General features: G+C 64.1%; 51 protein-coding genes and 2 pseudogenes (2 of these 53 cut by a window edge). 26 read left to right on the top strand and 27 right to left on the bottom strand.

All coding sequences use genetic code 11. The annotated features are described in order from the left end of the window. The 8 genes from rpiA to ACQY4S_RS04025 form a co-directional block, all read right to left on the bottom strand. Window positions 1-52 carry the start of a ribose-5-phosphate isomerase RpiA gene (gene rpiA, locus ACQY4S_RS04060; protein WP_428483913.1) on the bottom strand. 641 nt of this gene lie to the left of the window's left edge, so the window shows 52 of its 693 coding nt (coding positions 1-52); it begins with the start codon at window positions 50-52; the stop codon falls past the left edge of the window. Further along, window positions 49-1,671, bottom strand: coding sequence for a glucose-6-phosphate isomerase (gene pgi, locus ACQY4S_RS04055; RefSeq protein ID WP_428483912.1), 1,623 nt, complete (start codon window positions 1,669-1,671; stop codon window positions 49-51). The genes rpiA and pgi overlap by 4 nt, the downstream gene beginning before the upstream one ends. Before the next feature lie 16 nt (window positions 1,672-1,687). Further along, entirely contained in the window at window positions 1,688-2,770 is a 1,083-nt protein-coding gene (gene tal, locus ACQY4S_RS04050; protein WP_428483911.1) for a transaldolase, read from the bottom strand. A 63-nt stretch (window positions 2,771-2,833) separates the two neighbouring features. Continuing rightward, entirely contained in the window at window positions 2,834-3,829 is a 996-nt protein-coding gene (glk, locus tag ACQY4S_RS04045) for a glucokinase (RefSeq protein WP_428483910.1), read from the bottom strand. Between the two features lie 464 nt (window positions 3,830-4,293). Further along, window positions 4,294-4,554 carry a GlsB/YeaQ/YmgE family stress response membrane protein gene (locus ACQY4S_RS04040; RefSeq protein WP_428483909.1) on the bottom strand — a complete coding sequence of 87 codons (261 nt, stop codon included), beginning with the start codon at window positions 4,552-4,554 and terminating at the stop codon, window positions 4,294-4,296. 115 nt (window positions 4,555-4,669) lie between these two features. Beyond that, window positions 4,670-5,518, bottom strand: coding sequence for a YsnF/AvaK domain-containing protein (locus tag ACQY4S_RS04035; RefSeq protein WP_428483908.1), 849 nt, complete (start codon window positions 5,516-5,518; stop codon window positions 4,670-4,672). Window positions 5,519-5,695: 177 nt separating this feature from the next. After that, on the bottom strand, window positions 5,696-5,890 hold the full coding sequence (locus ACQY4S_RS04030) for a CsbD family protein (RefSeq protein WP_428483907.1): 195 nt from the start codon (window positions 5,888-5,890) through the stop codon (window positions 5,696-5,698). Window positions 5,891-6,047: 157 nt separating this feature from the next. Next, window positions 6,048-7,565, bottom strand: coding sequence for a PAS domain S-box protein (locus tag ACQY4S_RS04025; protein ID WP_428483906.1), 1,518 nt, complete (start codon window positions 7,563-7,565; stop codon window positions 6,048-6,050). A 160-nt stretch (window positions 7,566-7,725) separates the two neighbouring features. On the opposite strand from ACQY4S_RS04025, the pseudogene ACQY4S_RS04020 reads away from it, so the two are divergent. Further along, a pseudogene (locus ACQY4S_RS04020) lies at window positions 7,726-8,547 on the top strand (DUF1028 domain-containing protein). Window positions 8,548-8,550: 3 nt separating this feature from the next. Here ACQY4S_RS04020 and ACQY4S_RS04015 read toward each other — a convergent pair. Continuing rightward, window positions 8,551-8,715: a hypothetical protein gene (locus ACQY4S_RS04015; RefSeq protein WP_428483905.1), complete on the bottom strand. Its 165-nt coding sequence runs from the start codon at window positions 8,713-8,715 to the stop codon at window positions 8,551-8,553. A 46-nt stretch (window positions 8,716-8,761) separates the two neighbouring features. After that, entirely contained in the window at window positions 8,762-8,971 is a 210-nt protein-coding gene (locus ACQY4S_RS04010; RefSeq protein ID WP_428483904.1) for a heavy-metal-associated domain-containing protein, read from the bottom strand. Window positions 8,972-9,098: 127 nt separating this feature from the next. Between ACQY4S_RS04010 and ACQY4S_RS04005 the strand changes: the two genes are divergently transcribed. The 6 genes from ACQY4S_RS04005 to ACQY4S_RS03980 all read left to right on the top strand — a co-directional run bounded on the left by ACQY4S_RS04005 (window position 9,099) and on the right by ACQY4S_RS03980 (window position 15,072). Continuing rightward, window positions 9,099-11,522: a heavy metal translocating P-type ATPase gene (locus tag ACQY4S_RS04005; RefSeq protein WP_428483903.1), complete on the top strand. Its 2,424-nt coding sequence runs from the start codon at window positions 9,099-9,101 to the stop codon at window positions 11,520-11,522. Beyond that, window positions 11,519-11,989, top strand: a complete 471-nt coding sequence (gene cueR / locus ACQY4S_RS04000) for a Cu(I)-responsive transcriptional regulator (protein WP_428483902.1) — start codon at window positions 11,519-11,521, stop codon at window positions 11,987-11,989. The genes ACQY4S_RS04005 and cueR overlap by 4 nt, the downstream gene beginning before the upstream one ends. A 197-nt stretch (window positions 11,990-12,186) precedes the next feature. Further along, a complete protein-coding gene (locus tag ACQY4S_RS03995) occupies window positions 12,187-12,384 on the top strand; it encodes a hypothetical protein (protein WP_428483901.1) in 198 nt (65 codons plus the stop codon). A gap of 19 nt (window positions 12,385-12,403) precedes the next feature. After that, window positions 12,404-12,739 carry a hypothetical protein gene (locus ACQY4S_RS03990; protein ID WP_428483900.1) on the top strand — a complete coding sequence of 112 codons (336 nt, stop codon included), beginning with the start codon at window positions 12,404-12,406 and terminating at the stop codon, window positions 12,737-12,739. Window positions 12,740-12,838: 99 nt separating this feature from the next. Beyond that, complete coding sequence (locus tag ACQY4S_RS03985; protein WP_428483124.1) at window positions 12,839-14,581, top strand: IS1634 family transposase; 1,743 nt, start codon at window positions 12,839-12,841, stop codon at window positions 14,579-14,581. A gap of 32 nt (window positions 14,582-14,613) precedes the next feature. Next, on the top strand, window positions 14,614-15,072 hold the full coding sequence (locus ACQY4S_RS03980) for a DUF4396 domain-containing protein (RefSeq protein WP_428483899.1): 459 nt from the start codon (window positions 14,614-14,616) through the stop codon (window positions 15,070-15,072). Between the two features lie 100 nt (window positions 15,073-15,172). On the opposite strand, the gene ACQY4S_RS03975 is transcribed toward ACQY4S_RS03980, so the two are convergent. From ACQY4S_RS03975 to ACQY4S_RS03965, 3 genes are read right to left on the bottom strand one after another with little or no spacing between them, the layout of a single operon-like run. Further along, window positions 15,173-16,582 carry a pyridoxal phosphate-dependent decarboxylase family protein gene (locus ACQY4S_RS03975; protein ID WP_428483898.1) on the bottom strand — a complete coding sequence of 470 codons (1,410 nt, stop codon included), beginning with the start codon at window positions 16,580-16,582 and terminating at the stop codon, window positions 15,173-15,175. Next, entirely contained in the window at window positions 16,579-17,538 is a 960-nt protein-coding gene (locus ACQY4S_RS03970; protein WP_428483897.1) for a homoserine O-acetyltransferase/O-succinyltransferase family protein, read from the bottom strand. Before ACQY4S_RS03970 ends, ACQY4S_RS03975 begins: the two co-directional genes overlap by 4 nt. 26 nt (window positions 17,539-17,564) lie before the next feature. Further along, window positions 17,565-18,881, bottom strand: coding sequence for an O-acetylhomoserine aminocarboxypropyltransferase/cysteine synthase family protein (locus tag ACQY4S_RS03965; protein WP_428483896.1), 1,317 nt, complete (start codon window positions 18,879-18,881; stop codon window positions 17,565-17,567). Window positions 18,882-19,170: 289 nt separating this feature from the next. Here ACQY4S_RS03965 and ACQY4S_RS03960 point away from each other — a divergent pair, with 289 nt between their 5' ends. Together ACQY4S_RS03960 and ACQY4S_RS03955 are read left to right on the top strand one after the other, a co-directional pair. Then, complete coding sequence (locus ACQY4S_RS03960) at window positions 19,171-19,833, top strand: hypothetical protein (RefSeq protein WP_428483895.1); 663 nt, start codon at window positions 19,171-19,173, stop codon at window positions 19,831-19,833. Window positions 19,834-20,063: 230 nt separating this feature from the next. After that, window positions 20,064-20,288, top strand: coding sequence for a hypothetical protein (locus ACQY4S_RS03955; RefSeq protein WP_428483894.1), 225 nt, complete (start codon window positions 20,064-20,066; stop codon window positions 20,286-20,288). Window positions 20,289-20,412: 124 nt separating this feature from the next. Here the strand turns inward: ACQY4S_RS03955 and ACQY4S_RS03950 are convergent, their stop codons facing one another. Together ACQY4S_RS03950 and ACQY4S_RS03945 are read right to left on the bottom strand one after the other, a co-directional pair. Further along, a complete protein-coding gene (locus tag ACQY4S_RS03950; RefSeq protein WP_428483893.1) occupies window positions 20,413-21,492 on the bottom strand; it encodes a thioesterase domain-containing protein in 1,080 nt (359 codons plus the stop codon). A gap of 579 nt (window positions 21,493-22,071) precedes the next feature. After that, complete coding sequence (locus ACQY4S_RS03945) at window positions 22,072-23,871, bottom strand: ABC-F family ATP-binding cassette domain-containing protein (RefSeq protein ID WP_428483892.1); 1,800 nt, start codon at window positions 23,869-23,871, stop codon at window positions 22,072-22,074. Between the two features lie 210 nt (window positions 23,872-24,081). Here ACQY4S_RS03945 and ACQY4S_RS03940 point away from each other — a divergent pair, with 210 nt between their 5' ends. Together ACQY4S_RS03940 and ACQY4S_RS03935 are read left to right on the top strand one after the other, a co-directional pair. After that, window positions 24,082-24,606 (top strand): multicopper oxidase domain-containing protein, encoded by a 525-nt coding sequence (locus ACQY4S_RS03940; protein WP_428483891.1) that lies wholly within the window; start codon window positions 24,082-24,084, stop codon window positions 24,604-24,606. A 16-nt stretch (window positions 24,607-24,622) separates the two neighbouring features. Further along, the gene (locus ACQY4S_RS03935; protein ID WP_428483890.1) at window positions 24,623-25,453 is read left to right on the top strand and encodes an alpha/beta hydrolase-fold protein; all 831 of its coding nucleotides are present in this window, start codon (window positions 24,623-24,625) and stop codon (window positions 25,451-25,453) included. On the opposite strand, the gene ACQY4S_RS03930 is transcribed toward ACQY4S_RS03935, so the two are convergent. Together ACQY4S_RS03930 and ACQY4S_RS03925 are read right to left on the bottom strand one after the other, a co-directional pair. After that, a complete protein-coding gene (locus ACQY4S_RS03930) occupies window positions 25,432-26,394 on the bottom strand; it encodes a C45 family autoproteolytic acyltransferase/hydolase (protein ID WP_428483889.1) in 963 nt (320 codons plus the stop codon). The genes ACQY4S_RS03935 and ACQY4S_RS03930 overlap by 22 nt on opposite strands. Window positions 26,395-26,483: 89 nt before the next feature. Continuing rightward, entirely contained in the window at window positions 26,484-26,957 is a 474-nt protein-coding gene (locus tag ACQY4S_RS03925) for a GNAT family N-acetyltransferase (protein WP_428483888.1), read from the bottom strand. A 165-nt stretch (window positions 26,958-27,122) separates the two neighbouring features. Between ACQY4S_RS03925 and ACQY4S_RS03920 the strand changes: the two genes are divergently transcribed. From ACQY4S_RS03920 to ACQY4S_RS03900, 5 genes are read left to right on the top strand one after another with little or no spacing between them, the layout of a single operon-like run. Next, window positions 27,123-28,571, top strand: coding sequence for an FAD-linked oxidase C-terminal domain-containing protein (locus ACQY4S_RS03920; protein WP_428483887.1), 1,449 nt, complete (start codon window positions 27,123-27,125; stop codon window positions 28,569-28,571). Next, a complete protein-coding gene (locus ACQY4S_RS03915; protein WP_428483886.1) occupies window positions 28,568-29,806 on the top strand; it encodes an FAD-binding protein in 1,239 nt (412 codons plus the stop codon). The genes ACQY4S_RS03920 and ACQY4S_RS03915 overlap by 4 nt, the downstream gene beginning before the upstream one ends. Window positions 29,807-29,809: 3 nt before the next feature. Continuing rightward, on the top strand, window positions 29,810-30,082 hold the full coding sequence (locus ACQY4S_RS03910; protein ID WP_428483885.1) for a hypothetical protein: 273 nt from the start codon (window positions 29,810-29,812) through the stop codon (window positions 30,080-30,082). Window positions 30,083-30,094: 12 nt separating this feature from the next. Then, a complete protein-coding gene (gene glcF, locus ACQY4S_RS03905) occupies window positions 30,095-31,402 on the top strand; it encodes a glycolate oxidase subunit GlcF (RefSeq protein WP_428483884.1) in 1,308 nt (435 codons plus the stop codon). 1 nt (window position 31,403) lies between these two features. After that, entirely contained in the window at window positions 31,404-31,991 is a 588-nt protein-coding gene (locus ACQY4S_RS03900; protein WP_428483883.1) for a tetratricopeptide repeat protein, read from the top strand. A 611-nt stretch (window positions 31,992-32,602) separates the two neighbouring features. Here the strand turns inward: ACQY4S_RS03900 and gltX are convergent. Beyond that, window positions 32,603-34,000, bottom strand: a complete 1,398-nt coding sequence (gltX, locus tag ACQY4S_RS03895; protein ID WP_428483882.1) for a glutamate--tRNA ligase — start codon at window positions 33,998-34,000, stop codon at window positions 32,603-32,605. Window positions 34,001-34,216: 216 nt separating this feature from the next. Between gltX and ACQY4S_RS03890 the strand changes: the two genes are divergently transcribed. Then, window positions 34,217-36,346 carry a ComEC/Rec2 family competence protein gene (locus ACQY4S_RS03890; RefSeq protein ID WP_428483881.1) on the top strand — a complete coding sequence of 710 codons (2,130 nt, stop codon included), beginning with the start codon at window positions 34,217-34,219 and terminating at the stop codon, window positions 36,344-36,346. A 211-nt stretch (window positions 36,347-36,557) separates the two neighbouring features. On the opposite strand, the gene groL is transcribed toward ACQY4S_RS03890, so the two are convergent. Continuing rightward, entirely contained in the window at window positions 36,558-38,219 is a 1,662-nt protein-coding gene (groL, locus tag ACQY4S_RS03885; protein WP_428483880.1) for a chaperonin GroEL, read from the bottom strand. Between the two features lie 64 nt (window positions 38,220-38,283). Next, complete coding sequence (gene groES, locus ACQY4S_RS03880) at window positions 38,284-38,604, bottom strand: co-chaperone GroES (protein WP_428483879.1); 321 nt, start codon at window positions 38,602-38,604, stop codon at window positions 38,284-38,286. Between the two features lie 324 nt (window positions 38,605-38,928). Here groES and ACQY4S_RS03875 point away from each other — a divergent pair, with 324 nt between their 5' ends. From ACQY4S_RS03875 to ACQY4S_RS03845, 7 genes are all read left to right on the top strand, one after another. Further along, window positions 38,929-39,189 (top strand): usg protein, encoded by a 261-nt coding sequence (locus tag ACQY4S_RS03875; protein ID WP_428483878.1) that lies wholly within the window; start codon window positions 38,929-38,931, stop codon window positions 39,187-39,189. 346 nt (window positions 39,190-39,535) lie between these two features. Next, window positions 39,536-40,672, top strand: a complete 1,137-nt coding sequence (locus ACQY4S_RS03870) for a COX15/CtaA family protein (protein ID WP_428484631.1) — start codon at window positions 39,536-39,538, stop codon at window positions 40,670-40,672. Continuing rightward, a complete protein-coding gene (locus ACQY4S_RS03865; protein WP_428483877.1) occupies window positions 40,669-42,942 on the top strand; it encodes a PAS-domain containing protein in 2,274 nt (757 codons plus the stop codon). The genes ACQY4S_RS03870 and ACQY4S_RS03865 overlap by 4 nt, the downstream gene beginning before the upstream one ends. 65 nt (window positions 42,943-43,007) lie before the next feature. Then, on the top strand, window positions 43,008-44,447 hold the full coding sequence (tldD, locus tag ACQY4S_RS03860; protein WP_428483876.1) for a metalloprotease TldD: 1,440 nt from the start codon (window positions 43,008-43,010) through the stop codon (window positions 44,445-44,447). A gap of 309 nt (window positions 44,448-44,756) precedes the next feature. Beyond that, complete coding sequence (locus tag ACQY4S_RS03855; RefSeq protein WP_428483875.1) at window positions 44,757-46,034, top strand: hypothetical protein; 1,278 nt, start codon at window positions 44,757-44,759, stop codon at window positions 46,032-46,034. Between the two features lie 142 nt (window positions 46,035-46,176). Continuing rightward, a complete protein-coding gene (locus ACQY4S_RS03850) occupies window positions 46,177-46,995 on the top strand; it encodes a DUF6065 family protein (RefSeq protein ID WP_428483874.1) in 819 nt (272 codons plus the stop codon). Then, a complete protein-coding gene (locus ACQY4S_RS03845) occupies window positions 46,877-47,833 on the top strand; it encodes an SGNH/GDSL hydrolase family protein (RefSeq protein WP_428483873.1) in 957 nt (318 codons plus the stop codon). Before ACQY4S_RS03850 ends, ACQY4S_RS03845 begins: the two co-directional genes overlap by 119 nt. 154 nt (window positions 47,834-47,987) lie before the next feature. Here the strand turns inward: ACQY4S_RS03845 and ACQY4S_RS03840 are convergent, their stop codons facing one another. From ACQY4S_RS03840 to aroA, 3 genes are all read right to left on the bottom strand, one after another. Beyond that, on the bottom strand, window positions 47,988-50,099 hold the full coding sequence (locus tag ACQY4S_RS03840) for a BTAD domain-containing putative transcriptional regulator (protein ID WP_428483872.1): 2,112 nt from the start codon (window positions 50,097-50,099) through the stop codon (window positions 47,988-47,990). 105 nt (window positions 50,100-50,204) lie between these two features. Continuing rightward, window positions 50,205-50,846 carry a (d)CMP kinase gene (gene cmk / locus ACQY4S_RS03835; protein WP_428483871.1) on the bottom strand — a complete coding sequence of 214 codons (642 nt, stop codon included), beginning with the start codon at window positions 50,844-50,846 and terminating at the stop codon, window positions 50,205-50,207. Next, the gene (gene aroA, locus ACQY4S_RS03830; RefSeq protein ID WP_428483870.1) at window positions 50,843-52,186 is read right to left on the bottom strand and encodes a 3-phosphoshikimate 1-carboxyvinyltransferase; all 1,344 of its coding nucleotides are present in this window, start codon (window positions 52,184-52,186) and stop codon (window positions 50,843-50,845) included. The genes cmk and aroA overlap by 4 nt, the downstream gene beginning before the upstream one ends. A gap of 176 nt (window positions 52,187-52,362) precedes the next feature. Here aroA and ACQY4S_RS03825 point away from each other — a divergent pair, with 176 nt between their 5' ends. After that, complete coding sequence (locus tag ACQY4S_RS03825) at window positions 52,363-52,695, top strand: TIGR02300 family protein (protein ID WP_428483869.1); 333 nt, start codon at window positions 52,363-52,365, stop codon at window positions 52,693-52,695. Between the two features lie 114 nt (window positions 52,696-52,809). Here ACQY4S_RS03825 and ACQY4S_RS03820 read toward each other — a convergent pair whose 3' ends face one another. Then, on the bottom strand, window positions 52,810-53,349 hold the full coding sequence (locus ACQY4S_RS03820) for a YdcF family protein (RefSeq protein WP_428483868.1): 540 nt from the start codon (window positions 53,347-53,349) through the stop codon (window positions 52,810-52,812). A 126-nt stretch (window positions 53,350-53,475) separates the two neighbouring features. Between ACQY4S_RS03820 and ACQY4S_RS03815 the strand changes: the two genes are divergently transcribed. Continuing rightward, entirely contained in the window at window positions 53,476-54,540 is a 1,065-nt protein-coding gene (locus ACQY4S_RS03815) for a ketopantoate reductase family protein (protein WP_428483867.1), read from the top strand. A 373-nt stretch (window positions 54,541-54,913) separates the two neighbouring features. Here ACQY4S_RS03815 and ACQY4S_RS03810 read toward each other — a convergent pair. The 3 genes and pseudogenes from ACQY4S_RS03810 to tnpB all read right to left on the bottom strand — a co-directional run. Beyond that, window positions 54,914-55,402: pseudogene (locus ACQY4S_RS03810) on the bottom strand (IS110 family transposase); the annotation flags it as partial. Window positions 55,403-55,438: 36 nt separating this feature from the next. Beyond that, entirely contained in the window at window positions 55,439-57,013 is a 1,575-nt protein-coding gene (gene tnpC, locus ACQY4S_RS03805) for an IS66 family transposase (RefSeq protein WP_428483866.1), read from the bottom strand. A gap of 61 nt (window positions 57,014-57,074) precedes the next feature. Continuing rightward, a protein-coding gene (tnpB, locus tag ACQY4S_RS03800; protein ID WP_428483620.1) for an IS66 family insertion sequence element accessory protein TnpB crosses the window boundary here: on the bottom strand, window position 57,075 shows a 1-nt sliver of it. It continues 347 nt past the right edge of the window; just 1 of its 348 coding nucleotides falls inside the window; its start codon lies off the right edge, out of view — the gene reads right to left on this strand; the stop codon is cut by the window's right edge — 1 of its three bases falls inside, at window position 57,075.

Genomic DNA, 57,075 nt, shown 5'->3' with positions numbered 1-57,075 from the left:
GTTCGACCAGCGCCGCCGCCGCCTCGCCGGCCCGCTGCTTCAGGCTTGTCATCCGCGCTGGCTCCGATAGCGGCGGATCAGCGCATTGGTGGAGGCATCATGCGTCAGCTTCGGCTCCGCCCCGTGATCCAGTTCGGGGATGATGCGGCTGGCCAGCGCCTTGCCCAGCTCCACACCCCACTGATCAAAGCTGTCGATGTCCCAGATCGCGCCCTGGGTGAACACGCTGTGCTCATACAGCGCCACCAGGCTGCCGAGTGTCGCGGGATCGAGCGTTTTCGCCAGGATCATGTTGGTCGGCCGGTTGCCCTGCATGACGCGGAACGGCGTCTGGAAGGCGGGCGAGCCTTCGGCTTTCAGCTCAGCCTCCGTCTTGCCGAAGGCCAGCGCCTCGGCCTGGGCGAACAGGTTGGCCATCAGCAGGTCATGCTGTTCGGCCAGCGGGCTGAGCGGCTGGCAGAAGCCGATCATGTCGCAGGGGATCAGCTTGGTGCCCTGGTGAAGCAACTGGTAGAACGAGTGCTGTCCATCCGTGCCAGGCTCCCCCCAGATGATCGGCCCGGTCTGGTAGTTCACGACATGCCCATCCAGATCGACGTGCTTGCCGTTGCTCTCCATCTGAAGCTGCTGCAGGTAGGCCGGAAACCGCGCCAGATGCGCCGCGTACGGCATGATGCCCAAGGTCTGGGCGCCAAAGAAGTTGTTGTACCAGACAGTCAGAAGACCCAGCAGCAGCGGCAGGTTCTGGGCCGGGCGCGCGGTGCGGAAGTGCTCGTCCATGGCATGAAAGCCGCTCAGCATGGCGCGAAAGTTGTCCGGCCCGATCGCCAGCATCGTCGATAGGCCGATCGCCGCGTCCATCGAGTAGCGGCCGCCGACCCAGTCCCAGAAGCCGAACGTGTTGGCGGGATCAATGCCGAACTTGGTAACCGCGGGGATGTTGGTGGAAACCGCGGCGAAATGCTTCGCCACCGCCGCCTCCGATCCAAGCTTCGCCACCAGCCATGCCCGCGCCGTCGCCGCGTTAGTCATCGTCTCCAGCGTGGTGAAGGTCTTGGAGGAGACGATGAACAGCGTCTCCGCCGCGTCCAGGTCAACCGTGGCCTCGTGAAAATCCGCGCCATCCACATTGGCGACGAAGCGGAAGGTCATCGACCGGTCGCTGAACGGGCGCAGCGCGCGATACGCCATCTCCGGCCCGAGGTAGGATCCGCCGATCCCGATGTTCACCACGTTGCGGATGCGTTTGCCGGTATGGCCGGCAAACGCGCCGCTGCGCAGCCGCGTCGAAAAGTCCGACATTGCGTCCAGCACCTTATGGACGTCGGGCACCACGTCGGCGCCATCAACCGTGATGCTGCTGCCATGCGGCGCCCGGAGCGCCACGTGCAGCACGGCTCGGCGCTCGGTGATGTTAATCGTCTCACCCGCGAACATCGCGTCCCGCCGTTTCGCCACGCCCCGCTCTTCCGCCAGTTGCAGCAGCAGCCGCAGCGTCTCGTCGGTGACGCGGTTTTTCGAGTAGTCTAGGAACAGGCCCGCGCCTTCGACCGCGAACCGCTCCGCCCGACCGGGGTCATCAGCAAACAGGGTGCGCAGATGCACGTCCTTGATTTGCGCATGATGCGCCGTGAGTGCCTGCCAGGCCGGCGTTGCGGTAAGCGCGGTCATCGGCGTTCTCCGGTGTTCAGGCCAGGACCTTGCTCTTGGCCTCGATCGCGCCCAACAGTTCATTCCAGGACTTGACGAAGCCCTTCGCGCCTTCGGATTGAAGCTGTGTCGACAACGCCGTCAGATCGATGCCCGCCTTGAGGTGCGCGTCGAGCGTCGCGTCGAAATCGCCGCCATCGCGTGGCAGTGCGTGCGTGGTCTTGCCGTGATCGGCAAATGCCAGCAGCGTCTCTTCCGGCATCGTGTTCACTGTGTTCGGCGCCGCGAGGCCGGCGATATACAGCGTGTCCGAGGCGGTCTTGTCCTTCGTGCCGGTGCTGGCGAACAGCAGCCGCTGTGCCCGCGCTCCGACATTCGCCAGCCGCTGGAACCGGTCGCTCTCTAGGATGTCTCGATACGCCTTGTAAGCTTGCCGGCTCACCGCCATTCCCAGGGTGTTACGCAGGTCTGCCGGAACCTTGTCTTTCACCGCGACATCCCATCGGCTGATGAACAGCGAGGCAACCGAGCGTACATCCGCCGAAAGCCCGGCTTCAACGCGCCGTTCCAGGCCCTTCATGTAGGCATCGGCCGCCAGCTTGTACTGATCAGTGGAGAACAGCAGCGTCACGTTGACCGGCACGCCGGCATAGATGGAATCCTCGATCGCCGGCAGCCCTTCGGGGGTGCCGGGGATCTTGATGAACACGTTTGGCTTGTTCGCCTGATCGTGCAGCGTCTTGGCCTGCTCAACCGTCTGCTTGGTATCGTAGGCGAACACCGGCGATACCTCCAGCGAAACGAAACCGTCCACGGTGCCGGTGCGCTGATGGATCGGCAGGAACAAATCGGCCGCGCGGCTGAGGTCCTGAACAGCAAGGTTGAAGAACAACCCTTCGCCTGATGCGCCGGCATCCAACTGCCGACGAATTTCCTTGTCATACCAGGAACTGCGCGAGATCGCGTTGTCGAAGATCGTCGGGTTGGAGGTCAGGCCAGTCACGGACAATTCATCAATGTAGCGCTTCAGCGTCCCGCTATCCAGCAGGTCGCGCGTGATGTTGTCGAGCCAGAGGCTCTGACCGAGCCGGTTGAGTGCCTTGGGTGCGTCTGAGGCCATGGATCAACTCCTTTGTCGTTTGCCGAATAGAACAAGATCGGCCGGCTACGGCAGGTCCTCCATTCAACGACCGGCCGCCTGCTCCAGCCCATATATGGCTGCCCCGAGCAGGGCGGCGTTGATCACGATGACGTGAACCGGCACCGTGCGCAGCAAGTCGGCGAAGCGGCCCTTGGCGGTAAAGGCGCGCATGAAGGCGCCGTCCTGAAGCTGCGGCACCATCCGCGGCGGCATGCCGCCGGCTAGGTAGACCCCACCGGTCGCCATTACCTTCAGCGCGAGATTGCCCGCCTCCGCGCCCCAGATATCGATGACGATGCGCAGCGTCTCGGCCGCCAGCGGATTATGATCGGCATCCGTCAGCCCGGCATCGACAATCACCGGCGTACGATCAGGAGCGGCCCGCAACAGCGCGGCGAAGTCGAGGCTTTCGGATGTAGGATCGAGCGACCGGACATAGTCGTACACGTTTGGCAGACCAGAGCCGGCGCAAACCCGTTCATAGGCCGCATGACGAAATCGTTCGGTCACGAAGGCCCAAAGTCCGGCCTGGACCTGATTGGTCGGTGCGAAATCCGCGTGGCCGCCTTCCGAGGCACAGGCGATGTAGTCCGTACCGCTCCAGATCAGGAACGCCTCACCTAGCCCTGTGCCCGGCGCCAGCACCGCGATCGGCGCATGCGGTTCGGCTTCGCCGGGATTGATTTCGACCGTTTCTTCCGGCTGCAAATGCGGCACCGCATGAGCGATGGCCTGCAGGTCGTTCAGCAGCGTCACCCGTTGCAGGCCCAGGCCCTTGGCCAACGCGACTTCCTCAAGCTGCCACGGCAGGTTGGTCAGATGCGCGCGCCCGTCGATCACCGGGCCGGCGACGTCAAAACAGGCGGAGGTGGCCTGGACGCCGGTATTGGCCAGGAATGTCTCGACGATCGGCTGAAGGTCTAGGTAATCAGCGCTGTGGAACGCCTGCTCGGCAACCAAGGCGCGCGGTCCCGCCTGTGAAGAGACGAGCGCGAGCCGTGTCGTCGTGCCGCCGATATCGCCCGCGATTAATATCATCCCGCGCTTCTCCTTCCAGACCGGCTGGATCTGTTCAAGCGGCCAACCATCCGCCTGTGGCATCCATACCTCAGCCAACGGCACAAAACAGCGCGAACAATCACACGGGTCAATGCGTAACGGATTATCTGGGTCAGACATAGCGGATTCCAGTCCTCCAGGACGGCCAGATCTTGGTTTGCCGACGAAAGCTGGGATGCGGCTTGAGGTAATTCGTTCCGAGGATTACAGCGCTGCCGGGTTTGTTCAATTTACCCAATGGTGCCGGTCATCGCGCAACACGGCATGCTTGTGGACCGGCACGGCTTTGGCCGCTTGCATAAGATCGTTCTGATCTTGCTGTTAGCGTATTATACCAATCCGGCGCCTGACGAGGTCAGGCGCCGGAACGGCAAATCAGACCGAGAACAAGACCTATCTGCTCCAGGCGCTCCACCTGAAGCGAGTAGGCCCCTCTGATCTGGTCATCGAAGCGACCGCCGAGCGAATGCCCCATGATAGATCACCAGGACAACAATCGCCCCAATGATGGCCACGATCAGGCTATAGATGTTGAAACCGGTGACGGGAGCGGCTCCAACCAACGAGAACAGGAAGCCACCGACGAATGCGCCGACGATGCCAAGCACGATGTCGAGGAGAAGGCCTTCTCCGGTCTGGTTGATGACCTTGCTTGCGATGAACCCGGCGACAAGGCCGAGAACGAGCCAGGCAATGATGGACATGATGTATTCCTCTTGTTGTGGGGTTCCGTCCGGCGCGTGTGACACTGGGCGGCAGTATGCTCTCGTCCACCGAACAATACGCCGGCGACGGTTGTCGTTGCGGTGTCAGGCTGGTTCAGATCTTCCGCGTGCGCGGAGGCGCCACGTCAGTTGTTGCAGGCGAAACTTTCTTGGCCGGGATCTGCTTGATCTCGACGTCCTCGCGGCGCACGATGTCGCGCACGGTTTCGAGACGCTCCGACGCCCGCTTCCGTACCGTGAGCTCCTCGGTAACGAAAGCCTGCTTGTCGACGACCGCTTCTTCGCTGGTCTCCGTCACCTCGATTGTCTTGTCGATGAAATCCGCGTGGGTGATCGGACGCCAATCAGCCACCGGACGTCGGTCAAGCGTCACCTTCTCATCGTGCAGCGTTACCTGCTGCTCGACCGGCGTCTCGACAGCGAAGCGGCGGATGCGGGTGCGGCCGCGGTTGACCAGGCGCTTGCCGACCGTGAGGCGTTCTTCCGAAAGCTGGATGGCATCGGCATCACGACTGCCCGCGCTGCTTCCCGCGACCTCGGCCGGTGGCCTTCGCGGCACGGCGCCACGAAGCGGCTCATGTGTAGCCGTCCTCGTCTGGGCTAGGCTGGCACTACGGTTGTCAATGTCGATCGGGCCGTGGCTTTCCAGAATCCTTGTCGCACGCGGCACCTGCGCCTCCCGCACCTTGGCGGTGACGACGGCTGAGCCGCTGGCGACGCTTCGGTCATAGGCCGCCGCCGCATGCTTCGGCGCGCTGCCGAACAGGCTCGACCAGAAGTTCGGCTCGCGGCTCTGTTGCGTTGCGGTCGCGCTCGATGCATTGGCATGGCCGGTGTGAACGCTGATGGCATTTTCCGGAATACCCAATGTCTCCAGGTCCTGCGCGGCCCGTGCCGCCTGTGCCGGCGTGTCATAGGCGGCGACGATTATGTTACGTCTCATCGTGCTTTATCCCTTGATGATCGGGTTCTGCTGGCGGCCTGATAGCCATCCCAATATCGTTCCGCATGAGGCTGTCAGGTCTGGTGCGCGCAACGATGCGGTGCCGCCATCGCACGACAATGGTTTCGACAGCGGGCGTCATGGTCATTACGCGATGCGGGTGGACTGCCTTGAGGATCAGCGTTCGCTGCGGCGCGACAAGGTGTCGCGCATCGCGTCCTTGGCACCACCGACGGCATTCTGGGTCTTGCCTGCGGTCTGCTCCGCCGCTCCCTCCGTCTGCGTCTTGCTGTCGCCGGTGACCTTGCCGGTCGCTTCCTTGAAGAAGCCAGAAATCTTCTTGCCGATTCCGGCCTTGCGATCCTTGTCCATTGAACAGCCCTTCCCATCCGTTGGGGCTTCGCCGGCGGATTCCGACGATGCACGATGCGGAATAGGCGACGTTCGTTGAGAAAATCCAGTAAGCAAAATCAGTTATTTAGTCGCTGATCCACAGGTTGTTTTGCACCAGCCTAAGGGTAGATTTATACTAGCGACCTGACGGACGCTTCGCTTTCCTTTTACTTGTCCGTGACTTTGCGGTCGCTCCCAGGCCGCGTTCTCGCGCCCATACAATGACGGCGCCACGCTTTCGAATGCCGAGTTTGGCGTAAATCACCGACACGTGATTCCGAACCGTGTTCCGCGAGATGCCGAGCGTGCTGGCGATGTCGTCGTCGGAGAGGCCTTGTGCAACCAGTGCGAGCACTTCGCGAGCCCGTTCAGGCAACGCGGCAACCTCGGGCACCTTCCCGGGGGAGCGGCCGGTGCTGGTGATGGCGGCAAGCTTCTCGACGATCTTCTGGCCGAGCCATGAAGTATCCTGCATGACGGCTTCAACGGCGGCGAGCAGCGCGGTCTCCGTCTGCTTTCGCTCGGTCATGTCCAGCATCACGCTCAGCACGCAGGGTTCCTGGTTTATCTCCACGATGTCGGCCGACATCAGATAATCACCCACGTCGCCGCCCTTGGTGCGAAGCTGTATCTCGACACTGCGCAGATGCCGGGTCTGCTTGAGCTGACGTCCAAGCTGCTCGCGCACCTCACCCTGGCCCCAGACTTCCAGTTCCGCCTCGCCACGGCCGACCACCTCTTCCCGACGCCAGCCCGTCGCCGTGGTGAAAGCGCTGTTGACGTCCAGGATGCGCAGCCCGTCCAGTGTCAGGATCGCCATTGGTCCTGGCGCCATGTGGAACGCCTTGGCGAACCTTTCCTCGCTGTGCCGCAAGGCGGTTTGCGCCTGATGACGCAGGTGCAGATCGGCGAAGGTGAACAGCATGCAGGCCTCGTCGCCGATCTCGATCGGCTGACCGCCAAGCAGCACCACCTTTTCCCGCCCGTCCGGCAGGATCAGGCATCCTTCCATTTGCGGGATCGTCTCCCCGGCATGCAGGCGCTTGACAGCCAGATCCCGCTTCTCGGCACCTTGCAGAACGTCGATCTCGTGCAGCGAGCGGCCGATGATGCCGTCGCGCCGAAATCCCGTCATTTCCAGAAAGCCGTGATTGACCTTGACGTATCGCATGTCCGACAACCGCGCGATGACGGCCGGCGCCGGGTTGGCCCCGAACGCGCGCTCGAATCGCTCCTCGGCGTTGAAGCGCTCGGTCTCGTCGTTGACGATCAGGACGAACACGTCGGGCTCCCGGTTCACGTCCGTGACCACCAGGGTCCTGATCTGGTGGACCTGGTGCTTTGCCTCGCCGCGCCGGCTGACCTGCACAACCAGCTCACTGAAGGTCTCGCCAGCCAGGAGCCGGTCCATCGGATAGTCCTCGGGCGGGATTGCTTCGTTGTTGATGTACCTGAGCTCGAAGTGGCGCCGGTATTCGCTGACGGTTCCGCCGAGGTCCCGCACGTCCTTGACGCCGTGCAGCGCCAAAGCCGTGTCGTTGGCCCAGGTAATCGTCTGGTCGGGCGCGATCATCACGACGCCCTCGGTCAATCCAGCAATAATCTGCTGTAACTGGGTTCTGTCCGCCGGCCGGCTGGGAATGCTTTTGGTCATATCCCGACGGTAGCACGACAAGCGCTTCAGCCAGACTGATCAACTTGCCGCGTCCCGGGCGCCTGCTCCTCCGCTCAGGCGCGTCCATTGCCGGGAACGACCTTCAGCGAATGCGTCGCTTGATGACAGCGGTTGTCCTGTCTCGCGGCGTCCATTCCCGATGTCGCATCGCCTGCACGATCACGCTGCTGCTGATTCCAGCTCATGTCCTTGCACCAATGACGACAAGGCTTTAGGTCGCGACCGAAGGAACATCGCCGCCATGACCTGGTCGATCGTTGCCCATGACCCGAATACCGATGCATTCGCCGTCGCCGTCGCCACCAAGGCGTTCGCTGTCGGCGCATCGTGCCCCTTCGTCCGTGCCGGCATTGGCGCGGTGTCCACCCAATCGATGACCAATCGGTACCTGGGTCCGGCGATTCTGGATGCCATGGCGCGTGGATTGGCCCCCGACGCGGCGATATAGGGTGCGCTGGCCGGCGATGAGGGACGCGGCATCCGTCAGGTTCATGCCATTGATCATCATGGCCGCACCGCCGCCTGGACCGGTGGAAACTGCGTTGACTGGTGCGGCAGCGTTTCCGCCGGCGGGATCAGCGTGGCCGGCAACATGCTGACGGGCGAGCCGACGGTCGCCGCCACCCTGGCCGCCTGGAAGGCCAGCCGCGACTTGCCCATGCCGGACCGCCTGATGGCCGCGATGCAGGCCGGGGAGGATGCCGGCGGCGACAGCCGCGGCAAGCAGTCCGCCGCCATGGTCATGGTCACCACCGAGGATTTCCCGGACCTGAACCTGCGCGTTGATGATCACCCCGAGCCGCTGCGGGAACTCCGTCGGCTGCTGGCGATCTGGCAGGTGGAAGGCGTGGCCCGCATAGGCCTGGCGCCGTCCAAGACCAACCCATCCGGCCAGACCGACCTGGACGCGATCGAGGCCGGATGGATCGCGCAAGGATCGGACCTGCGGTTCCGGCGGTAACGGTCAAGAAAATCTCGCTGACTTGATCGAGGCCGGCGACATCGCCAGGTTGGCGCCGACCTTGGGCTGGCCATCGGGCAGCGCATGGACACCAGTCAGCAACTCGGCAGGCCGCCCGTGGCCGGCAGACGCCGGGGTGAGCAGAATGCTGCCGGCGAACGTCGGCAAGCGCATGGAAACTCATGGCATGACAGGCGGTGGGTCCGCCAGTTCGTTAGCCGTGGCTGGCGGAAACACTGGCCTCATATCCCTCCGATCGGATCGCGTCTGCCAATTGGTCGGTTCTCGCCTGACTGTCGGTTCTGACGGTTCCAGCCGCCAGATCGATGTCCACCCGCGCATCTGGATCGATGCGGTGTATCGCGTTGGTGACAGCACGCTCGCAGTGCGCGCAGGTCATTCCCTCTACCTTGAACATGAGCATGGTTGAACCTCCTTCGACTGTTATCGGTCTGCACGCCTGCCTAATAGGAAGGTCAAGCCCCTCTCACCCCTTGACCTTCCCATGATGGGAAGCCTCATGTGGCAGGTCAGTGGTCGGAGCGAGCGGCATGGATCAACACATTCTCGAACGCGGACAGCACGGATTGACAGCTTCCGAGACACGGCTGGACGTGGGCGTGACCGCGATGAACTGTGCGGCCTGCGTTCGCCGGGTAGAGCGGGCGATTGCCGCCGTGCCCGGCGTCGAGGCGGTAACGGTCAATCTTGCCACCGAACGCGCGTCGATCACCCCAGGCGCCGGCTTTGACACTGCCCGTCTGATCGACGCGCTGGCGGCGGCCGGCTATCCCGCGGCGACGGAGACCATTGATCTGGCAATCACCGGCATGACCTGCGCGTCCTGCGCGGGCCGCGTCGAACGGGCGCTGCTGGCGGTGCCAGGCGCGTGTTCGGCCGAGGTCAACCTGGCGACGGAACGGGCGCGGGTGCAGGTGATCGCCGGCGCGGCGGGCCTGAACGAGCTGGCCGCTGCTGTCCGCCGCGCCGGCTACGACGCCGCTCCCATCGAAACCGCCGGCGCACAGGGTGGCACAGCGGCCACGACCCGTGACCGGACCGCCTGGCTGGATGGGGTGATGGCGGCATTCGCGCTTGCCTTTGCCGCTCCTCTTCTGTTGCCCATGCTGCTGATGCCGTTTGGCGTGAACCTGGTGCTGCCCGGTTGGGACCAGCTTGCCATAGCCGCGGTCGTCCAGTTCGTGTTCGGTGCCCGGTTCTACCGCGGCGCCTGGAAAGCCTTGCTGAGCGGCATGGGGAACATGGATACCCTGGTCGCCCTCGGCACCAGCGCGGCTTTCGGGCTGAGTCTTTGGGAACTGGCGGAGGGCCGCGCCGGCCATTTTTACTTTGAGGCCTCGGCCGCGGTGATTGCCCTGGTGCGCATCGGCAAATGGCTGGAGGGCCGTGCGCGGCGCCAGGCCGGGGAGGCCATCCGCGCGCTGGAGCGGCTGTGGCCGGATCGCGCCAGGGTCCGCCGCGACGGCGCCGAACGCGATATTCCGGCCGCCGAACTGCGCCCGGGCGACTGGTTGGTCATCCGGCCCGGCGAGCGCATCGCCGCCGACGCAATTGTGCGGGAAGGTATAGGTAGCGCTGACGAGAGCCTGCTGACGGGCGAGAGCCTGCCGGTCGCAAAGGACGTCGGCAGCCGCATTGTCGGCGGCTCGCTCAACGGCGAGGCGCTGCTGCTGGCGGAGGTGACGGCAACCGGCGCCGAAAGCCAGCTCGCGCGGATGGTGCGGCTGGTAGCGGACGCGCAGTCGGCCAAGCCGCCGGTGCAGCGTCTGGTGGACCGCGTGAGCGCCGTCTTCGTTCCCCTCGTGGTCGGTATCGCCGTGCTGACGTTCCTGGGATGGTGGTTGGCTGGCAGCGGCTTCGAGCTGGCGGCGGTGAATGCCGTTGCCGTGCTGGTAATCGCATGCCCTTGCGCGCTTGGGTTGGCGACACCGGCAGCCATCATGGTCGGCACTGGCATCGCCGCCCGGCACGGCATCCTGATCCGCGACGCCGCGGCGCTGGAGCAAGCCGGTGCTATCCGCTCCGTGGTGTTCGACAAGACCGGCACATTGACCGCGGGCCGGCCGGAACTGGTCGCCCTGGAGCCTGCTCCTGGCGAGACCGATCAAAATGTATTGTGCTTGGCGGCAGCCTTGCAGGCCGGCAGCGAGCACCCTCTTGCTCGCGCCGTCCTGGCCCGCGCTGAAGGGCGCGACGTTGCGGCCGCCCGCTCTGTGCGCGCCCTTCCGGGGCGGGGTCTGGAGGGTGAAGTCAAGGGCCGCGCGCTCCGGCTCGGCAGCGCCCGGCTGATGCATGAGACCTGGGTGGACCTCGGTCCCCTTGCCCAGGCGGCCCGCACTTTGGAAAGTCAAGGTCGGACGGTTTCCTATCTGGCCGAAGGCGACCGGCTGCTTGGCCTGCTTGGCTTCGGCGACGCGCCCAAGTCAGGAGCGGCGGAGGCCGTTGCCGCATTGCGTGCCCGTGGGCTGCACGTCGTGCTTCTCACCGGCGACAGCCAGGGTGCCGCCGACACGACCGCGCGCATGCTTGGCATCGACGACGTGCGGGCCGGCGCGCTGCCCGCCGACAAGGCCGAACTGATCGCCACCATGCGGGCACGCGGACCAGTCGCGATGGTGGGCGACGGCGTGAACGACGCGGCGGCATTGGCTGCGGCCGATCTCGGCTTGGCCATGGCTACGGGGACGGACGCCGCCGCCGCCGCGGCTGGCATCACGTTGATGCGCGGCGACCCAGGATTGGTGCCGGCGGCGCTGGACATCGCGGCGCGCACCTTCCAGCGCATCCGGCAGGGCCTGTTTTGGGCCTTCGCCTACAACATCGTCGGTATTCCACTGGCCGCCGCGGGGCTGCTCAGCCCGGTCGTGGCGGGCGCCGCGATGGCGTTCTCCAGCGTCAGCGTGGTTGGCAGCGCGCTGCTGCTGCGGCGTTGGCGGCCGGAGACGGGTCTATGAACATTGGCGAAGCCTCCACGGCGACCGGCGTCTCCGCCAAGATGATCCGCTACTACGAGAGCATCGGGCTGATCAGGCCAGCCGAACGCAGCGACGCCGGCTATCGCCGCTATAGCCCGGCTGACGTGCAAACGCTGCGCTTCCTGAAACGCGCCCGTTGCCTCGGCTTTTCGGTGGATCAGATGCGCGGCCTGCTGGCGCTGTGGCGCGATGAGAAGCGTGCTAGCGCCGACGTGAAGCGCCTGGCGCTGGCGCATGTCGCGGCGCTTGACGCGAAGGCTCGCGAAATCGCTGAAATGAGCAGCGCACTGCGCCACCTGGCCGAACGCTGCGAAGGCGACCATCGACCCGGCTGCCCGATCATCGACGATCTCGCCGAAGCCGCCGCGACCCAGGTCAGGCCATCGCCACGCGCGCCAGCCACCGGGCAGGTCAGGTATCGCTCTGCCGTCTCACCGTCTCGTTAGGGAACCTTCCCATATGGGACACGCCTTCCTGGACAACGTGGTCAACCAGCCTGGAAGTTTCCCATGCAGAATCTGTCTACCGAAATGCGCGCTTGTGTTGAGGAACGTCGACAATGCCATGGCACCTGCCTTGGCATGGCCTCGCACCACCGCCTCGAAGTCGGCGGCAGGTATGTTGAGCCCCGGCATTCCGCCTCATGCTGGCCTGCGCGGAGATCTGCCGGACCTGCGCCGTGATGATGTTGATCAATACTGAATTCCATAAACGCACCTGCCGCGAATGTGCCGAGATCCGCGCGGCCTGCGCCACGAGCTGCGAGCAGGTCGGCGGCATGGAGGACTGCGTGAAGGCCTGTCGTGCCTGCGTCGACAGTTGCCGGAAGATGGCAGCGTGAACACCCGGACTTTATGCAGGTGATCCCGACCTGGCTGCACGACGTGTCGATTGCCTACCTGCTGCTTGGCGTAGTCTGCATGGTCATCATTGCAATCGATGTCGTGCGGCACAAGCAGCACATGTGGATCATGAACGTTGTCTGGCCGGTGACGGCGCTATTCGGGACGGTCTGGATCCTCTGGCAATATTTTGCCTACGGCAGACTTGCGACGCACGACAAGATGCACGCGGCCATGCAGCGAGATGAGGACCCGCCGAACCAGCGGGAAACGCCATTTCCGGTGATGGTTGCCAACGGTGCCCTGCATTGCGGCAGTGGCTGCACGTTAGGCCGAACTTTGCTGTGTTTTTGAGCCATCCGGTTGATTACCAAGGAAACGTGCCACGAACGTAGTCAAGCATTTGGCGAATTTCTCCTTGACACAGGCCGAACCGGTTTGATTCTATGCCTCATGCACATCGCCAAGGTCCCAAACCGTAACGCCAAACCGTCCTTCCTCCTGCGCCAAACCTATCGCGAGGACGGCAAGGTCAAGAACCGCACGCTGGCCAACCTCTCCAAGCTGCCGGTCGAGCGCATCGAGACTCTGCGTGCTGCCCTGCGTGGCGACCCGCTCGCCCCGGTTGGTGACAACGGCTTCGAGATCCGCCGCTCGCTGCCGCATGGCCACGTGCTTGCGGCGCTGAGCGTGGCACGGCGCATCGGCCTCGACGATCTGCTGCCGCGCCGCGCCCCGCCGCGCCGCCGTGACCTGGCGCTGGCGCTGATCGTCGCCAGACTGCTCGACCCGGCGGCGAAGCTGGCGACAGCGCGCATGCTCGACAGCGCCACCGCCAGCCACTCGCTGGGTGAAAGCCTCGGCCTTGGCTGCGTTACCGCCGGCGAAATCTACACCACCCTCGACTGGCTCGGCAGCGAGCAGGCCTTCATCGAAAACCAACTCGCCCGCCGCCATCTGAAGAACGGCGCGCTGGTGCTCTACGACGTCACCTCCACCTACCTCGAGGGCCGCTGCTGTCCGCTGGCCCACCACGGTTACAGCCGCGACAGCCGTGGCGATCGGCCGCAACTGGTGATCGGCCTGCTGTGTGCCGCGGATGGTTGCCCCGTGGCGGTCGAGGTGTTCGAGGGAAACACCGCCGACCCGGCCACCGTCGCGGCGCAGATCAGCAAGCTGAAGCAGCGCTTGCGGCTGCGCCACGTGGTGATGGTCGGCGACCGCGGCATGCTCACCGCCGCACGGATCGAACAAGCCCTCCGCCCCGCCGGCCTAGACTGGATCACCGCGCTGCGTGCCCCGGCGATCCGGCAACTGGCGGAAGGCGGACAGCTGCAATTCTCCCTGTTCGACACCCGCGATATGGCTGAGATCAGCAGCCCGGATTATCCCGACGAACGGCTGGTGGTGTGCCAGAACCCGCTGCTGGCGGCGGAACGCCAACGCAAGCGTGACGCGTTACTGGCGCTGACCGAGGCCGACCTGAGCAAGATCCAGGCCCGGGTGACGCGCGCGAAGAACCCTCTGCGCGGGGCTGGGGACATCGGCCGCGCGGTCGGCGCTCTCCTGGGCAAACGCAAGATGGCCAAGCATTTCGCGTTGACCATCACCGACGCCGCATTTGACTTCACGCGCAAGGCCGAAGCGATCGCCGATGAAGCCAGGTTCGATGGCTTTTACGTGCTGCGCACCAACCTCCCCGCCAAGCAGATCGATACCGCCGGGACCGTGCGGGCCTACAAAGCCTTGGCCCAGGTAGAGCGCGCGTTCCGCTGCCTCAAGAGCGTCGATCTGGACCTGCGGCCGGTGTTCCATTGGACCGCGCCGCGGGTACGCGCGCATGTCCTGCTGTGCATGCTGGCGTATTACCTGGAGTGGCATATGCGCCAGCCGCTGGCGCCGATGTTGTTCGACGATCATGACCGCGCGTCGGCCGAAGCAGAGCGGACGTCGCCAGTGGCCAAGGCCAAGGTCTCCAAGGCGGCTTATCGCAAGGCCTCGACGCAGCGCGTGGTGGACGCTAGCGGCGAGCTCCAGCCGGTGCACAGCTTCCGCACCCTGCTGGGCGATCTGGCAACATTGGCCCGAAACACCGTCTGCTTCGCAGGGCAGAAGATGCTTACCGTTCAGACCACCGCAACGCCGATACAGCGCCGCGCACTCAGTCTGTTGGGGGTCGAATTGACGGCAGCGTAGACAGCAAGCAGGTGGGGTCCGGAGTCGGATCAATGACTTACGTCGAAAAGACGGTAAAGTTCAGGTTAGGGGACATCGTCGCCGAATGGCTGGTGTTCGCGATTCCAGCCGTTGCCGTCGCTTTCGGCTATCAACGCATTTTCGACGATAAGATCTTCGCTGTCTGGATCGTGGACTACATCTTCGCTTATGCGTTCGGAATTTTCTTCCAGTATTTCACCATCGCCCCGATGCGAGACCTGTCGTTTGGCAAGGGGATCATCGCGGCGATCAAGGCCGACACGCTGTCTCTGACGGCTTGGCAGTTAGGCATGTACGGCTTCATGGCTCTGGCCTACTTCTACATTTTTCGTGACCTGCTCGGCGTGACGCTGCGGACTGACATGGTGGAGTTCTGGTTCATGATGCAGATTGCCATGATCTGCGGGTTTCTGACGGCATATCCCGTGAACTGGTGGCTGATCCGCACCGGCGTTAAGGAAAAGATGTAGGCTGGCTTTGACGCCGTCGGTTTCTGATCTTGGGATGCAGCAGGTGCCTGCAAGCAGGCCAAGGATGACCCTGTGGCGGCATCTTCAGCGTAGCCGCTACTTACCAGAGGCAGGCGGTCCTGGCCTGCTCCAGCAATTCGACCACCGCTTTGATATCGGCCGGTGAGGTTTCGCCGTGGGTCACACACGCGCGGATGATGTCGCGGCCCTCGAACCGAGCGGCTGACACCCAGGCGCCACCAGATTTTAGAACCTGCTGCACGATATCGCGCACGGACGCGGATCCCGCTGGCGGCTCCAGGCAGACCACGGCCAGCCCAGGCTCATTGGCCACTGACCAGCCGCGCCCCCTGGCGGTGTTCGCCAGCATCCGTCCCAGTTCCACCGCGTGTTCCACATGCGCGCCATGACCAGCCCAGCCGCCGGCGCCCAGTGACAGGAACAGGCGCAGCCCGAGGAAGCGCCGCGACCATTGCGCTGTTGTAATATAGGGATCGAGCGTGGGCGTCTGCGACGGCATGAAGCTCGCCGACACGGTGAAAGCGGCGGACAGGACCCGAGGATGGACTGTGAGGAACATCCCGCAGCCCATCGTGGTGGCAAACCATTTATGCGCATCGATGGTAATCGAGTCCGCCGTCTCGATTCCCGTCAGCAGACCGCTTAGCCGGTCCGAGGCGACCAGGGCGCCACCCCAGGCGGCATCGACATGGTACCAGACGCCGGCCTGACGGGCGATGTCGCCGCAGGCCCCGAGCGGATCGATCATGCCGGCATTCGTTGTGCCCGCTGTCGCCACGACCATGACCGGAATGCAGCCCTCGCGGCGATCCGCGGCGATCGCGGCGCTGAGTGCTTCCACGCTCATTCGGCCGGTGCCGTCCGTCGCCACCAGCCGAACGGCGGATCGGCCGATCCCCGTCGCATGGGCGATCTTGATCCAGGCCAGGTGACTGTCCTGCGAGATGTAGAATACCGGCTGACCCGAGAATGCGCGGCTGCCGGTTGTGGCAAATCCCGGCTCGCCTTGGGTCAGCGCACAGATCAGCGCGGTCTCGTTCGCCTCCGAGCCGCCCGATGTGAAATGTCCGACTGCCCCAGGCGGTAGACCGGCGCGTCGGGCAAGCGAGCGTGCCACATGCGCCTCGATCGCGACCGCCGCGGGGGATGTCGTGGCAGTGGCCAGTTGTGGGTTGAACGTGGCGGCGATGCGGTCGGCGCATTGCGCCGGAAAGGTCGGCGCCGGGTTGAACAACCCGAGGTAACGCGGATGGTTCATGTGCACGAGCCCGTGCTCCATCTGCGCGACCGTCCAGCCGAGCAGATCCGCAAACGGCACTGGCTGCGCGAAGTCGAAGCCAGCCAGTTCGGCTGTGAATCCATCGCTGTCCAATGTCGGCGTGACCGCACCCTGCGCCACGCGCTGGTGGGCAGCGGCTAGAAGCGTGGTGAGATGATCGTCCCACATCAAGCGTTGGTCGCACGATGGGAACAGCACGGAACGGCTCATGACGCAACGCGCCAGTGGCGCGCTGGCCACGTCGCTGATTGTTCGCGTACCACTTTTTGCTCCGCCAGATAGCACAGCCAGCTCGCATAGAGCCGTACCGCGTACGGATACCAAAACTGGCAAGGTGCAACGGTGATGGCCGCGCCGAAAGACGCTAGCAAGTCCAGGTTCGGCGTCCGACAGGCCTGCTCGCGAAGCGTTGTCAATCCGCTCACTACGTCCTGGTCAAGATATCCCTCGGGGATCTCCGGGTAAGCGGCGCGCTGGCCAGCAAGAAACCGCCGGATGTCACGACGATATTCACTGAGCAGACTCTCCGATGCATATTCCGCATGGCCTTGCAGCATCAGGAACAGGCTGGCGCCACTCTGCTTGACGAAACTGTCGGCGCCCACGCGCGGCGCATGAGAAAGGACGGTATAGCCTTTGTCGCACAGCTCCGCTTCGTCCAGACTGTTGTAGCGCGAATGCGGCACCGGCCATACCAATGGTGCTTCCTCCAGCAGCGGGTGATCCGCCACCTTCATGCAGGCGAACACGCCCGACAGCTTTTGCGGCAGCCGTCTTCGACTGATCTGATCCAACCGAAATACAGCCGCATGGGCTGCCAGACAGGACCAGACCGTGGAGATCGTGTGCTCGCCTGCCCAGTCGACCAGCCGTGCCAGCACAGGCCAGACCGGCTCATCGATCATCGCGTCATGCCTTGGTTCGGCGCCAGTCACGATCAGGCCGTCGGGCTTGGCCTGCTGAAGGACGCTGAAGGCGTCATCGGTGTGACTGGCAAGCTGATCGACGATGAACAAGCTGATACGCATGTCCAAGGCGTCCGATGCCGCCGTTAGTAGCCCTGCGAATTGCTGCTCCGTCACGCGCCTGGCGGCCGGCGGCATGTTGTTGACCAGCCCGATGACCAAATCCCCTGGCGGCCTGTCATCGCTTCCGAATGCAAGCATCACCATGCCATTTCCGAATTTTGACGTCAGCGTTGACTGTTGAAGGCCGATGCCAGTTCAACCTGACCGGCTTGCGCGGCGGCCAGGGCCTGATTGATATCGGCGAGTATGTCGTCCACATGTTCAATGCCGACACTCAGCCGGATCATTTCGGGCGTGACACCGGCTTTTGCTTGCTCCGTCGGCGTCATCTGGCGGTGCGTGGTGGATGCGGGATGGCAGGCCAGCGACTTTGCGTCGCCAAGATTGACCAGCCGCTTGATCAGGCGAAGTGCGTCGTAGAACCGCATCCCGGCCTGCACGCCGCCATGCACGCCGAATGTCAGCAGCGAGCAAGCCTGGCCGCCGAGATACTTCTGCACCAGCGGATAATAGGGGCTTTCGGGGAAGCCGGCATAATTGACCCAGGCGATCCTGGAGTCCTTTCGCAACGCCTCGGCCACCCGCAGCGCATTCCGAACATGCCGTTCCACACGCAATGCCACCGTCTCGACGCCTTGCAGCAGGAGAAACGCGCTGAGCGGCGCCAACGCCGCGCCCGTGGTGCGCAGGCAGAAGTTGCGGCACCGTTCGATATAGGCCGTGCTGCCGAAATGATCCGCGTAGACCAGTCCGTGATAGGACGGGTCAGGCTCGTTGAGCATGGGGAACCGCTTGGCGTGCTGATCCCACGGGAAGTGGCCGCCATCGACAATAGCGCCGCCGAGTGTCGTGCCGTGGCCGCCGAGGAACTTTGTAAGCGAGTGAACAACGATATCCGCACCGAATTCGATCGGCCGCAGCAGCACCGGTGATGCCACTGTATTGTCCACCAGCAACGGCACGCCATGCCCATGCGCCATCTTCGCCAGTGCCTCGATGTCGCAGACATTGCCGGCGGGGTTGCCGACGCACTCGCAGTAGACCGCCATCGTGTCGGCATCGATCAGCCGCTCGAGGTCGGCGGCGCTGTCGGACGCGGCAAATCGCACGTTGATACCCATGTGCGGCAGCACATGCGAGAACAGCGTGTGCGTCGTGCCATAGATCTGTGGAACAGAAACGATGTTGCGGCCTACATTGGCGATGCTGAGAATGGCACTGTGCAGGGCGGCCTGCCCGGATCCCAGGCACAGCGCGCCGACGCCGCCCTCAAGCGCCGCGACGCGCCGCTCCAGCACTGCGGTGGTTGGGTTGCTGATGCGGCTGTAACGGAATCCCTCGGTTTCAAGGTTGAACAACGCGGCCGCATGTTCCGCGCTGTCAAACTCATAAGCCACGGTCTGATAGATCGGCACCGCCACGGACCTGACTGGCGAATCGGCTTCGTAGCCGGCGTGGAGAGCGATCGTCTCGGTTCGCATTCCGTGACTTCCTTACAACAAAATAGCACACGCATAATTCGGCAGCAACGGAGCAAGTTTGTCGCATAACGTCGGGCGCCTGTAAATGGTTTTCGACAAAGACATGCAACAGTATTTGTAGAGAGCTATGATTGCCGTCGGCTGCACACGTTCACATGCTGCATACACGCGCATTTACTTGCTTGAGCAACAAATCTGCCAGCATCGAGCCCGATAAGCGACAGAAATTCACCTTTGCTTAATGATTTGGCGTTACTTCCTGAATCTGCTGCTTAGGTGGAGTTGAAGCATGTCAACAGTACAAATCCTTGACAATTTTGCATTTGAAGAAATAATTCAGGAAATATGCTATCTGGATTGGGCTGGTCTCGACGAGGAAGAGATGGTTCATGTCGCCTGGGCCTACTACTTCTTCTCAGTGCAGTTTCGTGAAAATCTGCAGATTGCTCGATCTCTGCATCCAGAAGACGAGAAATTACAGGACCTCGAGCGGGAGGAATGCAATACCGCCAACCTGTCGCCCTGGCCCGGTGTCGCCCGGTCAGGGGAAAAAATCGATCATGACGAGTTCATGAAGCGCGTTCTGTCTCTGGCACCCATACCCGAGTCCAGCCGTCGCCAGCTTGAAGATAGCGGCAGTCGTTATCTTCATGAGATCCGCGAGATGGATGACACGATCCGGGCGATGAGCATCACCAGCTACGAGGACGGTGGTCTGGAACGGGTGTTTCGCGCCATGCTGACGTCGCCTGAATTGCAGAACCCATTGCTGCGCGGCTTCAGGCATTTCCTATCGGAACATGTCAGGTTCGACAGTGATCCGACACAGGGACATGGCGCAATGATCCGGCATCTACGGCCCGACGATCGCATTCTTCCGCTGTGGATCAGCTTCAGGGATATCCTGGTTGAATTCGCGCCAGGTCTGTCGCTGTCCGAACACGGCCGGTAAGTCTGGTGCGGCATCGGCCCGCGCGGCGGCGGAGACAGCACTTGCCGTGTGACAGATCACTCGGTCGTCCGGCGGCCGCTCATTTCCGGTCACGACGGCGATTGTCGCGGTGGCCGCCGTTGCGGCCAAGTCAGGACGACCGGAAGACAGGTCAGTCAACAGAACCAGCCAATTTCTTCTCAGCATCCTTGGACACGTGAGAGGTCTTGATGTCAATACGTTCCGTAATCATGTCGCAGGTACTCGAGATCGCCGCACAGCAAAAGAAGCGTCTGGCGCCGCTGTCTGACGGCCTGCCGTTGCTCGACTCCGGTCTCGATTCGCTGTGCATCGCGATCCTGGTTGCATCGCTGGACGATCATCTCGAGCTTGATCCGTTCTCCAGCGATCGCGACTTTGCCTTGCCCGTCACTCTTGGCCAGTTCATCGCGCTATACGAGAACGCCGCCGCCTGAGCGTCGTTCAATGTTGGGATCGAACCGCCGCAACCGGCGTTTCGCCGCGAGGGTCGGAGCCGACGCCGACGGTCAGGTCAGCTTCGATAGAAACAATGAGCGTCAACGGGCGCTTCGATTGGCTTCATGCGCCGATCGCGGACATGACGGAGTGCATTGCGTTTATGCTGTTCTCGGAGTTGTGCCTGGGGTTGTTTACGCTGTTCTCGGGCGACCATCTGGCAATCCGTTTTCGCAGATCCTCGGCGAGCGCATTCACATACCCCTCGCGCAAAATGCTTAAATGTGTGCCCTTGACGCTGACAACCGCGGATTGGGGCGCTAGCTTGCGCCAAATCTTTCCTACTTGGGGCACACGAAGCAGTGGCTTGATCGTTGCTTCATAGATCACAACACTGCCCGTGTATTCAGTAGGCTTGTAGTCAAGCAGTGCATCATAGAGCCGCTTCATGAAGGACCTTTGAGCAGGTGGATAGCGAGAAAGGTCCATAAATCCTTCTACTGCATGGCTGTTCACTCTCTTGCCGCTCGTTTGACGGGCCATTTTCCCCTCATGGAATGCCATCGCTTTATTCAAGGCACGTCGTGTGAGTGAGCGAAGCATCCCTTTCCTGATTAGGTTTTCATGAATGATCCAGCCGGGCAAGTTGCCAGCTAGCGCCAGTAGATACAGCGGGTGCCAAGGACCGAGGCCAGCGCTGGTATTGTCAGGCGCCGCATCGATGGCGGCAAGCAAGCCGACTTCGCGTTCACGGGCTCGTAAACTCTGTGCAACTTGCAGCGCAATGATGGCCCCGGCTGACCATCCGCCTAACAACAATGGGCCTGTTGGCTGGAATTTCATAAGAGCAGTGGCATAATAGTCTGCGATCGACTCGACGGAGCCGCCGAATTCGACATCTTGCATCTTCTTTGGCGGCGCTTGAATGCCATGAAACCGCACCGCCGGCATAAGCCTGGCGAGTTCGCGAAAATCTGTCCCGCTCGCGCCAGACAAGGAATGTACGCAGTAAAATGCCGGCCTTGAGCTGTCCTCATCAAGGGCGTTGTCACTAATTAGAAAGACCACGCGCTCTGCGTCGCACAGTGTGCGAGCAAATAGAGCGTGCAACGCGCCGCTGTTGCGCGGCGGATGCATGTCGGGTCCCGTTGCAGTGGTGCCCGCGACGGTCCTATGCGATGAGCGAGCAATGGAACTGGACATGCACTGGTTCTCCGTCTCGGCGCCTGAAGGCCAACGAAGATTTGCAAATGATGTGCCAAGTATACTATCATATCATTGTATGTATAAACTGGATCGTATACCACATATATACATTAATTCCGGAGTACAGCCTATCACGGCAGACAACTGTATTGCCCGACAGTCGGCAGGCTGTAAAAATTACTGACACCGACCCAGTGCCGTAGATACCTCTTTCCACGCATAGGGATTCTGCGTGTCGCGCCTCACCACGTCCGCCTTCATCAGGTCAGCGCGCCTAAGGGCGCGGTTCGAGTGAATGGTCGGGCATGTACAGTCGCTTCTTGAAGGCTCATCACCAGCTTTCGGATAAACTCGTGACGGGCTCCGGTGCGGCCTGATCCAATCGCGGCTGACTTTGCCGGCGGGTGCTATCGGGCCGGCCTCCGACACCAGTGCCAATCGACCTGGTGGTCGATGCAACGGCCGGCGGCAGTCACGGCGACCAATATACGTCAGCGACAGCAGCCAGTCTCCAGCAGGCCAGACGCGGCGACCGCAGCCTGATTATCAGACTGTCGCCTATGTGTGACAGACCGCCTACGCCCCCTCCAGTTCCTCCCGCCGCAGTTCCAGCGCCAGCCACTGCTCCTCCGCCGCGGCCAGCCCCGCCTGCGCGGCTTCCAGCGCCTGAGTTGCCTCGGCGAACACGGCCGGCTGCCGGACATACAGGTCCGGGTCGGCCATGATATCGTTCAGGCGCGCGATCTCCCGCTCCAGGCTCGTCATCCGGGTGGGCAGCGTTTCCAGCGCATGCTTGTCCTTGAAGCTCATTTTCCGGCTTTGCGCCCGGACCGGCGCGGCTCCAGCCCGTGCGCGAGACGGCGCCACTTCCGCTGCTCTGCTCACACCGCGCTGCGCCAGCATGTCGGAGTAGCCGCCGGCATACTCGATCCAGCGCCCATCGCCTTCGGTGGCGATCACCGACGTCACCACGCGATCCAGGAAATCACGATCATGGCTGACCAGCAGCACGGTGCCGGCGTAATCCGCCAGCCGCTCCTGCAGCAGTTCCAGCGTCTCCAGATCCAGGTCGTTCGTCGGCTCATCCAGCACCAGCAGGTTGGACGGCCTGGCGAAGGCGCGGGCCAGGGTCAACCGGCCACGCTCCCCGCCCGAAAGCACGCCGACCGGGGTATTGGCCTGCTCGGGGCCAAACAGGAAGTCCTTCATGTAGCCGATGACGTGGCGGGACTGCCCGTTGACCACGACGTTGTCTCCAGTGCCCCCGGTCAGCGCCTGCGACAGGGTCTCGTTGGGATCCAGCGTCTCCCGCCGCTGATCCAGGGTGATCTGCGCCAGGTTGGTGCCCAGCTTCACCTCGCCGCTGTCTGGCGGCAGTGCGCCGGTCAGCAGGTTCAGCAGCGTGGTCTTGCCGGCGCCGTTCTGCCCAACGACGCCCACCCGATCGCCGCGAATGATTCGCGTCGAGAAATCCCGCACCACCGTCCGTCCGCCAAAGGACTTCGACATCGCCTCCCCCACCATCACCAGCCGCCCCGACAGTTCGGCGTCCGCCGCCGCCAGCTTCACCCGGCCAACCGCCGAGCGCTGCTCCTTGTGCCGTTTGCGCAGCGCGTGCAGGTCGCCCAGCCGCTTCTGGTTGCGCTTTCGGCGAGCGGTGACACCGTAGCGGAGCCAGTCTTCTTCCATGACGATCTTGCGGCCCAGCTTGTGGCGCTCGGTTTCCTCCTGTTCCAGCACCTGGTCGCGCCAACCCTCGAACTGTCCAAAACCCTGCTCCAGCACGCGAGTGACGCCGCGATCTAGCCAGACGGTGGCGCGCGATATCCGCTCCAGCAGGCGCCGGTCGTGGCTGATCAGGACGATGCCGGAGCGCAGGCGGCCAAGTTCGGCTTCCAGCCACTCGATCCCCGGCAGGTCGAGGTGGTTGGTGGGCTCGTCCAACAGCAGGATGTCGGGTTCCGGGGCCAGCACGCGGGCCAGTGCGGTACGGCGGGCCTCGCCGCCGGAAAGTTGGGCAGGGTCTTCTGTGCCGGTCAGGCCGAGCTGTTCCAGCAGGTAGGCGGCACGGTAGCGGTCAGCCGCAGCGGAATCGCCCAATCCGGCCTCCACATAGGCCAAGGTGGTGGCGAAGCCGGCGAAGTCCGGCTCCTGCGGCAGATAGCGAATTGTCGCACCAGGCTGGGCGAAGCGGCGGCCGGCATCGGCCTGCACCAGGCCAGCAGCGATCCGCAGCAGCGTGGATTTGCCGGATCCGTTGCGGCCGACCAGGCAAATGCGGTCTCCGGCGGACACCGCGATCCCGGCGCCGGCCAGCAGCGGCGTGGTGCCGAAGGTCAGTGCAATGTCTTGCAGCGTCAGAAGGGGAGGGGCCATGCGGCGGGTCTTACCAAGCCTCCGGGTAAGCCGCCATCCTGGCGCTCGGGTGAAGATCGTGGCGCGATCACGCCAGGGCTCGCGGCCGAGGCTGGGTACCTGGTGGTATCGCCGCCATCCGAACCATAACGGCGCACTCTATCGACACCGAGAACACGAAGAGTTCCATAGCGCCATGCAGGCGCGCTATTAACCCTGCGCCGGCGGATCATGCTGCCGCGGCTGCAGGTCAACGTCAGGCAACGTGTGGCCGCGGGGCGCCTGGAAAAGTCCGCGGCAAGCCTGCACCAATCCAACGGCGTTTTCATGACGATCAAACGACATAGCATTCTCGGAATGGGCATCGCTGCGGCAGCGGCCGCGGCGATGCCATGGGCCGGTGCGGCATTCGCGCAGGTTCCGGCTGGACAATCAGACGAGCGAGCCGCCGATTATACACTCCACATCAACAACGGACTGATCGAGCTCGCGCCCGACCATATCGTCTCGACCACGCTGTACAATGGCCAGTTTCCGGGACCGCTGCTGCGCGCCACGGAAGGCCAACAGGTCGTCGTCGATATCCACAACAACACGAAAACGCCGGCGCTCGTGCACTGGCATGGGCAAACGTTACCGAGTGGCCGGCGTACGAGATCGCCTCTCGCGGTCCTTCTGATCTTTTTCAGGCCAGAGCGGTCAACGCCTCGGCGCCTGCCTCTGTTGTTTGATGGCGGAGCGGCCACTGAGCTATAAGAATGCGTTCAAGTTCATGCAACGGGAGGTTACTTTGCCGCGCCGGCGACTTCTGCTTGGCGTCACCGCGATCATCATGAGCGTGGGTGTGATGTTCACCGTAGCGTTAAGGAAAAAAGCCGCCGCGACACCGACGATGGACTGGATCAACGAGACGATCGACGGCCTGCATTACGCGGTGTTGCTACCGGCGAATTACAAATCGACGAAGCATTACCCGGTGGTGCTTTACCTGCACCAATATGACATGGGGAATTACCGCAATGGATTGCTTAAGCAGGTAGAAGCCTGGTTCGGGACGTCAGCATTCCGCACCCGTCATCTCGCCATCATCATCGTGCCGATGCTCGATCAGATCAAGGACCCAAAAGCCAACTTCGGCGGCAAGCATACAGGTCATGCCTGGAAGGACGCCACCATTGCCGCACTGAAGCATGTACTCGAACAATATTCGGCCGACCCGGCCCGAATTTACGTGACCGGAAACTCAATGGGTGGAATGGGAACCTGGGACATGCTGCTTTCCTATAACGCGCGGATCGGAAGCAACGACCATTTTTTCGCCGCCGGCATGCCACTCGCGGGCAGGCATCAAACCGCCAACCCCGTGGAGGCTGCGAGAGTGCTGCGGCAGGTGCCGATCTGGGCAATTCATGGCGCGCAGGACGCGGAGGTTTCGCCGGAATGGGACCGCACCATGGCCAAACTGCTTTCCGACAGCCCCACCTTCCGTTACACGGAAGACCCTGGACTCAGGCATGACGTGTGGGACAGCTACTACATGCGTACGGATGTCTGGGATTGGCTGTTCGCGCAAAGCAGCGCCTATGAAACAAGCCGCCCGTAATCGTGCGTATAGTCCGCCGCTTCAAACCGATCGAAGCTCTGCCGCCAGGTCTTGCCCGGCCAGAGATAATCAACTCGTTTTTTAGTCGGCCGATAGACCGCGGTGTAGACGGTCGTGAACCCAATCTGGCGCGAATACAGGGGCGGTGCCAAAAACAGGCCCGCCAACGCCGGCAGGTTCATATCGGTATCATCCAGCGCCCGCATCAGCATTGCCTGGCGTTCGCCAGAACTGGACGAAAGTACGATCTCTTGATGGTTCGTGCACGCCCGAAGCCGGGTCGTCGCGGGAGAGCGGTCAGGGCCCAGGAACAGCGTCGCGTACGCACCCGTGCCGTCGAGCAGGGTCACGTTCTGCGATAGTGCGATCGGGATCCGGCTGAGGGCCGCGACCGCTTGATCCACCCGCCAGCAGGTTTCGAGCACGTAGCGCAGCATCAGAATGATCGAGAAGCCAAGACCAAGCGCTCGACTGCCGCCGTAGGTAAGGCTCGCGACCAGCCCGTCCTCGTTCATGCCATCCAGACAGCCGCCCCAGGGCCGCTGGCTCGTTGCAATCACCTTCCGCCCAGACCACGACGACGCCTCGAAACGGCCGGATACGACATCAAGTGGAAAATCATAGTTGCGAACCAGCGCCGGCCCATCCTTTCCAAGCCACACCGCCTGGCTGCAACCGGAGATGACCGGCGGCGGCCGGTAATGGCTCAGCATGCAATGCGCCAATTCGTCGTCACCAACCAGGGTGCACACACGATCGTATTGCGGCAGCAGCTCCGGCATGTGGTGGCGAAGCGCGGCTCGGCATTCAACGGCCGTCGGTGGGTCCGCCAACCGGTTTCCTTGATACCAGCGTTCGGCTTCCTTCCGGCCGGCGACGAATCGGTCCAGCCAGTCACTTCCGGGTTGCGCTTCCTGCACGGCTACGAAACGCTTCAACATGAAATCAGCCTACCCGGACATCCGGACGCGTGGTAGACGCGGTTTCGTGCAGCGTGCCGGCCGAAGCAGGTCCAAACCGGCGCGGCTGTTCAGGAAGGCTCGCGAAGGTGCATCTCCATGAAGACGCTGAGCGGATCGTCCCGGTATCCATTGAACGGACCACGCCGTGCGAAGCCTGCGTTCGCGTAGAGGCCTAAAGCAGCATGGCTTGCCACGCCTGTTTCCAGCCGCAGCGTGCAAACATTTTCGCGGCGCGCCTCCGCGACAAGCGCCCTGAGAACGGACTTGGACACTCCCCGGCCACGCATATCCGCCACGACCCACATCCGCTTCAGTTCCGCCCACGCGGCGTGCAGCACAAGCGCGCCAGTCGCGACCGCTCGGCCTCGGTCGTCACGCGCGACCATGAAGCGGACATTCGCACTGCAAAGCCCATCAAGCGTCAGATGGTGAATGCTTTCGGCGGGATAGAGGCTCGCGGAATGTTCCTCACCGTCGCGAAGAAGGTCGACGACCTCCGGTTGGGCGGGATGTTCCGCATTGATCCGCCAAGCTGTATTCATGCTCAATCCCACTTCAGCCGTTAAGACGATGGATTCAAGGTCCGCTGGACACCCCTTTGCGGATATTCAAACAGACGCACCGTCAGGCCGTTGCGCCTGACCCTGGCGTCTCCCCCAAAAGTCGCTATCTTGCAGTCACGCCCTACCCATGGGGAGAGACCTATCATGATCCGCCAACCTGACCCGAAGCCCGACGTCATGGCCCGCCGCGACAGCATCGTCGCCGGCCTGCGCACCCTGCTGCCCGCCAGCGGTCTGATCGCCGAACCGCTCCGGCTCAGGCCATACGAAACGGATGGACTCTCCGCCTATCGTCAGGTGCCGCTGGCCGTTGCGTTACCCGAAACGACCGAGCAGGTCGCCGCCGTGCTGCGCTTCTGCCACCAGAACGGCGTGCGTGTGGTGCCGCGCGGCGCCGGCACGTCGTTGTCCGGCGGAGCGCTGCCGATGGCTGACGCGGTGGTGATCGGCATGATGCGGATGAACCAGATCCTCGACATCGACTACGGCGATCGCAGCGCCACGGTGCAGGCCGGCGTCACCAACCTCGGCATCACCGGCGCCGTCTCGGAGCATGGCTTCTTCTATGCCCCGGACCCGTCCAGCCAGCTCGCCTGCATGATCGGCGGCAACGTCAACATGAACTCCGGCGGCGCCCATTGCCTGAAATACGGCGTCACCGCCAACAACCTGCTGGGCCTGAAGATCGTCACCATCGACGGCGAGATTCTGACCATCGGCGGCCATCATCTCGACGCCGCCGGCTATGACTTCCTCGGCTTGCTCACCGGCAGCGAAGGCATGCTTGCCGTCGTCACCGAGGTCACCGTCCGCATTCTGCGCGCGCCAGAAGGGGCGCGGGCAATGCTCGCCGCCTTCCGCTCGAACGAGGTCGCCGGCGCCTGCGTCGATGCCATCATCTCCTCCGGCATCATTCCGGTGGCGCTGGAGTTCATGGACCGCCCGGCCATCCATGCCTGCGAAGCCTACGCCCATGCTGGCTACCCGCTCGACGCTGAGGCAATGTTGATCATCGAGGTCGAGGGCAGCGTCGAGGAACAGGACCGGCTGCTGGAGAAACTCTCCGCGATGTGCAGCCAGCACGATCCGATCAGCCTGAAGGTGTCGCAGTCAGCCGAAGAATCGCTGGCGATCTGGAAAGGCCGCAAGGGCGCATTCGGCGCCGTCGGCCGCATCAGCCCTGACTACCTGTGCATGGACGGCACCATTCCCACCAGCCGCCTGCCGGACGTACTGCGCCGCATTGGCGAAATGTCCGACAGCTACGGCCTGAAGGTGGCGAACATCTTCCATGCCGGCGATGGCAACCTGCACCCGCTGATCATGTTCGACGCTAACGATCCGGCCAGCTTTCACGCGGCGGAAACCTTCGGCGCCGACATCCTGAAGCTGTGCGTGGAGGTTGGCGGCTGCCTGACCGGCGAACACGGCGTCGGCGTGGAAAAGCGCGACCTGATGCACGTCCAGTTCGACGCGCACGAACTACAGCAGCAGCGCGACATCAAATCGGCCTTTGACCCGGACTGGCTGCTCAACCCCAGCAAGGTGTTTCCGCTGCCGGCGCCCGCCGCCGCCCTGCCGCGGGCCGCATGAGCGCGGCACTTGCGCCATCCGCCCAGCGATCGCGATCCGAGGCATTTCCAGCCGAAGCGTTGATTGTCGATGCCATACGCGACGCCGCCGCCGCGCGGGAACCGCTGCTGATCGAGGGGCACGGCTCCAAGTCCGGCATGCTGCGGCCGGTTCAGGCGGCGCGGACGCTGTCCACCGAAAGCCTGTCCGGCATCAGCCTGTATGCGCCGAAGGAGCTGATCATCTCGGCCTGGGCCGGCACGCCGCTGTCGGAGATCGAGGCGGCATTGGCCGAGGGCGGCCAGCATCTGATCGCCGAACCACCCGACCTGTCGGGTCTCCTGGCCGGTTCCGGTCGGCCGCAGACCTTGGGGGGCGTGGTCGCCACCAACCTGTCCGGCCCGCGCCGGGTCGCCTGGGGCGCGATGCGCGACCATGTCATGGGCGTGCGGGCGGTGACGGGACGGGCGGAGGTCATCCGGTCGGGCGGACGCGTGCTGAAGAACGTCACCGGCCTGGACCTCTGCAAGCTGCTGACCGGCAGTCACGGCACGCTGGGTGTGATCACCGAGGTCACCCTGAAGGTGCTGCCGGCGCCACAGGCAACCGGTACCTTGGTGCTGCCGGGTCTTGATGCGAAGGCCGGCGTGGCCGCGCTGTCCGCGGCACTAGGCTCGCCTTATGGGGTATCCGGCGCGGCATGGCTGCCAAGTGAGGCAGCGGCGCGTGTGCCTGGTCTGGACCAGATTGGTGACGATGTCGCGCTGGTGCGGATCGAGGAGTTCCCGCCATCGGTCGGCTATCGCCTCGGCCGCCTCCGCGACCAGTTCGCCGTGGTCGACACGATGATCCTGGATACCGCGGCGTCTCTCGCTGTCTGGAAGGATGTCCGGGATGTCGTGCCGCTGGCGCCACGAACCGGCGACGCCGTCTGGCGCATATCCGTACGACCCTCAGCCGGCCCCGCCGTCCTGGCGGCGCTGAACCCGAAAGGCGTGTTCGGCTTTCTTGACTGGGGTGGGGGCCTTGTCTGGCTCACCGGTCCGGCTGACGGCGTGACCCACGCGGCGGTGGAGGCGGCGGCAAACGCCTCGGCCGGAACCTGGACGCTGATGCGCGCGCCGGACGCGCTGCGGGGTTCGGTCAGGGTGGTACCCGAGGAGGCGGCGGCGTTGGCGCGCATCACCCGGGCGGTGAAGGCGGCGCTCGACCCCGCCGGCATCCTCAATCCCGGCCGGCTTTACGCGGGGCTCTGAGCGATGGTCTTCATCCCGGCCTGGGTGATCAACGTCCTGTTTCTGCTCACCGTCTTCCTTGCCGGCTTCCAGCATGTGCAATTGAGGCGGCGCAATTCCGTTCTGAATCTGCAGTTCTTCATGATGGCGTTTGGCCTTTTCATGATTGTTATCACCACGCTCTGCAACCAGATGAACGCTTGGCTTTCGCTTGGCTTCCTCATGGTTGCCCTCGCCAGCCTGGCGCTGACCATCCGCCAGCACCGAACCCTGCCACCGCTCAGATCCGTGGAATAAGCACGCCCGCCGATGCAGACGAACTTCACCGCCGACCAGCTTCGCGACCCGGACACCGCATCGTCCAATGCCGTGTTGCGCACCTGCGTGCATTGCGGCTTCTGCACCGCGACCTGCCCGACTTTCCTGCTGCTGGGTGACGAACTCGACAGCCCGCGCGGCCGCATTTACCTAATGAAGGACATGCTGGAAACCGGCCGCCCCGCCACCAAGGAGGTGGTGACCCACGTCGACCGTTGCCTGTCCTGTCTGTCCTGCATGACGACCTGCCCGTCCGGCGTGAACTACATGCATCTGGTCGATCACGCGCGGCGCTATATCGAGCAGACCTATCGCCGGCCGCTGCCCGAACGCTGGCTGCGCGCGGTGCTGGGCGTGGTCCTGCCACGGCCGAAGCTGTTCCGCCTGGCGCTGCGGGGAGCCAGCCTCGCGCGCCCGCTGTCGGGGCTGATTCCGGGCCAGTCCATGCTCGCCAAGCGGCTGCGTGCCATGCTGTCCCTGGCGCCCGCCCGATTGCCCGCGGCCAGTCCGGTCCAGTCGCCGCAGGTCCATCCGGCGCAAGGCCCGCGCAAGGCCCGGGTCGCGCTGCTGACCGGATGCGCGCAGCAGGTGCTGATGCCGCGGATCAACGAAGCCACGATCCGCCTGCTGACCCGTCTGGGGATCGAGGTTGTTGTTGCCCGCGACAGCGGCTGCTGCGGCGCGCTCAACCACCACATTGGCCAGCACGATCGGGCAATGGCCCTGGCGCGGGCCAACATCGAGAGCTGGACCCAGGAAGCCGAGGAAAACGGACTGGATGCGATCGTCATCAATACCTCCGGCTGCGGCACCACGGTCAAGGATTACGCTTTCATGTTCCGCTCGGAAGCCGAACCATGGCGCCAGCGTGCCGAGACGATCGCCGGCCTGGCCCAGGATGTAACGGAGTTCCTTGCGCATTTCGGCTACGCGCCGACGCGGGATGCCCCGGATCTGACCGTGGCCTACCACTCGGCCTGCAGCCTGCAGCATGGCCAGCAGGTGACGACGCAGCCCAAGACCCTGCTGGCGCGCGCCGGCTTTCGCGTGACCGAGCCGAAGGAGCCGCACATCTGCTGCGGCTCCGCCGGCACTTACAACATGCTGCAGCCGGAGATCGCCGGCCGCCTGCGGTCGCGCAAGCTGGACAACCTGAAAGCCACCGCGCCCGATCTGATCGCCGCCGGCAATGTCGGCTGCATCACGCAATTGTCTGGCGATGCCGTTCCGGTGGTGCATACCGTGGAATTGCTTGATTGGATGGCGGGTGGTCCCCGCCCGCCGGGTGTGCCGAACTAGGATGACCGGGGCGCATTCCGATATTCGCCGTCTGCTTGTCGCCCCTCTGCTTGTCGTCCCCCTGCTTGCGGGTGGCGGCGCGGCACAGGCGCAGTCAGCCAACGAAAAGCGCGCGGCGGTGGATCATATGCTGGACGCGCTGAAGGCCGCGCCAGACCCGCGGACGGCTTCGCTGCTGGAAGACAAGGTGATTCAGGCGTGGCTTCAGGCTGGCACGCCGGCGGTAACGTTGCTCATGAGCCGTGGACTTCGGTCGCTTCACGCCGGCCAGGATGACGATGCCGTCGAGTCCTTCACCGACGCGATCATCTTGGCACCCGATGTCGCCGAGGCCTGGCACCAGCGTGCGATCGCCCGCTACCACGGCGGCGACACCGCCGGTGCGATCCACGACCTGGAGGAGACCGTGAAGCGGGAGCCGCGTGACTTTGCGGCGTTCCACACCTTGGCCGATATCGCCGCCGCGCGGGAAGATTGGAAAGCCGCCTACGCGGCCTGGCAGAAGGTCATGGAACTCGACCCGCAGACCCCGGGCGGCGAGGAGCGGCTGGGCGTGTTGAAGCGAAAGGCGGTGGGGGAGGATACCTGACAGCCGTCGCCCTATCGTCGCGGTCGATTGCTTTCCGCCGCAGGCCATAGCCACCCGCGGCCAGGGCGAGAGCATCCATGTCACGCTGATCGACCATCAGGTCGGCGGTCCTGCCGCAATCGTCGGTGTCCACGCTGGTCCCGTCGCCGGCCCAGTGCAGACGGAAGGTGCGAGGTTCGCCGGCTGATAGAGCCTCTATGATCAGGCTGCCGCCGCTCTGTCTCTTTGCATGGAGGTCCAGCACGCAGGCGAACTGGTCGGGCCGGTGCACCAAAAGCCGAGCGTCGGTCGCCGGTGGGGTGTCGCGGGATGATTCGAAGCAGAGGATGTCGCCGACGTCTGGTGCATAGCGGGTAAAGAGCGTCAGCAAAGGTGGGGGCGCTGGCGGCGGTCAGCAGCGCGGCCGTTTCAACCAGCGCCGGACCCATGACCCGGGCGGTCTTGTCTTTCCCGCTGCGCAACCTGCTCCCCGCCAACCGAGCCGAACCCGACTGAGGAAGCGTATCCGGTCCGACGACTGTCGTGGCCTGCAACGCCGCACGACGGACTTGCCGCAGCTTGCTGTCGCGCGGATCTTGGAACGAAGAGCTTTATCGCCAGTTAACGCGCCATCACTCCGACGCGGCGGCAATCCGAGCCAGTGCTTCCGCTCGCCCCAGAGCGGCAAGGGTCAGGTCAATCCCGGGGCTGACGGTGCTGCCGGTCAACGCCGCACGCAGCGGCTGCGCCACCTGGCCCAGCTTTCGTCCGGTTCGTTCCGTGAAACCGCGCAGCGCGTGATCAATCGCCGAAGAGGAGAAATCCGTCTCGGCCAGCACGGGAACAATGTCCCGCAGCATCAGCTTCGCATCCGATGTCAATGCCAAGGCCGCCTTCGGCTCCAATGTCAAGGGCAAGACGCGGACAAGGAACACGGCCGCGTCGGCCAGTTCGACCAGGGTTTTCGCGCGCTCCTTCAGCGCCGGCATCAGCATCCGGATGCGGGCTGCCGCAGCGTCGCCCAAAGTCACCTCGGAACGAGAAGCCAGCCGTTGCAGCACGTCCTGTGTCAGCCGCTCGTCGTCGGCCTGACGGATGTAGACGCCGTTCAGGTGCAGCAGCTTGGCATAATCCATCCGGCTGGCCGCGCGATTGACGTCAACGATGTCGAACAGCCGGATCGCCTCCGCGCGGTCGAGAATTTCTAGGTCGCCATGCGACCAGCCCAGCCGCAGCAGATAGTTGCACAGCGCCTCCGGCAGGAACCCTTGATCGCGGAACTCCAGCGCGAATTGGGCGCCGTGACGCTTCGACAGTTTCGCACCGTCCGGCCCATGGATCAGCGGCAGATGTCCGAAGCGCGGCAGCGGCCAGCCCATCGCGGCATAGATCTGCGCCTGGCGGAACGTGTTGGTCAGGTGGTCGTCGCCGCGGATGACATGGGTGATTGCCATGTCGTGGTCGTCCACCACCACCGAGTGGTTGTAGGTCGGCGTGCCGTCGCTGCGCAGGATGATGAAGTCATCCAGCTCCGCGTTGGCGACCCGCACCGTGCCTTGCACCAGATCCTCCAGCACCGTCTCGCCGTCGCGCCGGGTCTTCACGCGGATGACCGGATAGATCCCCAGCGGTGCCTCGGACGGATCGCGGTCGCGCCAGCGCCCATCGTACCGCCAGACGCGTTTCTCCGCCCGCGCCTGCTCGCGTTCCCGGTTCAGCTCTTCCGGTGTGCAGAAGCAGTAATAGGCATTGCCCGCCGCCAGCATCTCGCGCGCCACCGCCGCATGACGGGCCATGCGGGTGGATTGGAAAACGGTCTGTCCGTCGCGTGCCAGGCCAAGCCAGTCGAGGCTGTCGAGAATACCCTCGGTGGCCGCCTCGGTGCTGCGTTCCCGGTCGGTGTCCTCGATCCGCAGCAGGAATTCGCCATTAAGGTGGCGGCTGTACAGGTAGTTGAACAGCGCGGTGCGGACGCCGCCGATGTGCAGCGGGCCGGTCGGGCTGGGAGCGAAGCGGGTGCGAACGGTCATGCGCCAGGATTTAGAGCATGATCGCGCTAGAGCAATATCAACCTGACCGGAATAGCGAAGCGATCTCAGGCTGATGAAATTGCTCGCGAATACAGCTAGAGCGGTTCCACACTTGGTGAAACCGCTCTAGGCGGAACGCCAACAGCGCGGCAATCATGCGAACAACCAAGGCGCGGTTCACCTTTTGTAGACAACTCGCCGCCTATGCTGCCGCACATGAGGCTGATCTCTGCTCTGACATGGGCTGTGACCGACTGGCTGGCCAACGAGCGGGATCGGTTGGCGATGTGGCTGCCGGTGTTCATGGCGGCAGGAGTGGCGGGATATTACGCGCTGCGCTTCGAGCCTGCTGTCTGGATCGGACCGGCGGTTGCCGCGCCAGCCTTGCTGTGCGCGATCAGCTTGCCCCGGTTGCGGCTGCTGCTCGCCCCGATAGCCGCGGCTGCGCTGGGCTTCGCATCCGGTCAGATCGCCACGGCGCGCGCGCCGCCACTGGAAACCAGCCTGCCGACGCACGCCACGATCATTACCGGCGCCATACAGGTCGTCGAGGCTTTGCCGGCAGGACGACGCATCACCATCCAGCCAGCGTATCTGGATGGAGCGCCCGATCCGCTGGCGCGGGCAGTGCGGGTTCGGCTGCACGTGCACGACGACGGGCCGCTTGACAGCGGCGACACGGTCCGGATCCGCGCGCTTATCCGGCCGCCGTCGCCGCCGTCCTATCCTGGCGGGTGGGACCTGCAGCGGGACGCGTTCTACGCCGGTCTCGGTGCCTCCGGCTATGCGCTGGCGCCAGCCGAGAGAACCGCCATGGCGATGCCTTCGGCGCCGATGCGCCGGGTGCAACGGCTGCGTGAGGCCATTGCGCACCGGGTCACGGCGGTCATCCCTGGTGCCGCCGGCGCGGTATGCGTCACACTGCTGACAGGTACCTCGATGGCGATACCGGTGGCCGATCACGCGGCCTTTCGCGATTCGGGCCTGGCGCATCTGCTGGCCGTGGCCGGTCTGCATATCGGCATCGTCATGGGGTTTGCGCTGATGCTGTCCAGGCGGGTGCTGGCGTTGAGCGAGCGCGCCAGCCTGTTCTGGCCCACCAAGAAGCTGGCGGCGGCAGCGGCGCTGGCGGCCGGCGGGGCTTATATGGTGCTGACCGGCATGCATGTGCCGATCATCCGCAGTTTCCTCATGGCCTGTCTGTTGACGGTCGCGCTGCTGGTCGGGCGCAACCCGGTCTCCTTGCGGGGACTGGCGCTTGCCGCCGCGCTGCTGATGGCGATCGCGCCGCACGAAGTGCCCGACGTGTCGTTCCAGATGAGTTTCGCCGCGGTTCTCGCGCTGATCGCGGGTTACGAGGCACTGCGGCCCTGGCTGCGGCGCCTGCATGGCAAAAGCCGCTGGCGGCGGTTGCTGTCGCATCTGGCGGCCCTGGCGCTGACCAGTGCGCTGGCCGGATCGGCCTCCGCCCCTTACGGGGCTTATCATTTCGGCCATGTGCAGGTTTATTTCGTCCTGGCGAACATGATCGCCGTGCCGCTGACGGCCTTCTGGGTCATGCCGGCTGGCTTGATTGCCCTCGGCCTGATGCCGCTACATCTGGAAGCCCTGGCCTTGGTGCCGATGGGCTGGGGCGCGGAGGCGGTGCTGTGGGTCGCCCGCTCGACATCCGCGTTGCCGGCCGCCACGTTCAGTGTGCCGCACATGCCGCTATGGGGGCTTTGTGTCTTCTCGCTGGGTCTTGCTTGGCTGGGGCTGTGGCGGACCAGGCCACGGCTGGCGGGTGTCCCGCTCATGCTGGCCGGCTTGGCCTCGCCGCTGCTAGACCGGCCGCCCGACCTGCTGATGTCGGCTGACGCGCGTCTGATCGCGCTGCGCACCGGGCAGGGGATGTTCCTGCAGCAGATGCAGGGCGGATCGAAGTTCACCCGCGATGCCTGGGTGCAGTACTGGGCGATCGGCTCGACCAAGCCAATACCCGCTGCCGGCGGTGACGCGGCCGGTATCGTCCGCTGTGACGACAGCGCCTGTCTGCTGCGACCCTATCCCGATCGGCCAGGTGTGCTGCTGGCGCGCGGTGCGCCGCATCCCGCCGGCTGCGATCAGGTTTCCGTCATTGTCTCCGCCGAACCGGCACGCGGCCTGTGCCCGAAGCCGTGGCCGAAACTGGCCGACCGCTTCACCGTCTGGCGCTACGGCAGCATCGCGATCTGGCTGGACCCGACCGGCGCCCGCGTCTTGACGGACCGCGCGGCGCGCGGCGATCGGCCCTGGGTGCCTCCGCCGCCGAGGCCGCGGCAGGCCAAACCAGTGTCCTTGCCGCCTGCCTCGATGGACCATGGCTAAAGCGCGATTGGTTTAGATTGACCCCAAAACTCGCGCTTTAACCATTGTTTGATCGCGTGGTTCACGCCTTCTGACTAATCAGCCTAGGGCGATCACGCGCTAAGCCACCGAGCCGCTGTCAGACATAGCTGTCAGACACATTGGAAGAAACGTAACGGGCCGCACCCTCCCAGGTGCGGCCCGCTTCTTGTTGAGTGCCGGAAAACAGGATTTAGAAGTCCATGTCGCCCATGCCGCCCATGCCGCCCATGCCGCCACCGCCTGGGGGCATCCCGCCGCCGGCGCTCTTCTTCTCCGGCCGTTCCGCCACCATCGCCTCGGTGGTGATCAGCAGACCGGAAACCGACGCGGCGTCCTGCAGCGCCGTGCGCACCACCTTGGTCGGGTCGATGATGCCGGCCCGGACCAAGTCCTTGAACTCGCCAGTCTGCGCATCGAAGCCGAAGTTATACTCGTCCTTCTCCAGCGTCTTGCCAGCGATCACCGCACCGTCTTCACCGGCGTTCTCGGCGATCTGGCGCAGCGGGGTCTGGATCGCCTTGCGGACGATCTCGATGCCGAAGCGCTGGTCGTCGTTGTCGGCCTTGATCTTGCCCAGGACCAGGGACGCCCGCGCCAGGGCGACGCCGCCGCCCGGAACGATGCCTTCCTCGACCGCCGCACGCGTGGCATGCAGGCTGTCGTCAACGCGGTCCTTGCGCTCCTTCACCTCGACTTCGGTGGAACCGCCGACGCGGATGACGGCAACGCCGCCCGCCAGCTTGGCCAGACGCTCCTGCAGCTTCTCACGATCGTAGTCCGAGGTGGTGTCCTCGATCTGCGCCCGGATCTGCGCGCAGCGGCCCTGGATGTCGGGCTTCTTGCCGCCGCCCTCGACAATCGTGGTGTTTTCCTTCTCGATCAGGATCTTCTTGGCCTTGCCGAGGTCCGCGAGCTTCACGTTCTCCAGCTTGATGCCAAGATCTTCGCTGATCACGGTGCCACCGGTCAGGATCGCGATGTCTTCCAGCATCGCCTTGCGGCGATCACCGAAGCCGGGCGCCTTCACCGCCGCGACCTTCAGGCCGCCGCGCAGCTTGTTGACCACCAGGGTGGCCAGCGCCTCGCCCTCAACATCCTCAGCGAGGATGACCAGCGGGCGGCCAGATTGCACGATGCTTTCCAGCAGCGGCAGCATCGGCTGCAGACCGGAAAGCTTCTTCTCGTGGATCAGAATGTAGGGCTGATCCATGTCGGCGATCATCTTCTCCGCGTTCGTGATGAAGTACGGGGAGACATAGCCGCGGTCGAACTGCATGCCCTCGACGACATCAAGCTCGGTGGCGATGCCCTTGGCCTCCTCGACCGTGATGACGCCCTCGTTGCCGACCTTCTGCATCGCTTCGGCGATCATCTTGCCGATTTCGGACTCGCCGTTGGCGGAGATCGTCCCGACCTGAGCGGTTTCCGCCGGGGTGGTGATCTTCTTGGTCCGCTTCTTCAGCTCCTCGACGACGGCCAAGACCGCCTTGTCGATGCCGCGCTTCAGGTCCATCGGGTTCATGCCCGCGGCCACCGCCTTGGCGCCCTCACGGACAATGGACTGCGCCAACACCGTAGCGGTGGTGGTGCCGTCACCGGCGATATCGTTGGTCTTCGAGGCCACTTCGCGCACCATCTGCGCACCCATGTTCTCGAACTTGTCGGACAGCTCGATCTCCTTGGCGACGGTGACGCCGTCCTTGGTGATCCGCGGCGCGCCGAAGCTCTTGTCGAGCACCACGTTGCGGCCCTTGGGACCAAGCGTGACCTTCACCGCGTCGGCCAGGATGTCCACGCCGCGCAGCATGCGCGCACGGGCATCGCCGCCGAAGCGGACGTCTTTTGCTGCCATGTTATGTGTTCCTCATTTAGTCTGTCGTCAGGGATTAGGGAGCAAGCCGCCGGGAAGAACCCGATCAGGCTGCCTTCTTCTTGCCGGCGGACGCCGTGGCGTCGATGATGCCCATGATATCGGACTCCTTCATGATCAGAAGGTCCTCGCCATTCAGCTTCACCTCGGTGCCGGACCACTTGCCGAACAGGATCTTATCGCCAGCCTTGACGTCAAGCGTCACGAGCTGACCCTGTTCGTTGCGGGCGCCGGGGCCCACGGCGATCACTTCGCCTTCCATCGGCTTCTCTTTCGCCGTGTCGGGAATGATGATCCCGCCCGCGGTCTTTTCCTCGGCGGTCAGACGGCGGACCACGACGCGGTCATGCAGGGGACGGAAGCTCATTTTTAACGCTCCTGAGTTCGATCTCAGACAGTGATTGATGGGATAGCCAACAACTGGATGCAGCCGCTCATGCGTAGACGACCGATGAATGGCCTGCCCCAGCGTTAGCACTCCCGCTTGGGGAGTGCCAGCGATGTAGCCTTCTCGAACGCGTGAGTCAAGCGGCTGGCAGCAGTCTTCGGTAACGAGTGCTAAGATATTGAAATTATGGTGTTTTCAGTTGCGCCGAGGGACTTTCGTCCGACATCATCCCGGGGATCCGGCGCCGCTCGTCGAAACCAGACGCGGTCACGCCGGCACCGGCTGGAAAGGAAGCAGTGATCCATGAGCCTCATGCGGCAGTTAAACGATTATCGCCTGACCACCGCCGAGATCCTCTATCATCTGCCGGATCATCCGACTCTGCTGCAGTCCTACATCTGGCAGGACCTTGACATCGCACCGCAATATCCGGTGCTCAACAAGTTTCTCGCGTTTTGGCGGCGAGAGATTGAAGGCAACCTGCATTCGGTCAGGGTCGCCTCCTGCAAGCTGAGCAGTCCAGGCCGCATGCGTCACACGGACGCCATGCTGAACATCCACTGAGCGTCCAGACCGCCGGGAGGCAATGGTCCCTGACCGGCGCACGTCCGCCCGAGGTATCGGGCTGCACCGAGCACTTCCATTGGTCGGCGAAGCCAGTGGCCCAACTGCCATTGCCTTTGCTTCCGCCGTTTTCAGCGCTATGAGCAGTTCCGTAAGGCATGAGCGGCCGATCTCCTGGCCTCCGCCGACAGCGGGCGTCGCCTATCGCCAAGTGGGGTTTGGCTGAACATTCGGGATCGCCTGCCACAGCAGCACCGCCGGTTATTGATCCGGTCAGCCCCAACTATGGTGGGATCGGTATCTTTCAGTGCTTCTGTCCGCGCCGGCTCAGCTATATAATAGCATGATGCCGTTTGATGTTCATGAGTTTCCCGGCGCCTCCCGTCTGGATCGCGCTGCCACAAGGCAAAGCCGTCGCCTCGTCGCCGGTTGGCTGTTCACGGTCGGGGCGATGATCATGGTCATGATCATCCTGGGCGGCGCCACCCGACTGACCGGCTCTGGCCTGTCGATCATGGAATGGGATCCCCTGATGGGCGTACTCCCCCCCATGAGCCATGCGGAATGGCAGCGCCTGTTCGCGCTCTATCAGAAAATCCCGCAATACAGCCTGGTGAACCAGGGCTTTGGTCTCTCTGGCTTCCAGCATATCTTCTGGCTGGAATGGACGCATCGCCTGTGGGGCCGTCTGATCGGCTGTGTCTTCCTGCTGCCGCTGATCTGGCTTGGGGCCACCGCGCGGATCGAGCGCCGGCTGGTTCCGCGCCTTGTCGTGCTGTTCGTTCTTGGTGGACTGCAAGGAGCGGTCGGCTGGTTCATGGTGGCATCCGGCTTCCTGCCTGATTCCACCGCCGTGTCGCCCTATCGCCTGGTGGTCCATCTGGCGCTCGCGCTGCTGTTGTATGCCGCGATCATCTGGACCGGCCTGTCGACCTTGCGACCCGTCCGACTCGCTCCGGCCGTTCACCCGGCAAGCCGAGCCTTGGCCGTGCTGTGCGTGGTCCTGGTCGGCACGACGATCGTGGCCGGCGGCTTTGTGGCTGGTCTGCATGCCGGCCTGACCTATAATACGTTTCCGCTGATGGACGGGCGTCTGCTGCCCGCTGGATATGCCGCCCTGCAGCCATTTCCACGCAATCTGACGGAGAATATCGCCGCGGTGCAGTTTGATCACCGACTGCTGGCAACGCTGACGTTGATTCTGGTGTCCGTTATGGCGGTGACAGGTCTGCGCGCTGGTTTGCCCAGGCAGTTGGCGCTGTTTCTCGGCGGCGCCGTCGCGGCGCAATATCTCCTCGGCGTGACAACGCTGCTGTGGGTTGTGCCAGTGCCGTTGGCGGTCGCGCACCAGCTTGGTGCGGTGGTGCTGTTGACCGCGGTGCTGGCGGTTTTGCACCATCTAACGGGCCGGCGACTTTCGACGGCTTATGTCAATCCGGGAGAACGCGGCGAGACGCCCGGCAAACCGATCAGTCCATCGTGACCGGCGTCGATACTCTGGCGCCCAAGGTGGCATTCGCCACCGTATTCGAGGCGATCCCGGTTGGACTGGCCGTTGTCGACGCCAAACGCCGGATCGTGCTGATGAACGCCGCCTTCCACACCCTTCTGGGTCTGAACCCAGAGCGGTTCCCGTTCGGCAGCAAGATCGAGGACCTGGTTCGGGCAGCCGCACTTCCCGGCATCGCTGGCTCAGGCGATCCCGAGGCGCAGGTGATGGCAGTCATGACGGCCGATCATGGCAAGCCCGGCCGGTTATGCCGCGGAACTTTTGCCGGACGGGATTTCGATCTCTACAACACGCCGTTGGCAGACGGCGGCTATATCGTCAGCGCGATGGAGATCACCGGCCGAATGGTCGCTCCCGCGGAGGCCGAAGGTGCTCTTGCGCAGACCGCGACGGCGCTCGCCGCGCTGCGCCTCGGACTGGCCATCTTTAACCCCCAAGGCGCGTTGCTGCTGTCGAACCCGCGCTTCGCCGAGTTGATGGACCTGCCAGCGGAACGAGTGACAGCCGGTTTCCTGTTGCGGCACATGCTGGATCTGATGGAGACACGGGAAGCGTTCAGCGGCCAGGATGGCGCCGCCTTCGTCGCCTCGTTGCGTGAAACCGGACGCAGCCGGCGGGGGACAGCGTGGCGGCGCCGTGGCGGCGGGCGATTGGTCGACGTGATGTGCGACCCCCTGGCGGGCGGCGGCTGGGCGATCACGGTGAACGACGTCACCGCGTTGGCGACAGCCGAAGACGAGGCCCGCAGGCGGGCTCGGCTGCTGGATTCAATTTTGCTGGCGGTCCCGCACGGCATCTGCGTCTACGGTCCTGATCGTCGTGTGTCCATGTTCAACCAGACCTATCAGGACGTCATGGCGGGCGCACCGTTGCGGATCGGCGATCATCTGACAACGGTCATCCGCCGACGAGCGGAGGCTGGCGAGTATGGTGCGGGCGCGCCGAACGAGATCTTCGAGCAGCAGATGGGTTTCGATATCAGCCGAACCCAGTCGCGGCGACGGGTGCGTCCGAACGGCTCCGCCATCGACGTGCGTACCGTACCGTTGCCGGATGGCGGCCATATCAGTGTCGTAACCGACATTTCCGCTCTGGTTCAGGCGGAAGCCGAGGCACGGCGACGTGTCGAGGAAATGGCCGTGATGCTCGACAGTCTTCACCACGGCATCCTGCTCTGGGACGCCGACAGACGGCTGATCGCGAGCAATCGCATGGCCAGTCATTTGTATGATCTTCCGCCTGACCTGCTGATCGCCGGCAGACGCGAGGCTGAGGTGGTCGATGTCCTGCTGCGCGAGGGCCACCTGGGCACAGAAGAAGCGGCATCGGCCAGTATCGAGGCATTGCTCATGCGCGACCGGTCAATGTCGCATGAGCAGGAGATAAGGACGGCATCCGGCCGTGTCCTCGCCATCCGGTCAAACCCGGCGCCGGCCGGCGGCTGGGTCAGCACAATCGTCGATACGACCAAAGCCCAGGCCGCCGAAGCCGAATTGCGTCAGGCCAAGCTGGTAGCCGAGGCGGCCAACGCAGCGAAATCGCGCTTCCTGGCGACCATGAGCCACGAACTCCGCACCCCACTCAACGTGATCATCGGCTTCTCGGAGGCATTGCTGCGGCACGTCGGGCAATCCTCGGCTACACCAGCCTCGGTCGCCGATCTTGCTGACTTCGGCAGCCAGATCAATGCCGCTGGCAAGCAGCTTCTGGCGCTGATCAACACGATCCTGGACGTGGCGCGCATCGAGACCGGCCGCTTCGAGCCAGGCGACGAGGTGGTCGATGTCGCGCAGGTGGTGCGAAGAGCCGTGCGCCAGACCGAAAGTGCCGCGCTTGCCGCCGAGATTGCGCTGGACTGCAGGCTGCCTGACGACCTGCCCTGGGTTCGCGCGGATGAGCGGCGATTGCTCCAGGTTCTGTCACAGTTGCTGTCCAACGCGGTCAAGTTCACCGAAGCCGGCGGGTCCGTGACGGTGGAAGTGGCGCTGGCGGCGGATGGCGATTTGCGCCTGCGCGTCGCGGACACCGGTATTGGGATACCGGAAGCTGAATTGGAACGCGTATTCGAACCGTTCATACAACTCGACAATACCTTGTCCAGGCGATACGGCGGTACTGGCCTCGGCCTTTACACGGCCCGGGCGATCGTTGCGGCACAGGGCGGCGAAATTACCCTTGCCAGTCAGCTCGGCACTGGAACCATCGTTGAAATCAGCATCCCGGCGCGCCGGGTTGTCCAGTAGGCCGATGGCAAAGTGCTCACCGCTTACCATGTTCCTAGTCGCACCATATGTCGAAGGATCATCGCATGACCGCCCTTGCAGCGACTGACAAGCTGTTTTTCGAACGCGCGGACGCTGCCCTGCATCAGGACGCCGCGGCCCACATCGTCGAGCAGGCGCTGAATGGCAGCGACGATGGAGAGCTGTTTCTGGAGTATCGCGAAAGCGAGCAGATCAGCCTCGACGATGGCCGGATTCGCACTGCGGGCTTTGACTCGTCGCTGGGCTTTGGGTTGCGTGCTGTCGCGGGCGAGGCCACCGGATTCGCCCATGCCGGCGAAATCTCCGAAGCGGCGCTGCGCCGTGCCGCGGCCAGTGTTGCCGCGGTTAAGGATGGTCATGCCGGTTCGCTGGCGGAGCCGCCGCGGGCGACCAACGCGCGGCTGTATTCGGATGCCAACCCGCTGGGCCTGATGGCGTTCTCCGCCCGGACATCGCTGCTGGCGGAGATCGACGCCTATGCCAGGGCAAAGGATCCGCGGGTTATCCAGGTCATGGCCTCGATCGCCGGCGAGTGGCAGGCAGTGCAGATCATGCGCCCGGATGGTACTCGAGTCGCCGACCTTCGGCCGCTGGTCCGCCTCAACGTGTCGGTGGTGGTCGAGCAAGGTGGCCGTCGCGAAACCGGATCCTATGGCATGGGCGGCCGTTTCGCCTATGACGCCGTGACCGGGGAAGCCATATGGCACGCAGCGGTTGATGAGGCACTGCGTCAGGCGCTGGTCAACCTCGATAGCCGGCCGGCGCCGGCTGGGGAGATGGAAGTCGTGCTAGGCTCCGGCTGGCCCGGCATCCTGTTGCACGAGGCGATCGGACACGGCCTGGAGGGCGACTTCAATCGCAAGAAAACCTCGGCGTTTGCCGATCTGCTCGGCCAGCGTGTCGCCTCGCCGGGCGTGACGGTGATCGATGACGGCACGATGCCGGATCGCCGCGGCAGCCTGACGGTGGATGACGAGGGTACGCCGAGCAGCCGGACGGTACTGATTGAGGATGGGGTTCTGGTGGGATTTCTGCAGGACCGGCTGAACGCACGGCTGATGGGCATGCGCGCCACCGGCAACGGGCGCCGGCAGTCCTATGCGCATGCGCCGATGCCGCGGATGACAAATACCGTGATGCTGGGCGGATCGAATGCGCCGGAAGAGATGATCCGCTCGGTGAAGCGCGGCGTATATGCGGTGAATTTTGGTGGCGGCCAAGTGGACATCACGTCCGGCAAGTTCGTGTTCTCCGCCAGCGAGGCCTATCTGATCGAAGACGGCAAGGTCACCGCGCCGGTCAAGGGCGCCACGTTGATTGGCAACGGACCTGATGCCCTTACCAAGGTCGCGATGATTGGCAATGACATGGCTTTGGATCCTGGAATTGGAACCTGCGGAAAAAGCGGGCAGGGGGTCCCGGTGGGTGTTGGTCAACCCACGCTGAAACTCGCGGGGCTGACGGTGGGTGGAACCGCGGCATGAATCGCGATGGATGCGCCTCAAGATAGGTCCGATCTTTAGATCGAACTCTTAATTTGAAATTCGTATCACGGGTTGAGATGCTGGTATCATTAAGACCAGTATCTCAGCCTTTTCTGTCGCTAAGGTTAACTCTGCGTCACGTGGGCGGTTGTAAAAGTAAAATCGCTGATGATTTAACGTTACGATAACGTCAAAAAAACGATAATCGTCAACCTATCTGCGAAGTTGTTTTCATCGACAGGTTGCTGACGGGATCATCCCGCCGCTTCACGGTTGTAGGAACCAACAGGTCACAGAAGGGTCGAATCAATGTTTACTTGCACAAACGCTTCCACCACCATCTCCATTTCCGATTTCGGCAAGGTGCGGCTCGGCGGCCTGGCGCCGACGCTGGCGACAACGGATGCCGGCAAGGTCCGTCTGGGTGGCCTGGCGCCGACCCTGGCGACGGCGGATGCCGGCAAGGTGCGGCTGGGTGGCCTGGCGCCGACGCTGGCGACGGCGAATGCCGGCAAGGTCCGTCTGGGCGGTCTGGCGCCGACGCTGGCGACAACGGATGCCGGCAAGGTCCGTCTGGGCGGCCTGGCGCCGACGCTGGCGACAACGGATGCCGGCAAGGTCCGTCTGGGCGGCCTGGCGCCGACGCTGGCGACAACGGATGCCGGCAAGGTCCGGCTGGACGGTCTGGCGCCGACGCTGGCGACAACGGATGCCGGCAAGGTCCGTCTGGGCGGCCTGGCGCCGACGCTGGCGACAACGGATGCCGGCAAGGTGCGTCTGGGCGGTCTGGCGCCGACCCTGGCGACAACGGATGCCGGCAAGGTCCGTCTGGGCGGCCTGGCGCCGACCCTGGCGACAACGGATGCCGGCAAGGTCCGTCTGGGCGGCCTGGCGCCGACCCTGGCGACAACGGATGCCGGCAAGGTCCGTCTGGGTGGCCTGGCGCCGACGCTGGCGACAACGGATGCCGGCAAGGTGCGGCTGGGTGGCCTGGCGCCGACGCTGGCGACGGCGGATGCCGGCAAGGTGCGGCTGGGTGGCCTGGCGCCGACGCTGGCGACAACGGATGCTGGCAAGGTCCGGCTGGGCGGTCTGGCGCCGACGCTGGCGACAACGGATGCCGGCAAGGTCCGTCTGGGCGGTCTGGCGCCGACGCTGGCGACGACGGACGCTGGCAAGGTCCGGCTGGACGGTCTGGCGCCGACCCTGGCGACAACGGATGCCGGCAAGGTCCGTCTGGGCGGTCTGGCGCCGACCCTGGCGACAACGGATGCCGGCAAGGTGCGGCTGGGCGGTCTGGCGCCGACCCTGGCGACAACGGATGCCGGCAAGGTGCGGCTGGGTGGCCTGGCGCCGACGCTGGCGACGGCGGATGCCGGCAAGGTGCGGCTGGGTGGCCTGGCGCCGACGCTGGCGACGACGGATGCCGGCAAGGTCCGTCTGGGCGGTCTGGCGCCGACCCTGGCGACGGCGGATGCCGGCAAGGTGCGGCTGGGTGGCCTGGCGCCGACGCTGGCGACGGCGGATGCCGGCAAGGTCCGTCTGGGCGGTCTGGCGCCGACGCTCGTTACTCCCACCAAATCATAATGCCACAAGGCAAGAGCGATTTTTTGACGAATCAATCGCTGCCAGGTGGTGATCTACGGCGATAACTCCACCGTAGATGAGCGGGCTCGTACTTCATGGCCAAGCTCAACCATCACATGCTCTCTGGAAGGATACCCTTCGAGTGAATGCCATAACTCAACCCGAAGCCGCCGCCGGCAAAAGCGCGCCCAAACCCAAACTGATAACCTTCCATCGTTTCACGCCCAACGCCCGCCTGCCGCAGCGCGCTGATCGGTCTGCCGGCGGGTCCCTCCCGACTCGGGCATTTCGCTATTGCGAGCCAGCCACCACCGCCTCCGGCTACGGCTACTACCTGTTCCCGCCGATCGGCTTTTCCGTCCAATGGGACGGCCATGACATTATGTGGACCTTTGAGGGCGCGGGCGATTGGTACCCCCTTAAATCCGTCCAATACCCTGGCTTTCGTGAACAGTTTGATGCAGTCGCGCCGGACGAGATCAAGCAATTCTCTCCCCCGTTGCTTGCATCACTACAGGAGCCCGGTCTTATTCAACTCTGGACAGGACTGGTGGTTCGCACCGCCCCAGGCTGGAGCCTGCTGGTCCGCGCGCCGGCGAACCTGCCGCGCGGCGGCGGCCACGAGTGCTTCGAGGGTATTGTCGAGACAGACAAGTGGTTCGGCCCGCTGATCACCAACATCCGGCTTACCAAGACCAACGTGCCAATCGATTTCCCGTCCGACTATCCGCTTCTCCAGGTTCAGCCGATCCCGCGTTACGTCTACGAGGAGTCGAATCTTAACAATTACGAAATTGTCCCTGAGCTATCGCAGCTCACACCTGAAGATTGGGACGACTATTATGACACCGTGGTTCGGCCGAATACACAGACCGTTCGACCACGCGGGCAATACGCCGCCGCCGCTCGCAAACGCCGCTCTGGCGACGGTACGGCGGATAACAATTCGCCAGGAGCCTGATGCTGGCCTGGACACCTCAACGACTTTCCACCATCAAAGCCATATGAGGAAATTCAAAGCTATTCGGCATGTAGCGGTGACAGGCGCTGTTGCCGCAATTCTTTTGATTGCAGGACCGGTGATTGCAGGGCCGGCCGCCGCCATGGCCGATCCCGGATCCGATTGTCCAGCCGATCCGGCCATGGAGCCCCTGCATCTGCCGCATCTGCGAGCCACGATCGCCGCCCGAAGCGAGGGCTTGATCATTGCCATCGGCTCGTCGTCCACCGAAGGCGCGATGGCCTCGGACAGCGCCCACACCTACCCGGCCGTGCTGCAGGCCGCTCTGACCAAAGCCCTGCCGACCGCACACTTCGCCGTCGTCAACCGCGGCATTGGTGGGCAGGATGCACCCGAGGAACTAGCCCGCCTTGATAGCGATGCAGTGGCCCTGCATCCCCAGCTCGTCATTTGGCAGGTCGGCGCGAATGGTGCCATGCGCCATGCGGATCCTGTTGTATTTCACCGTATGGTGGTAGAGGGCGTCACTCGGCTGCGGAAGGCTGGAATCGACGTGATCCTGATGGACAATCAGCGCTCGCCCCGAGTTATGGCCGCGGTCGATCATATCGTGCTCGAGGAGTCTCTGCAGAATGTCGCGCGGGAAACGCGGGAAAACCTGTTTTCCCGCAGTCACCTGATGGACGGATGGTCGGACGAAGGGGCAAAGCCTGGCCTGTTCATCGCATCGGACGGTCTTCACCAGAACGATCTTGGTTACCAATGCGTTGCGGACTCTCTGGCTCGCCTGATTGTCGCGGCGATCGCGATGCCGGGTAATCTATCCGCCAGTCGCTGAATACAACCTACTCAAACGGCTGGCGTTTGGTCTGGCATCTTGCTTGCCCGCTAAAGCGCGATCGGTTTAGGTTGACCCAGGAGGCGCGCTTTAACTCGTTGTTTGACCGCGTGACTCACACCTTCTGACTGGGTCAGCTTCAGGCGATCACGCTCTAAATCAACCCGGACCCTGGCCGCAAGATGATCGGCGCGTTTACCATCAGCGCGTCCCGTTCCCGAATGCCCGCCAGCCGCAATCCCTCGGCATAGTGCGCGCGGTCGCTCTCGCGCTCGATCGGGCTGGTCTTCAGAAAGTGCTCGATGGTGAACTCCGGCTCGATCGCCAGCAACCGGCGGCGGACGATCGCCGCCTCCTGATCACGCCGCAGATGCCCCAGCGCCGCAAGATACCACTTGTAGGTGGCCGAGAATGACGGATTGAGCTGGCTGATGTTACGCCCCACCTCCACAGCGCTCTCGTAATCGCGCTTCATCAGGTGGACTGTGCCGAAAACCCCGTCAAAGATAAAGGCATGTGGGTCGAGCGGTGACAGTTTCTTATAGTGCAAAACTCGCCGCTCCGCCTCGTCCGGGTCACCGCCATAGGCATAGGCGGCGGCCGACAGCGCCCAGGCCATCGCCAGATTTGGATTAAGCGACAAGGCACGTTCGTGCAACGATATGGCTTCGCGCAGCCGCCGATGCAGGAACGCCCGCACGTGCCCGCTGATCGTCAGGCCGCGGGCGTCGAACGGATCCAATACGATGGCCCGCTCCGCCAGTTCACCAGCTTTCTCCATCATGGCGATCGGATGGTCGGCCCAGTCCTGCCCAACCAGAAAGACGTGCCAGTAGGCATACCAGGCATAGGCCGCCGCATAATCGGGTTCCAGCGCGATCGCTTCCGCCAGATATGTCCCCGCCTGAGCGAACGGGCCATGCTCCATCCGCCCAATCAGCGGAATGGCACGCAGCATAAGATTGTAAGCGGTGGCATCCACTGGCGGCCGACTGGTGATGCGCTTTGCCTCGATCAGCAGAATTTCCGGATCGATCTGCGCCACCACCTCGGCGGCGATCTCGTCCTGCAGGGAGAGCAGATCGTTGGTCTCCCGCTCGAACCGCCGCGCCCAGACAATCTGGTTGGCCGCGCGCAGATCGAGCAGGCGCATGGTGATGCGGATCTTGTCGCCCGTCCGCTGCACCGAGCCGTCCAGCAGGAAATCCAGTCCGAATTCACGCCTGATCGCTGTCTCGTCGTGCTGATCCGCCACGAACCGTCCAAGGGATGTGGACGATACCACGAACATCCAGCGGAAACGCGAAAGACCGGTGGTGATCTCATCGGCGAGTCCGGGCGCCAGATGCGCATCTTCTTCAGACATGCCGATCAGCCGCAAGGGCATCACACCGACATGGGCACCGCCGCGCGATGTGCCGTGGTCCCGCCTGAGGGGAACCGGCACAGGTTCTTCAAACTCCGCCTCAGGTGGCGGTGGCGCGGGTGGGCGCAGCGGCAACCGACTGCCCGACGGCCCTCTGATCTCGTTAAGCAGCTTCTGCGTCTCACCCGAGGGTGCCGCGTCCAGCATATCGGCCAGCACTGCTCGACATCGGTCATACGCCTGTACTGCCAAGCCGCGTTCGCCCTGTGCGGCATGGGCCTTCATCAGTGCCCGATAGGCGCCTTCGTGCGCCCGGTCGATCACCAGCAGCCGCTGCGCCGCCGCGATCGCCGCATCCGGCTCCTGATCCTCCTTCAGCAGCGACTCGGCGATGCCGCGGGCGCGGTCGCGCAGCCGTTCACGCTCGGTGTTGAGCCAGGCGTCAAAGTTCGGATCAATGCCATCCAGGTCTTCCAGCAGGTCGCCATCTAGCAGCGAAAGCGAGGCGGGCTGGGCCGTCGTTGCCCGCATCACCTCCTCCACATCGGTCCAGACGGCGCCAGGCCGCAGCGTCAGATGGTCACGTGTAATGATCAGGATGTCGGTTTCCGCGGGCGCCATCGCTTCCAGCAGGCGATGGATTTCCTGTCGCAGGGAAGCACGGGCCTGCTCCTCGGGACGGCGGCTCCAGAGCTGTTCAGCGAGCCGTCCGCGCAGCACCGGGCGGGGCGCGGCCATGGCAATGCAGGCCAGCAGTGCGCGGGTCTTGCGGCCGGCGGGCAACACGCTTTCACTGCGGATGGTCCAGGCTTCCATCTGACCAATCAGTCGCAGCCGAACGACGACATGGTCCAGCGTGGTGACCGTTGGTCCTAGGCTGGCCAGCCTGGAGATCGTCACTGCCATCATTCTCCCTTGGTGATGAAACCAATCTAGACGCATATAGGCGAAACCGCCAGAGGCTTTACAACTATTAGTGCGACCTGACGGTGACTTTGTGCTTCGCTAATCCAGGCCGCTAGCAGAAAGACGCGTAGTCACAACGGTTAGCGCGACGTTGAATGCGGCTTCCGCGTCCATTTCGGTTGTATCCAGGCAATAAGCGTCAGCCGCGGCGCGAAGAGGGGCGGCAGTCCGCGCCGCATCCCTGTCGTCGCGCCGACGCATATCCGCCGCCACCGTTGCCAGATCGACTTCAGTATCCTTTGCGCGCAGTTCCAGCCATCGCCGCCGCGCCCGTTCATCCAGACTGGCAGTGACGAACAATTTTGCCGGTGCATCGGGAAAAATCACCGTGCCGATGTCGCGCCCGTCCAGCACGGCGCCGTCGCGTTCAGCGAAGGCGCGCTGAAAGGCGAGCAAGGCTACGCGGACACCCGGTACCGAAGCCACCGAGGTTGCCGCTGCATCCGCCTGAGGTCCGCGCAGGTCAGTTCGCTCCAGATCCACGGGCTGCAACGCCCGCGCCGCCTGCTCCGCGGTCGACGGATCGGCTGGATTGCCGCCGCCATCCAGCACGCGCCGGCCAACCCCGCGGTACAGCAGGCCGGTGTCCAGGTAGGGCAGGCCGAGCGTGATGGCCAGCCGGCGAGCCAGGGTTCCCTTGCCGGCCGCGGCAGGGCCGTCGATGGCGATGATCCGCTTCACGGCAAGGCGTTCCGTATGGCGGCGCCGGCAGCGTTCATCAGCTCGACGAAGCCGGGAAAACTGGTGTCGATGAACGAGCCATCGTCAACGCTGACCGGCTCGCGCGTCACCATGCCTAGAACGAGCGCCGGCATGGCGATGCGGTGGTCCATGTGACTCGCCACCAGGCCGCCGCCGGACGGGGGCGTGCCGGTGCCGTGGATGGTCATGTCGTCGCCGGCGATTTCGACCTTTGCACCATTGACCGTGAGCAGTGCCGCCAGGGCGGTCAACCGGTCGCTTTCCTTCACCCGCAGTTCCTTCAGGCCGAATAGCCGTGTGGTGCCGGTGGCGCAGGCGGCGGCGACGGCCAGAACCGGATACTCGTCAATCATGCTGGGCGCGCGTTCGGCCGGCACATCCACCGCTCGCAGGGGACCGGCCGTTACCAGCAGGTCGCCAACAGGTTCGCCGCCGGCGACCCGCTGGTTCAGGGTGACGACAGCGGCGCCCATTTCCGCCAATGTCGTGAACAGGCCGGTACGCAACGGATTCAGGCCAACACCCTGGATCTTGAGCGTGCTGCCTGGCACCAGCAGCGCGGCAACCAGGGGAAACGCGGCCGATGACGGATCGCCCGGCACAACCACATCGGCCGCCAGCAGCTCCGGCTGGCCCTGCAGCTCGATGATGCGGCCCGCGCCGATGGTTTCCACCCGCACGGCCGCACCGAAATGGCGCAGCATGTTCTCGCTGTGATCCCGCGTTGCCTCCGGCTCCTCCACGCGGGTGATCCCTCTGGCGTTGAGGCCGGCGAGAAGCACCGCGGACTTCACTTGAGCGGAGGGCACCGGAACCCGGTAGTCCAGCGGCAGCGCGTCCCTGGCACCTTCAATCGCCAGCGGCAGGCGTCCACCCTCTCGCGTGATGAAGCGGGCGCCGGTGGCGGTCAGCGGATCGATTACCCGGCGCATCGGCCGCCGCCGCAGGCTGGCGTCACCGGTCATCACCGCGAACAAATCGTGGCTGGCCAGGATGCCGCAGAGCAGGCGGGCGGCGGTGCCGGAGTTGCCCATGTCAAGAACCTCGGCGGGTTCCATAAGGCCGCCAATGCCGCGGCCGGCGACACGCCAAATGCCGTCCGGTTCGCGTGTCACCTCGGCACCCAGGGCGCGCATGGCGGCGGCGGTTCGCAGCACGTCCTCCCCGGTCAGCAGGCCGGTGATCCGGGTTTCGCCGATCGCCAGGGCACCAAACATCAACGCACGGTGGCTGATCGACTTGTCGCCCGGCACGCGGAAAACGCCGGACAGCGGTGTGGCCGGACGGGCCGAGGTGAGCGGGCGGGCTGCTGTGTCCATCAATCAGGTCCATGAAAAGCTGGCTAGTCCGATTTAGTCTCGGCATCGCGCTAAAGCCAACAGGGTTTGCCGCCAACAAGCAATTTGCCGCCAACAAGCAATTTGACAGGGGGACGCTGCGGTGGCATGGGCGCCCGCTCCCTAGCCCAATACACGTCGCAAAGGGCCTTCATCCTATGGCCAAGCCTGAACTCGGCACCAAGCGCGTCTGCGTGTCGTGCAACACAAGGTTCTACGACCTGGCGAAATCGCCCGCTGTCTGCCCCAAATGCGGCACTGAACAGCCGGTCGAGCAGCCGCGTCCGCGCCGCACCGGTGGCAATGTCGTGGAAGACAAGCGTCCCAAGAAGCCCGTGCCAACGCCGGAGGACGTGGACGTGGAAGTGGAAGGCGTCGAGGATGTCGAGGAAGAAGACGTCCTGGAGGCCGCGGACGACCTGGAAGACGATGCCGACGCGATCAGTGGCGACATCGAGGTCGAGACCGACACGGATGAGCATGAGCGTTAGCGCGTGAACGCCTGAGGCTGACCAGCCAGAAGGCGTGAATCACGCGCTCCCTGCTCCGAGACGCGCCGCATCCCGCGCCGCGGCTCGCGAATGAGCAGGCCACTGGACCCTGGATCATACGCCTCCAGTGACGCGTAGCCATAGCATCAGCAACGCGTCATAGGGCAGCGCAGCCGTCTCCCGCAGTCGCCAGAACCAGCGCAGCCACAGGCTGGTCGAGGCTGGCACCGGCGGCGGCGGACAGGCGCGCGCGCGGATCCCGGCCAGGCGCAGCAGCAGCAGGCAGCGTGGCAGGTGATAGGCGCTGGTCGCGGCGTAGATGCCGAGGGCCGGCGGTAGCAGACGGCGCACCGCGCGGACCGATGACAGCGTATCGGTGCCGGTTTCCTCGGTCAGGATCGCTTGCTCCGGGAAACCAGCCTCGGTCAGCAGGCGCGCCATCACAATGGCCTCGGCGTCGCCGTGGCGGCCCTTGCCGCCGGTCGGGATGAACAGCGGGCGGGCGAATCGTCGGCCGAAACGGGCGGCGGCTTCGACGCGGTGGCGCAATGTCGGGCTGGGCGTTCCATCCTTGCGGACCGCCGCGCCGAAGATGATGATGATCGCGTCTAGGATCGCTGCCTCCTGGGCCGCCGGATTGACTTTCGTCTCCACCGTTTCTCATGCTGGCTTGCTGGTTGAGGTCCTGTTGCGGCGGATCGGGATGCCGAAGTGCGCCTGACTTTTGGCCGGCGTGGTTTCACTGTAGAGCGATTCGCGATCAAAAGGGGGAAGCAGACGATGTCCAGGCGTATTGCGGTGATCGGTGCCGGCGCTGTCGGCGGCTATGTGGGTGCCCACATGACGGCGGCCGGCCACGACGTCACCCTGATCGATCCCTGGCCTGAGCATGTCGAGCAGATGAAGGCGCACGGCATGGAAATCTTCGGCATGACGCCGCAAGAGCGTCTGACCGTGCCGGTCAACGCCATGCATGTCACCGAGGTGCAGAACCTGGCGAAGCAGAAGCCAATCGACATCGCGTTCGTTGCGGTCAAGTCGTATGATACCGTGTGGGCGACGACCTTGATCCGACAATATCTGTCGGCCTCGGGCTGCGTGGTTTCGATGCAGAATTGCATCAATGAGGAACGCGTCGCCGGAGTCGTTGGCTGGGGCCGCACGCTCGGTTGCATCGTGACCGGCGGCGTTGGCGTCGATCTGTATCAGCCCGGGCATATTCGTCGCGGCTACGCAAAGCGTGCCGACATCACATCATTCTACATCGGCGAGCCCAGCGGCAGGATCACTAGGCGGTCACAGCAGATCGCGGCGATCATGGCGAGCGTTGATGCCGCGAAAGCCACCGACAACCTCTGGGGCGAGCGTTGGACCAAGCTGTGCGTGAACGGCATGCGCAACGGCGTGTCGGCCGCGACCGGCATGGGCGGCAACGCGCGCGACAACCATGCCGCCGTGCGTCGCGTCTGCATCCAGCTCGGCGGCGAATCCGTCCGCGTCGGCCAGAAACTCGGCTACAAGCTCGGCAAGGTCGGTGCCTTGCCCTTCGAGATGCTGGCACGTGCGATGGAAGACGACGCCGGCTCCTACGCCGAGATCGAGCGGCTGATGACCGAGGGCGGCGCTGGCCAGGCGGAGCGCAGCGATTACCAGCGCCCGTCCATGGCACAGGACATGGAAAAGGGCCGGCGCACAGAGATCGAGTTCATGAACGGCTTCATCGCCAGCGAGGGCACCCGGGTCGGCGTGCCAGCGCCGACGCATGAGATGCTGACGCGGCAGGTGCTGCGGGTCGAGCGCGGGGAAATCGCGCCGCGGCCGGAGAATGTGCTGGTGAATACCTGACGCCGGACACCGTGGCCTGAGAGGCCCAACTGGATACCATTCAAGCGAGCCGTTCGTATCCGATTTCGTACCTGCCGTCTGCGTTCGCTGGCGCGCCGGTCGTGCCTGCGTGCGAATGCGACGGACTTATACCATGTGTGGACGGCCCCTTGGGTTCAAGACGGCTATGCACAGGATGAGCTGAGGGTCGCATGCGGTCATGTGTCCGGCCTGTTGGCGCGGTCGCATGACCGCTGGCCCAGATGGGATCCGCAAGCGAGTGCCAAACAACCGCGCGGCCTGGTTCGGCCACAGGTATAAACGGCATTTCTCGCTTGTCGGTGCGACCGTTGGTCATCTTGCTGTTGGCCTTGAACCCCGGCAGCCGCTGCGGCTAGGCGGTAGCCGGCTGATGCCGGTAGGCCTCGCCGCGCGACATCATCGCCCACACGATGCGGGCTGTCTTGTTGGCCAGCGCCACCGCAGCCAGCTTCTTTGGCTTGCGCGCGAGCAACGCCAGCAGCCAGGTGGAGGTGTTTGGCCTGCCTGGCCTGACATGCTGGATCACCGCGGTGGCGCCCACCACGAACAAGCTGCGCAACCGTTCATTGCCGGCTTTGCTGATGCGGCCCATGCGCTGCTTGCCGCCCGTCGAGTGCTCCTTCGGCGTGAGGCCAAGCCAGGCCGCGAAGTGGCGCGCGGAGGCGAAGTCCTGGCTATCAATGGCGAGTGCCAGGGTGATGGCGGTGACCGGGCCAATGCCGGGCACCTCAGCCAGCATGCGGCTGACCGGGTTGGCCTTGTGCTGGGCGAGCAACTCGGCATCGAGTTCGCCAATCTGGCGGTCAAGCTCTGCGATCTGCTCGCCGATGCGCACAAACATCGTAAGCGTCGTGCCAACTCCACTGGTGTTTTGATGCTATCCCGTGTTGACACCAACTGGATCAGGATTCTTCCAAATCCACGGCAGCAGGCTGCGTAGTTGGTTCTGCTTGGTGCGGCCTGACACGATGCGTTCGAGCACATCGGTCAACCACGCCATGGGATCGACGTCATTCAGCTTCGCCGTCTGGATCAACGTGGCGACGATGGCCCAATGCCGCCCACCGCTATCGGCTCCGGCGAACAACGCATTCTTGCGTCCGAGGGCAACCGGACGCATGGCGCGCTCGACCGTGTTGGTATCCAACTCGATGCGGCCGTCGTCGAGGAACAGAATTAACCCGCCCCAATGGTTGAGCGCATAACGGATCGCCTGTGCCAGGGCGGAGCGACCCGATATGCGGCCAAGTTGCTCGTTCAGCCAGATGTACATGGCCGCAACAAGCGGGCGGCTGTGCTGTTGCCGTGCCTGGCGGCGTTCGTCGGCGGACTGGCCGCGAATGTTGGCCTCGATCGCATAAAGAGCCGCAATCTGCCGCAGTGCCTCTTCGGCGAGCGGTGATTTGGTAGCGATATGGATGTCGTAAAACTTTCGGCGTGTATGAGCCCAACAGAAAGCCAGTTGGGTTGCGCCGTCCGCGGTCGCGGCGACTAGACGGCCGAACCCGGCATAGCCATCGACCTGGAGCAGACCGCGGAATCCCTTTAGATGCACCGCCGGATGATCCGCCTTGCGGTCTTCGCTGTAGACGTAAGCCGCGGCGGAATGGCCCGGCCCCTGCCAGGAGCGATTGTCGACGGCATAGCACCATAACCGTCCGGTCTTGGTGCGTCCCCGGCCGGGGTCGAGCACCGGCAAAGTGGTATCATCGGCAAACACTTTGGGCGACGACAGTACCGTGCTCAGCATCAGTTCGTGCAGCGGGGCCAGCCACCAGCAGGCCCGGCCCACCCAGTTGCATAACGTCGAACGATCCAGCGTCACACCCTGACGGGCGAAGATCTGCGACTGGCGATACAGCGGCAGATGATCGGCATATTTGTTGACCAGCACATGCGCCAGCAGCGCCTCGGTGGCCATGCCACCATCGATCGGCCGCTCCGGGGCGGGCGCCTGCACGACGGCTTGCTCGCAGGCCCGGCAGCCATAGCGCGGACGGCGGATCACCCGCACCCGCAATTGGGCAGGAACGTAATCCAGCATCTCCGCCCGATCCTCACCGATCGGATGCAGCGTGCCGCCGCAGCAGGGACACGCCTTGTCTTCGACATCGATAACGACCTCAACCCGCGGCAGATGTGCCGGCAACGCGCCGCGGTTGCGCTGCGGCGGCTTTATCGGACGCGCCACTGGTTCGGCATCCGACGCCGCCACCGCTGGCGGCGGTATCGCCGCTTCCAACCCGGCTGCCTGCTCGGCCAGGGATTGCTCCAGGTCTTCCAGTCCATGCTGCAATGTCTCGTCGTCCAACTGCTCGGACCGGCGGCCAAACCGATTGCGTTGCAGGCCGGCGATTAGCAGTTGCAGCCGCTCGATCTCGGCCAGCGCGGCGCGCAGGATCAGCTGCAACGTCGCCGGATCGCCGGGTAGAGCGGTGGGAGCGGTGAACACGCTCGGAGGCTGGAGTATCGGCGCAAAGCGGCGCCAATGAATCCTGCGTGAGCCGCCGCGCT

This window comes from Rhodopila sp., assembly GCF_965276935.1.
Lineage (GTDB): Bacteria > Pseudomonadota > Alphaproteobacteria > Acetobacterales > Acetobacteraceae > Rhodopila.
The sequence above is the reverse complement of the archived record's forward strand: the minus strand, read 5'-3'. Positions and strand labels throughout refer to the sequence as shown.

Bases quoted from the DNA above. Each gene is read 5' to 3' on its own strand.
- ACQY4S_RS04035 (WP_428483908.1), bottom strand. From the start codon at position 5,518: ATGAGACGTAACATAATCGTCGCCGCCTATGACACGCCGGCACAGGCG.
- ACQY4S_RS04005 (WP_428483903.1), top strand. From the start codon at position 9,099: ATGGATCAACACATTCTCGAACGCGGACAGCACGGATTGACAGCTTCC.
- ACQY4S_RS04010 (WP_428483904.1), bottom strand. From the start codon at position 8,971: ATGCTCATGTTCAAGGTAGAGGGAATGACCTGCGCGCACTGCGAGCGT.
- ACQY4S_RS03925 (WP_428483888.1), bottom strand. From the start codon at position 26,957: ATGAATACAGCTTGGCGGATCAATGCGGAACATCCCGCCCAACCGGAG.
- ACQY4S_RS03995 (WP_428483901.1), top strand. From the start codon at position 12,187: ATGCTGGCCTGCGCGGAGATCTGCCGGACCTGCGCCGTGATGATGTTG.
- ACQY4S_RS04025 (WP_428483906.1), bottom strand. From the start codon at position 7,565: ATGACCAAAAGCATTCCCAGCCGGCCGGCGGACAGAACCCAGTTACAG.
- ACQY4S_RS03950 (WP_428483893.1), bottom strand. From the start codon at position 21,492: ATGTCCAGTTCCATTGCTCGCTCATCGCATAGGACCGTCGCGGGCACC.
- ACQY4S_RS03940 (WP_428483891.1), top strand. From the start codon at position 24,082: ATGCTGCCGCGGCTGCAGGTCAACGTCAGGCAACGTGTGGCCGCGGGG.
- ACQY4S_RS03985 (WP_428483124.1), top strand. From the start codon at position 12,839: ATGCACATCGCCAAGGTCCCAAACCGTAACGCCAAACCGTCCTTCCTC.
- ACQY4S_RS03825 (WP_428483869.1), top strand. From the start codon at position 52,363: ATGGCCAAGCCTGAACTCGGCACCAAGCGCGTCTGCGTGTCGTGCAAC.
- ACQY4S_RS03815 (WP_428483867.1), top strand. From the start codon at position 53,476: ATGTCCAGGCGTATTGCGGTGATCGGTGCCGGCGCTGTCGGCGGCTAT.
- ACQY4S_RS03965 (WP_428483896.1), bottom strand. From the start codon at position 18,881: ATGCGAACCGAGACGATCGCTCTCCACGCCGGCTACGAAGCCGATTCG.
- tal (WP_428483911.1), bottom strand. From the start codon at position 2,770: ATGGCCTCAGACGCACCCAAGGCACTCAACCGGCTCGGTCAGAGCCTC.
- ACQY4S_RS03855 (WP_428483875.1), top strand. From the start codon at position 44,757: ATGTTTACTTGCACAAACGCTTCCACCACCATCTCCATTTCCGATTTC.
- ACQY4S_RS03845 (WP_428483873.1), top strand. From the start codon at position 46,877: ATGACACCGTGGTTCGGCCGAATACACAGACCGTTCGACCACGCGGGC.
- ACQY4S_RS03960 (WP_428483895.1), top strand. From the start codon at position 19,171: ATGTCAACAGTACAAATCCTTGACAATTTTGCATTTGAAGAAATAATT.
- ACQY4S_RS03910 (WP_428483885.1), top strand. From the start codon at position 29,810: ATGGTCTTCATCCCGGCCTGGGTGATCAACGTCCTGTTTCTGCTCACC.
- ACQY4S_RS03970 (WP_428483897.1), bottom strand. From the start codon at position 17,538: ATGCTTGCATTCGGAAGCGATGACAGGCCGCCAGGGGATTTGGTCATC.
- ACQY4S_RS03920 (WP_428483887.1), top strand. From the start codon at position 27,123: ATGATCCGCCAACCTGACCCGAAGCCCGACGTCATGGCCCGCCGCGAC.
- ACQY4S_RS03975 (WP_428483898.1), bottom strand. From the start codon at position 16,582: ATGAGCCGTTCCGTGCTGTTCCCATCGTGCGACCAACGCTTGATGTGG.
- ACQY4S_RS03935 (WP_428483890.1), top strand. From the start codon at position 24,623: ATGCAACGGGAGGTTACTTTGCCGCGCCGGCGACTTCTGCTTGGCGTC.
- ACQY4S_RS03930 (WP_428483889.1), bottom strand. From the start codon at position 26,394: ATGTTGAAGCGTTTCGTAGCCGTGCAGGAAGCGCAACCCGGAAGTGAC.
- pgi (WP_428483912.1), bottom strand. From the start codon at position 1,671: ATGACCGCGCTTACCGCAACGCCGGCCTGGCAGGCACTCACGGCGCAT.
- ACQY4S_RS03945 (WP_428483892.1), bottom strand. From the start codon at position 23,871: ATGGCCCCTCCCCTTCTGACGCTGCAAGACATTGCACTGACCTTCGGC.
- ACQY4S_RS03870 (WP_428484631.1), top strand. From the start codon at position 39,536: ATGCCGTTTGATGTTCATGAGTTTCCCGGCGCCTCCCGTCTGGATCGC.
- ACQY4S_RS03980 (WP_428483899.1), top strand. From the start codon at position 14,614: ATGACTTACGTCGAAAAGACGGTAAAGTTCAGGTTAGGGGACATCGTC.
- ACQY4S_RS03890 (WP_428483881.1), top strand. From the start codon at position 34,217: ATGAGGCTGATCTCTGCTCTGACATGGGCTGTGACCGACTGGCTGGCC.
- glcF (WP_428483884.1), top strand. From the start codon at position 30,095: ATGCAGACGAACTTCACCGCCGACCAGCTTCGCGACCCGGACACCGCA.
- cueR (WP_428483902.1), top strand. From the start codon at position 11,519: ATGAACATTGGCGAAGCCTCCACGGCGACCGGCGTCTCCGCCAAGATG.
- gltX (WP_428483882.1), bottom strand. From the start codon at position 34,000: ATGACCGTTCGCACCCGCTTCGCTCCCAGCCCGACCGGCCCGCTGCAC.
- ACQY4S_RS03875 (WP_428483878.1), top strand. From the start codon at position 38,929: ATGAGCCTCATGCGGCAGTTAAACGATTATCGCCTGACCACCGCCGAG.
- ACQY4S_RS03915 (WP_428483886.1), top strand. From the start codon at position 28,568: ATGAGCGCGGCACTTGCGCCATCCGCCCAGCGATCGCGATCCGAGGCA.
- ACQY4S_RS04040 (WP_428483909.1), bottom strand. From the start codon at position 4,554: ATGTCCATCATTGCCTGGCTCGTTCTCGGCCTTGTCGCCGGGTTCATC.
- tldD (WP_428483876.1), top strand. From the start codon at position 43,008: ATGACCGCCCTTGCAGCGACTGACAAGCTGTTTTTCGAACGCGCGGAC.
- ACQY4S_RS04030 (WP_428483907.1), bottom strand. From the start codon at position 5,890: ATGGACAAGGATCGCAAGGCCGGAATCGGCAAGAAGATTTCTGGCTTC.
- aroA (WP_428483870.1), bottom strand. From the start codon at position 52,186: ATGGACACAGCAGCCCGCCCGCTCACCTCGGCCCGTCCGGCCACACCG.
- ACQY4S_RS03900 (WP_428483883.1), top strand. From the start codon at position 31,404: ATGACCGGGGCGCATTCCGATATTCGCCGTCTGCTTGTCGCCCCTCTG.
- ACQY4S_RS03955 (WP_428483894.1), top strand. From the start codon at position 20,064: ATGTCGCAGGTACTCGAGATCGCCGCACAGCAAAAGAAGCGTCTGGCG.
- groL (WP_428483880.1), bottom strand. From the start codon at position 38,219: ATGGCAGCAAAAGACGTCCGCTTCGGCGGCGATGCCCGTGCGCGCATG.
- groES (WP_428483879.1), bottom strand. From the start codon at position 38,604: ATGAGCTTCCGTCCCCTGCATGACCGCGTCGTGGTCCGCCGTCTGACC.
- glk (WP_428483910.1), bottom strand. From the start codon at position 3,829: ATGATATTAATCGCGGGCGATATCGGCGGCACGACGACACGGCTCGCG.